53 protein-coding genes (2 of these 53 cut by a window edge) are annotated in these 56,141 nt (G+C 70.2%); 27 read left to right on the top strand and 26 right to left on the bottom strand.

Annotated elements, in window-relative coordinates:
* The 9 genes from KI385_RS08015 to KI385_RS07975 form a co-directional block, all read left to right on the top strand.
* On the top strand, positions 1-558 hold the 3' portion of the coding sequence (locus KI385_RS08015) for a GvpL/GvpF family gas vesicle protein (protein ID WP_238571521.1). Its footprint begins 156 nt before the window's first position; 558 of the gene's 714 nt are visible here — the last part of the coding sequence; its start codon lies off the left edge, out of view; it ends in the stop codon at positions 556-558.
* A 9-nt stretch (positions 559-567) separates the two neighbouring features.
* A complete protein-coding gene (locus KI385_RS08010; protein WP_238571520.1) occupies positions 568-819 on the top strand; it encodes a gas vesicle protein GvpG in 252 nt (83 codons plus the stop codon).
* Positions 820-895: 76 nt separating this feature from the next.
* On the top strand, positions 896-1,405 hold the full coding sequence (locus tag KI385_RS08005) for a gas vesicle protein (RefSeq protein ID WP_238571519.1): 510 nt from the start codon (positions 896-898) through the stop codon (positions 1,403-1,405).
* Positions 1,402-2,217 (top strand): GvpL/GvpF family gas vesicle protein, encoded by an 816-nt coding sequence (locus KI385_RS08000; RefSeq protein WP_238571518.1) that lies wholly within the window; start codon positions 1,402-1,404, stop codon positions 2,215-2,217. The genes KI385_RS08005 and KI385_RS08000 overlap by 4 nt, the downstream gene beginning before the upstream one ends.
* Positions 2,214-2,459, top strand: coding sequence for a gas vesicle protein (locus tag KI385_RS07995; RefSeq protein ID WP_238571517.1), 246 nt, complete (start codon positions 2,214-2,216; stop codon positions 2,457-2,459). The genes KI385_RS08000 and KI385_RS07995 overlap by 4 nt, the downstream gene beginning before the upstream one ends.
* Entirely contained in the window at positions 2,449-2,856 is a 408-nt protein-coding gene (locus KI385_RS07990; RefSeq protein WP_238571516.1) for a gas vesicle protein K, read from the top strand. Before KI385_RS07995 ends, KI385_RS07990 begins: the two co-directional genes overlap by 11 nt.
* Before the next feature lie 50 nt (positions 2,857-2,906).
* Positions 2,907-3,080 (top strand): CsbD family protein, encoded by a 174-nt coding sequence (locus tag KI385_RS07985; RefSeq protein ID WP_238571515.1) that lies wholly within the window; start codon positions 2,907-2,909, stop codon positions 3,078-3,080.
* 273 nt (positions 3,081-3,353) lie between these two features.
* The gene (locus tag KI385_RS07980) at positions 3,354-4,310 is read left to right on the top strand and encodes a TIGR03557 family F420-dependent LLM class oxidoreductase (RefSeq protein WP_238571514.1); all 957 of its coding nucleotides are present in this window, start codon (positions 3,354-3,356) and stop codon (positions 4,308-4,310) included.
* 30 nt (positions 4,311-4,340) lie between these two features.
* Positions 4,341-4,667, top strand: a complete 327-nt coding sequence (locus tag KI385_RS07975; RefSeq protein WP_238571513.1) for a plasmid stabilization protein — start codon at positions 4,341-4,343, stop codon at positions 4,665-4,667.
* 43 nt (positions 4,668-4,710) lie between these two features.
* Here KI385_RS07975 and KI385_RS07970 read toward each other — a convergent pair whose 3' ends face one another.
* From KI385_RS07970 to KI385_RS07960, 3 genes are all read right to left on the bottom strand, one after another.
* Positions 4,711-5,676 carry an SRPBCC family protein gene (locus KI385_RS07970; protein WP_238571512.1) on the bottom strand — a complete coding sequence of 322 codons (966 nt, stop codon included), beginning with the start codon at positions 5,674-5,676 and terminating at the stop codon, positions 4,711-4,713.
* Between the two features lie 6 nt (positions 5,677-5,682).
* Positions 5,683-6,549 (bottom strand): histone protein, encoded by an 867-nt coding sequence (locus tag KI385_RS07965; RefSeq protein WP_238571511.1) that lies wholly within the window; start codon positions 6,547-6,549, stop codon positions 5,683-5,685.
* 306 nt (positions 6,550-6,855) lie between these two features.
* Positions 6,856-7,434 carry a TetR/AcrR family transcriptional regulator gene (locus KI385_RS07960; protein WP_238571510.1) on the bottom strand — a complete coding sequence of 193 codons (579 nt, stop codon included), beginning with the start codon at positions 7,432-7,434 and terminating at the stop codon, positions 6,856-6,858.
* 205 nt (positions 7,435-7,639) lie between these two features.
* Here KI385_RS07960 and KI385_RS07955 point away from each other — a divergent pair, with 205 nt between their 5' ends.
* The gene (locus KI385_RS07955; protein ID WP_238571509.1) at positions 7,640-9,154 is read left to right on the top strand and encodes an alpha/beta hydrolase; all 1,515 of its coding nucleotides are present in this window, start codon (positions 7,640-7,642) and stop codon (positions 9,152-9,154) included.
* A 23-nt stretch (positions 9,155-9,177) separates the two neighbouring features.
* On the opposite strand, the gene KI385_RS07950 is transcribed toward KI385_RS07955, so the two are convergent.
* The 5 genes from KI385_RS07950 to KI385_RS07930 form a co-directional block, all read right to left on the bottom strand.
* Positions 9,178-9,405, bottom strand: a complete 228-nt coding sequence (locus KI385_RS07950) for a DUF6458 family protein (RefSeq protein WP_238571508.1) — start codon at positions 9,403-9,405, stop codon at positions 9,178-9,180.
* A 120-nt stretch (positions 9,406-9,525) separates the two neighbouring features.
* Positions 9,526-10,536, bottom strand: coding sequence for a non-homologous end joining protein Ku (gene ku / locus KI385_RS07945; RefSeq protein WP_425356885.1), 1,011 nt, complete (start codon positions 10,534-10,536; stop codon positions 9,526-9,528).
* Positions 10,537-10,692: 156 nt separating this feature from the next.
* Positions 10,693-12,096 carry a DUF2252 domain-containing protein gene (locus tag KI385_RS07940; protein WP_238571507.1) on the bottom strand — a complete coding sequence of 468 codons (1,404 nt, stop codon included), beginning with the start codon at positions 12,094-12,096 and terminating at the stop codon, positions 10,693-10,695.
* An 18-nt stretch (positions 12,097-12,114) separates the two neighbouring features.
* On the bottom strand, positions 12,115-12,510 hold the full coding sequence (locus KI385_RS07935) for a DUF7144 family membrane protein (protein WP_238571506.1): 396 nt from the start codon (positions 12,508-12,510) through the stop codon (positions 12,115-12,117).
* A gap of 95 nt (positions 12,511-12,605) precedes the next feature.
* On the bottom strand, positions 12,606-12,809 hold the full coding sequence (locus KI385_RS07930; RefSeq protein WP_238571505.1) for a hypothetical protein: 204 nt from the start codon (positions 12,807-12,809) through the stop codon (positions 12,606-12,608).
* A gap of 459 nt (positions 12,810-13,268) precedes the next feature.
* On the opposite strand from KI385_RS07930, the gene ligD reads away from it, so the two are divergent.
* Together ligD and KI385_RS07920 are read left to right on the top strand one after the other, a co-directional pair.
* Positions 13,269-14,207 carry a non-homologous end-joining DNA ligase gene (gene ligD, locus KI385_RS07925; RefSeq protein ID WP_238571504.1) on the top strand — a complete coding sequence of 313 codons (939 nt, stop codon included), beginning with the start codon at positions 13,269-13,271 and terminating at the stop codon, positions 14,205-14,207.
* A gap of 153 nt (positions 14,208-14,360) precedes the next feature.
* A complete protein-coding gene (locus tag KI385_RS07920) occupies positions 14,361-15,020 on the top strand; it encodes an endonuclease (RefSeq protein ID WP_238571503.1) in 660 nt (219 codons plus the stop codon).
* A 33-nt stretch (positions 15,021-15,053) separates the two neighbouring features.
* Here KI385_RS07920 and KI385_RS07915 read toward each other — a convergent pair whose 3' ends face one another.
* The 3 genes from KI385_RS07915 to KI385_RS07905 all read right to left on the bottom strand — a co-directional run bounded on the left by KI385_RS07915 (position 15,054) and on the right by KI385_RS07905 (position 18,152).
* On the bottom strand, positions 15,054-15,224 hold the full coding sequence (locus tag KI385_RS07915) for a hypothetical protein (RefSeq protein WP_342593441.1): 171 nt from the start codon (positions 15,222-15,224) through the stop codon (positions 15,054-15,056).
* A gap of 154 nt (positions 15,225-15,378) precedes the next feature.
* A complete protein-coding gene (locus KI385_RS07910) occupies positions 15,379-17,859 on the bottom strand; it encodes a phosphoketolase family protein (RefSeq protein ID WP_238571502.1) in 2,481 nt (826 codons plus the stop codon).
* An 83-nt stretch (positions 17,860-17,942) separates the two neighbouring features.
* A complete protein-coding gene (locus KI385_RS07905; protein WP_238571501.1) occupies positions 17,943-18,152 on the bottom strand; it encodes a hypothetical protein in 210 nt (69 codons plus the stop codon).
* 98 nt (positions 18,153-18,250) lie between these two features.
* Here KI385_RS07905 and KI385_RS07900 point away from each other — a divergent pair, with 98 nt between their 5' ends.
* Positions 18,251-18,847, top strand: coding sequence for a class I SAM-dependent methyltransferase (locus tag KI385_RS07900; protein ID WP_238571500.1), 597 nt, complete (start codon positions 18,251-18,253; stop codon positions 18,845-18,847).
* A 22-nt stretch (positions 18,848-18,869) separates the two neighbouring features.
* Here KI385_RS07900 and KI385_RS07895 read toward each other — a convergent pair whose 3' ends face one another.
* The 11 genes from KI385_RS07895 to KI385_RS07845 all read right to left on the bottom strand — a co-directional run bounded on the left by KI385_RS07895 (position 18,870) and on the right by KI385_RS07845 (position 34,672).
* Entirely contained in the window at positions 18,870-23,084 is a 4,215-nt protein-coding gene (locus tag KI385_RS07895) for a bifunctional nitrate reductase/sulfite reductase flavoprotein subunit alpha (protein ID WP_238571499.1), read from the bottom strand.
* A 75-nt stretch (positions 23,085-23,159) separates the two neighbouring features.
* On the bottom strand, positions 23,160-23,339 hold the full coding sequence (locus KI385_RS07890) for a hypothetical protein (RefSeq protein ID WP_238571498.1): 180 nt from the start codon (positions 23,337-23,339) through the stop codon (positions 23,160-23,162).
* Positions 23,336-24,559, bottom strand: coding sequence for a type III PLP-dependent enzyme (locus KI385_RS07885; protein ID WP_238571497.1), 1,224 nt, complete (start codon positions 24,557-24,559; stop codon positions 23,336-23,338). The genes KI385_RS07890 and KI385_RS07885 overlap by 4 nt, the downstream gene beginning before the upstream one ends.
* Entirely contained in the window at positions 24,556-26,337 is a 1,782-nt protein-coding gene (locus tag KI385_RS07880; protein ID WP_238571496.1) for an IucA/IucC family protein, read from the bottom strand. Before KI385_RS07880 ends, KI385_RS07885 begins: the two co-directional genes overlap by 4 nt.
* Entirely contained in the window at positions 26,325-27,626 is a 1,302-nt protein-coding gene (locus KI385_RS07875) for an MFS transporter (protein WP_238571495.1), read from the bottom strand. The genes KI385_RS07880 and KI385_RS07875 overlap by 13 nt, the downstream gene beginning before the upstream one ends.
* Complete coding sequence (locus KI385_RS07870; protein WP_238571494.1) at positions 27,623-29,416, bottom strand: IucA/IucC family protein; 1,794 nt, start codon at positions 29,414-29,416, stop codon at positions 27,623-27,625. The genes KI385_RS07875 and KI385_RS07870 overlap by 4 nt, the downstream gene beginning before the upstream one ends.
* On the bottom strand, positions 29,413-30,603 hold the full coding sequence (locus KI385_RS07865) for an ATP-grasp domain-containing protein (RefSeq protein WP_238571493.1): 1,191 nt from the start codon (positions 30,601-30,603) through the stop codon (positions 29,413-29,415). Before KI385_RS07865 ends, KI385_RS07870 begins: the two co-directional genes overlap by 4 nt.
* Positions 30,604-30,693: 90 nt before the next feature.
* Entirely contained in the window at positions 30,694-31,713 is a 1,020-nt protein-coding gene (locus KI385_RS07860; protein ID WP_238571492.1) for an ABC transporter substrate-binding protein, read from the bottom strand.
* A 66-nt stretch (positions 31,714-31,779) separates the two neighbouring features.
* Entirely contained in the window at positions 31,780-32,592 is an 813-nt protein-coding gene (locus KI385_RS07855; protein ID WP_238571491.1) for an ABC transporter ATP-binding protein, read from the bottom strand.
* Positions 32,589-33,665, bottom strand: coding sequence for a FecCD family ABC transporter permease (locus KI385_RS07850; RefSeq protein ID WP_238571490.1), 1,077 nt, complete (start codon positions 33,663-33,665; stop codon positions 32,589-32,591). Before KI385_RS07850 ends, KI385_RS07855 begins: the two co-directional genes overlap by 4 nt.
* Positions 33,662-34,672 carry a FecCD family ABC transporter permease gene (locus tag KI385_RS07845; protein WP_238577605.1) on the bottom strand — a complete coding sequence of 337 codons (1,011 nt, stop codon included), beginning with the start codon at positions 34,670-34,672 and terminating at the stop codon, positions 33,662-33,664. Before KI385_RS07845 ends, KI385_RS07850 begins: the two co-directional genes overlap by 4 nt.
* Positions 34,673-34,924: 252 nt before the next feature.
* On the opposite strand from KI385_RS07845, the gene KI385_RS07840 reads away from it, so the two are divergent.
* From KI385_RS07840 to KI385_RS07825, 4 genes are all read left to right on the top strand, one after another.
* On the top strand, positions 34,925-36,082 hold the full coding sequence (locus KI385_RS07840) for an FAD-dependent oxidoreductase (protein ID WP_238571489.1): 1,158 nt from the start codon (positions 34,925-34,927) through the stop codon (positions 36,080-36,082).
* Positions 36,083-36,087: 5 nt separating this feature from the next.
* On the top strand, positions 36,088-36,669 hold the full coding sequence (locus tag KI385_RS07835) for a TetR/AcrR family transcriptional regulator (protein ID WP_238577604.1): 582 nt from the start codon (positions 36,088-36,090) through the stop codon (positions 36,667-36,669).
* A 176-nt stretch (positions 36,670-36,845) separates the two neighbouring features.
* Positions 36,846-37,610, top strand: coding sequence for a VOC family protein (locus tag KI385_RS07830; RefSeq protein ID WP_238571488.1), 765 nt, complete (start codon positions 36,846-36,848; stop codon positions 37,608-37,610).
* A gap of 175 nt (positions 37,611-37,785) precedes the next feature.
* Complete coding sequence (locus KI385_RS07825) at positions 37,786-38,217, top strand: SH3 domain-containing protein (protein ID WP_238571487.1); 432 nt, start codon at positions 37,786-37,788, stop codon at positions 38,215-38,217.
* A 67-nt stretch (positions 38,218-38,284) separates the two neighbouring features.
* Here the strand turns inward: KI385_RS07825 and KI385_RS07820 are convergent, their stop codons facing one another.
* A complete protein-coding gene (locus KI385_RS07820) occupies positions 38,285-38,740 on the bottom strand; it encodes a group II truncated hemoglobin (RefSeq protein WP_238571486.1) in 456 nt (151 codons plus the stop codon).
* 183 nt (positions 38,741-38,923) lie between these two features.
* Between KI385_RS07820 and KI385_RS07815 the strand changes: the two genes are divergently transcribed.
* Entirely contained in the window at positions 38,924-39,718 is a 795-nt protein-coding gene (locus KI385_RS07815; protein ID WP_238571485.1) for an SDR family NAD(P)-dependent oxidoreductase, read from the top strand.
* Positions 39,719-39,897: 179 nt separating this feature from the next.
* A complete protein-coding gene (locus tag KI385_RS07810; RefSeq protein WP_238571484.1) occupies positions 39,898-41,088 on the top strand; it encodes an acyl-CoA dehydrogenase family protein in 1,191 nt (396 codons plus the stop codon).
* Positions 41,089-41,093: 5 nt separating this feature from the next.
* Here the strand turns inward: KI385_RS07810 and KI385_RS07805 are convergent, their stop codons facing one another.
* Both KI385_RS07805 and KI385_RS07800 read right to left on the bottom strand, forming a co-directional pair.
* Entirely contained in the window at positions 41,094-43,811 is a 2,718-nt protein-coding gene (locus KI385_RS07805) for a molybdopterin-dependent oxidoreductase (protein ID WP_238571483.1), read from the bottom strand.
* Positions 43,808-44,635 (bottom strand): FAD binding domain-containing protein, encoded by an 828-nt coding sequence (locus tag KI385_RS07800; protein WP_238571482.1) that lies wholly within the window; start codon positions 44,633-44,635, stop codon positions 43,808-43,810. The genes KI385_RS07805 and KI385_RS07800 overlap by 4 nt, the downstream gene beginning before the upstream one ends.
* Positions 44,636-45,454: 819 nt before the next feature.
* On the opposite strand from KI385_RS07800, the gene KI385_RS07795 reads away from it, so the two are divergent.
* A complete protein-coding gene (locus KI385_RS07795; RefSeq protein ID WP_238571481.1) occupies positions 45,455-46,309 on the top strand; it encodes a patatin-like phospholipase family protein in 855 nt (284 codons plus the stop codon).
* 50 nt (positions 46,310-46,359) lie between these two features.
* On the opposite strand, the gene KI385_RS07790 is transcribed toward KI385_RS07795, so the two are convergent.
* The gene (locus KI385_RS07790) at positions 46,360-46,794 is read right to left on the bottom strand and encodes an ankyrin repeat domain-containing protein (protein ID WP_238571480.1); all 435 of its coding nucleotides are present in this window, start codon (positions 46,792-46,794) and stop codon (positions 46,360-46,362) included.
* 962 nt (positions 46,795-47,756) lie between these two features.
* Here KI385_RS07790 and KI385_RS07785 point away from each other — a divergent pair.
* The 7 genes from KI385_RS07785 to KI385_RS07755 all read left to right on the top strand — a co-directional run.
* A complete protein-coding gene (locus KI385_RS07785; RefSeq protein ID WP_425356884.1) occupies positions 47,757-48,569 on the top strand; it encodes a thioesterase II family protein in 813 nt (270 codons plus the stop codon).
* A 28-nt stretch (positions 48,570-48,597) separates the two neighbouring features.
* The gene (locus KI385_RS07780) at positions 48,598-49,425 is read left to right on the top strand and encodes an isocitrate lyase/PEP mutase family protein (RefSeq protein ID WP_238571479.1); all 828 of its coding nucleotides are present in this window, start codon (positions 48,598-48,600) and stop codon (positions 49,423-49,425) included.
* Positions 49,422-50,312 (top strand): 3-oxoacyl-ACP synthase, encoded by an 891-nt coding sequence (locus tag KI385_RS07775; protein ID WP_238571478.1) that lies wholly within the window; start codon positions 49,422-49,424, stop codon positions 50,310-50,312. Before KI385_RS07780 ends, KI385_RS07775 begins: the two co-directional genes overlap by 4 nt.
* Positions 50,313-50,342: 30 nt before the next feature.
* Entirely contained in the window at positions 50,343-52,499 is a 2,157-nt protein-coding gene (locus tag KI385_RS07770; RefSeq protein ID WP_238571477.1) for an iron-containing redox enzyme family protein, read from the top strand.
* On the top strand, positions 52,499-53,680 hold the full coding sequence (locus tag KI385_RS07765; protein WP_238571476.1) for an acyl-CoA dehydrogenase family protein: 1,182 nt from the start codon (positions 52,499-52,501) through the stop codon (positions 53,678-53,680). The genes KI385_RS07770 and KI385_RS07765 overlap by 1 nt, the downstream gene beginning before the upstream one ends.
* Entirely contained in the window at positions 53,677-54,783 is a 1,107-nt protein-coding gene (locus KI385_RS07760; RefSeq protein ID WP_238571475.1) for a cytochrome P450, read from the top strand. The genes KI385_RS07765 and KI385_RS07760 overlap by 4 nt, the downstream gene beginning before the upstream one ends.
* Before the next feature lie 88 nt (positions 54,784-54,871).
* Positions 54,872-56,141, top strand: the 5' portion of a protein-coding gene (locus KI385_RS07755) for a lysine N(6)-hydroxylase/L-ornithine N(5)-oxygenase family protein (RefSeq protein WP_238571474.1). It continues 32 nt past the right edge of the window; only the first 1,270 of its 1,302 coding nucleotides appear in the window; its start codon is at positions 54,872-54,874; its stop codon lies beyond the right edge, outside the window.

The following is a 56,141-nucleotide window of genomic DNA, read 5'->3' as shown; positions in this document are numbered from 1 at the left end:
CGCCGGGACCTCGGCGCCCACCAGGCCGTCCAGGAGCGGCTGATGGCCGACGGCACGGTCCTGCCGCTGCAGTTCGGTTTCACCACTACGGGCGACGACGCCGTACGCGAGGTGCTGGAGGACCGTACGGACGAACTCACCGAACGGTTGCAGGCGCTGAAGGGCTGCGCCGAATACCACCTGAAGGCCGGTCAGGACGAGGACGCGATGCTGCGCCAGATCCTTACGGAGTCCGACGAGGCGCGCCGGCTCAACGAGGACATCAGAAGCGGCAACGCCGGCCCGGATCTGCCGCTCGCGCTCGGTGAACTGGTCGCGAAGGAAGTAGAGGCGCGCCAGGACCGGCTCGCCGCGGCGGTCGTCGACGCACTGCGCGAGTTCGCCCGTGAGGAGAGCGTGTCGAAGCCGACCGGCAACGACTTCGTGAGCGTGTCCTTCCTGGTGGACCAGAAGAACGAAAAGCGCCTCCGCGCCGCCGAACAGGAGCTCGCCGAGGAGCTGGGCGAGGACTTCGATCTGCGGCTGCGCGGGCCACTGCCCGCCTACAGCTTCGTCTAGGGAGACGTCATGGGCCTGCTGACTCAGCTCGGCACCTTTCCGCTGGCGCCGGTGCGCGGCGTGGCCTGGGTCATGGAGCGCGTGTTGGAGGCCGCGGAGAACGAGTACTACGACCCCGAACCCGTCGAGCGGGAACTCGCCGAGCTGGAGCGAGCGCTCCTGGCGGGAGACATCGACGAGGAAACCTTCGACCGGCGCGAGGACGAACTGCTGGACCGGCTGGACGAGATCAGGGCCCATCAACAGGGCACCGACACCTGATCGCGACAGCTGAATCCGGAGGGCGCCCCGCGCTCCCGTCCGGACGCCGGGTTACCAGGGAAGCGAGGTAGTGGCCGTGTCGGAACCCGTTGCCAGGAGACTTGGCGACCTCCCGTCCAGGTCCGCCCAGTACGGCCAGGGCTCATCGGCCAATCTCGCCGACATCCTGGAGCGGGTCCTGGACAAAGGCATCGTCATCGCCGGCGATATCCAGATCAACCTCCTGGACATCGAACTGCTCACCATCAAACTGCGCCTGCTGGTCGCCTCCGTGGACAAGGCGAAGGAGATGGGCATCGACTGGTGGGAGCACGACCCCGCTCTGTCGTCCCGCGCGTCCGACGGCTACAGCTCGCTCGCCGAGGAGAACAAGCGGCTGCGTGCCGAGATCGAGGCCCTGCGCGAGCGCGGTGAACTGCCCCGGGCCGAGGACGAGGAAGAGGAAGAGGAAGAGGAAGAGGAAGAGGAAGAGGACGAGGAGGAGAGCCGCCCGGCCGCACCCCGGCGTGCTCCCCGCACCTCCCGCACCAAACGGGCCCAGCCGAGCCCCCGCAGCAAGAGCAGCAAGAAGCGGGATGAGCCATGACCGAGGTCATCACCTATGCCTACGCCGTGGCGCAGGACGCCGACGGATCGCTGGAGGAGGAGCTGTCCGGGCTCCCCGGCGTGGCGGATGCGCCGGTGCATCTGGTGCGCACAGGACACCGCGGGGACGTGGTCGTCGCGGTCAGCCCGGTGCCCGAGCAGGACTTCCAGGAGGCCGCACTGCGCGCACACCTCGAAGACCTGGACTGGCTGGAGTTGGTCGCCCGCGCCCATCACCGGGTGATCGAGGCGCTGGCCGCGCGCACCACCGTCCTGCCACTCCGGCTGGCCACCGTCTACCTCGACGACGAGCGGGTGCGGCAGATGCTCGACGCCCGTCTGGAGGCGTTCGCCGAGCGGCTGTCCGAGCTGGCCGCGCATGTGGAGTGGGGCGTCAAGATCTACGTCGAGGCGTCCGCGGCCGCCGAGAGCCCGGCGGCGGCGTCGGCGGAGCCGGACCTGAGCCCCGGACGCGCCTACCTCAGCCACCGCAGGGCGCAGCGCCATGCCCGCGAGGACGCCTACCGCACAGCCGAACAGGCGGCCCGGCACGTCGAGGACGCGGCCCGCGGCGTGGCGGTCGACCGGGTCCAGCACCGGACGCAGCAGGGCGAACTCGCCCGCGGGCCGGGGGAGAACGTCGTCAACGACGCCTACCTCGTACCGCTGGAGCACGCCGAACGGTTGCGTACGGACGTGCTGCGGGCGGCCGAGGGATTTACCGGGGTACGCGTCGAGGTCACCGGGCCCTGGGCCCCCTACTCGTTCGCCACCCCCGCCGAAGCCGAACCGTTGAAGGGGGCCACGCCGTGAGGGCGGCGGGCGGGCCGCCGACCGCGGCGCAAGAGCCGCTGCCGGACCGGCAGATCGCGCTGATCGACCTGCTGGACCGGCTGCTGACCGGAGGTGCGGTCCTCACCGGTGACATCGTGCTGTCGATCGCCGATATCGACCTCGTACGCGTCTCGCTGAACGCGCTGATCGTCTCCATCAGCGAACAGAACCTCTCCCCGTGGCCTGCCGACCCACCCCTGGGAGATGGTCATGGCAGGTGAAGTCCGAGGGCCCGCCAACCACTTCGACGACGTCGCCGAAGCGGCCGGCCGCGCCTTCCGGCTGCTGCCCGCGGCACCGCAGGACCTCCAGCCGCCGCGCGGCACGGCGGCGGGGAGCGGCACACACCGGGTCACCACCGACCCCGACACGGTGGAACGGGACCTGATCAAGCTCGTTCTCACCCTCGTCGAACTGCTGCGGCAGCTCATGGAACGCCAGGCGCTGCACCGGGTCGACGCCGGAGATCTCACCGAGGAACAGGAGGAGCGGCTGGGCGCCACACTCATGATTCTGCACGAGCGCATGGTGGAGCTCTGTGCCCGATACGACCTTTCCATGCAAGACCTCAATCTCGATCTCGGACCTCTCGGGACATTGCTGCCACCGTCCGAATGACAGCCGACCGAGCCCCGCTTGCTCGGCCGAAGGCCCTGAAGGAGCACGACATGGGCATCAGAAAGAAGAGCAGGAACATCGGCGAAATGGCCGAAGGAAAGGCAAAGGAAACCACCGGGAAGGTCCTCGGCAACGAAAGCCTGGAGAAGAAGGGAAAGATGGAGAAGGCCAAGGGCAAGGTGAAGCAGGCAGTGGAACGGGGCAAGGACACGCTCAGGCACTGACCGCCACCGCCCGGCCCCCGCCGTCGCACTCCCCGCGACGGCGGGGGCCGCCGCCCTCGCGATGCGGCTGCTCGTGCCGCCCGCCGATCGGCCTGGACCCGGCACCGCCGGCGGACGTCGCGGACCGGCCCCGTGCTCCGGGTGCGGAGCGTGGCGAGGATCCGTACGGTCGAAGAGGCCCTGCGCACCACGACAGCTCAGCCCGGCGCCTGCCCGGACGAGGAGAGCCGCAGCGGTAGCGCCGCCGACCCCCGGCACACATGTGGAGGATCAATGGCTGAGTACGGCTACTTCCTGTCCTGCGAGGAGCACGGCCCGGCCGCGCTCGTCGAGCAGGCACGGATGGCCGAGCAGGCCGGATTCACCTCGCTGTGGATCTCCGACCACTTCCATCCGTGGAACGACGCACAGGGCCAGAGCCCCTTCGTATGGTCGGTGATCGGCGCACTGTCCGAGGCCACCTCGCTGCCCATCGAGACCGCGGTGACCTGCCCGATCATGCGGCTCCACCCCGCCGTCACCGCCCAGGCGGCCGCCACCGCCGCCGTCCAGACCCAGGGCCGCTTCCGGCTCGGGGTGGGAACCGGCGAGGCGCTGAACGAACACGTCCTGGGCGATCCCTGGCCGCGGGCGGCGGTGCGACTGGAGATGCTGGAAGAGGCCGTTCAGGTGATGCGCCAGCTCTTCGCGGGCGACGAGGTGAGCCACCACGGGAAGCACTACACGGTCGAGAACGCGCGCCTGTACACCCTTCCCGACGAGCCGGTGCCCATCGACGTGTCCGGGTTCGGCCCGGCCGCGACCGAGCTGGCCGGCCGCGTCGGGGACGGCTTCCTCACCATGGAGCCCGACGCCGAGGCCGTGGAGCGGTTCCGGCGCAGTGGCGGCGGTTCGAAGCCGGCCATGGGTGGACTGAAGGTGTGCTGGTCCAGCGACCGCGAGGATGCGCTACGGACCGCGCACCGGCTCTGGGCCACCGAACAGCTGCCCGGCGAGCTGCCGCAGATCCTCCCCACGCCCCGCCACTTCGAGCAGGCCGCCGAACTGATCACCCCCGATCGCGTCGCGGAGAGCGTGCTCTGCGGAGACGATGTGGAGGCGCACCTCGCCGCGATCACCGCGTACACCAAGGCGGGCTTCGACACCGTCTGCGTCCATCAGATCGGGCACGGCCCGCGGGGCTTCTTCGACTTCTACCGCACCAAAGTGCTTCCCCAGCTACCGCAGTGACACCGCCGACACACAGTCAAGGAGGGATTCATGCCTGCCGGTTCGAGCAAGAAGCGTGAGCGTCAGTACGAGCACATCAAGGAAAGCGCGCAGGAACGGGGAGAGTCCACCGAGCGTGCGAAGGAAATCGCCGCCCGGACGGTGAACAAGGAGCGGGCGCGCTCCGGCGAGTCCAAAACGGCGAGCAAGGTCTCCACACAAGACCCGAAGTCCGCCTCGCAGCGCGGCGGCGAACGCTCCCACAGCGGTGCCCAGGGGCCGACGAAGGATCAGCTCTACGAGGAGGCGAAGAAGCGCAACATCGACGGCCGCTCCTCGATGAACAAGCAGCAGCTGCGCAAGGCGCTCGGTCGCTGAGACGACAACTTCAGGAACGGGGCCGTCGCCGGGGACCGCACGATCACTCGTCCTCGTCCTCGGCCTCGGCCTCGGCCTCTTCGTCTTCCTCTTCCCAGTCCTCGTCCTCGTCCTCGCCGTCCTCCTCGGGCTCGGCCTCGCCCTCCTCCTCGTACTCCTCGTCGCCGTACTCCTCGTCCTCGTCGTAACCCTCGGCCTCTTCCTCCTCGACGGCCTCTTCATGGGTCCGTACGACCTCGCCGTCGCGCACTTCGCCGCGCCAGCCGTCCGGTTCCTCGTCGGTGAGCGTGACGTAGCGCTGGAAGTGCTTGAAGTCCAGCCGCAGCCGCCGCCCCTGCGCGCGCCACAGATTTCCGGTCTTCTCGAAGAACCCGGAGGCGTAGTACTCGACGACCAGCACGATGCGGGTCAGGTTGGGTGCGAGCTCATGGAAACTGACGGCACCCCGGGTCGATCCCTTGGCGCCCTCGGACGTCCAGACGATGCGTTCGTCCGGCACCTGCTCCTGGACGGTGGCTTTCCAGCCGCGGGTCGACGGGCCGACCTTGGCCTTCCAGTCACTGGTCGTCTCATCGCTCTGCGACACACTGCGGACGCCCTTGGTGAAGCTGTTGAACTTCTCGTACCGCGTCCAGTGGTCGTAGGCGGTACGCAACGGCACTCCGACATCGAGGACCTCGATGATGTTGGTGACCTTCTGGTCTCCCGACTTGCGCCCTTTACCGCCTCCGAGGACCTCTTTGGCCTTGCCCACGATGTTGTCCTTGACGTCCTGCGCCTTCCCGCTGATCACGGCCTTGAGGGGGGAGTCGCCCCCGAGGAGGTTGGCCCCGATCTTGGACAGCGAACCGCCGTTCTGGGCGACGTTGGTGAGCTGGCCCGTCACATCGATCAGCTTGTCGCCGGCCCGTTCGGCCAGATTCCCCGCCCACGCCGTCACAAAGCCCCCGAGCTCGTCCCGCAGTCGATCGAGCCCCGAGTCCGCGTTGTCCTGTCCCGTCCTGGCCATGACCGGTTACCTCCGGCTCTTGCCGCGCGCTGATGTCTTCTTGGCGGCCTGTTGGGAAGTCTTCTGTGCCGTCTTTTTGGCGGTCTTCTTCGCAGCCGGGGCTGCCTTCTTCTGTGCGGCGGTCTTCTTGGCAGGAGCCTTCTTGGCGGCGGTCTTCTTCGCCGTGGTCTTCTTTGCCGCGGTCTTCTTCGCGGCGGCCTTCTTGGCGGCGGCTTTCTTCGCGGGGGCCGCCTTCTTTGCCGCGGTCTTCTTGGCGGCGGCCTTCTTGGCGGGCGCAGCCTTCTTCGCGGCCGGCCGGCTGGGTGCGGCCTTTTTCCCGGCGGACTTCGTGCCACGACGGCGGGGCCGCTCCTCGGGCTCTTCCGCCGGCTCCTCTTCCTCTTCTTCCTCTTCTTCTTCCTCGCCTTCATACTCCTCTTCGGGCTCCTCTTCGGGCTCCTCCTCGGGCTCTTCTTCGCCCTCCTCGTACTCCTCCTCGGGCTCCTCTTCCTCCTCGTACTCCTCCGCCGGCTCTTCGCCCTCGTATTCCTCCTCTTCCTCCTCCTCTTCCGGTTCCTCCTCGCCGCTTTCGAGGCGGAGGGTGCGCTCATGGAGCGAATCGGCGAACGTGGTCAGCTGACGGTTGGCGGCGGCCTTGACGGCCTGCCGCCCGGCATCCATGACTTCCCCCCGCAGCTGTTCGCCCAGCTCCGCGACCTGGGGGATCTCCCCGAGTCTGCGGACCCCCTCCGCCAAGAGCTGGCGTGGCTCAAGCCCGAATTGGCGCCCGGCGAGGTAGGACGCCACTGTGAGAGCGAACCGGCCCTTCTTCGTGCGGCCCAGGACGTAGCCACCGGCCAGGGCGGCGGCGAGCAGAAACTTGGATTCGTTCATGGGTGCGTCACCTTTTCGTGGGCATGCTGCCGATCGGCGCCATATCTCCAGAGTGATCCGTGTCCTCACGTGCGCATCCCGAGCGAGCAGAAGTAGGGATTCCACTCCGCGCCGCGCCGGTTGGATTGCGCTGGGTAGTCGCCGTCAGCACCCTGGGAATGCAACCGGTGCCGCTGCGTAGGTCATAGAGGTCGGCCGCCGATCCATCAGGGCCGGTGGAGCGGCCGCCGGGAACCGAAGGTGAGGAGTGCCGCGCCAACGGCCGTTCCGGCGCCTGTCCTTGATGCCGGGAGCGGTGGCCGAGGCCTATGCCGCAATGCCGTGGAGGATTCGCTCCGTCGTCCGCCTGCACAGCGCGCGGAATTCGCTTTCGGGCATGGCGATACGGCCGCCGAGATAGAGCTGGACAAGCCCTTGAGCGGGGGCGGTGAGGGCCAGTGCGACCTCAAGCGGGTCGTCGGGCTTGAGTGTGCCTTCGCGCATGCCCTGTTCGACCGCCGTCACCACCACACCGCATGCCAGGGTTTCCCCGGAGTGCACGTCTTCAGGGAAGTGTGGGGCCCGCTCGCGTCGTTCGGCCATCAGGAACAGATAGAGGTTCGGCCGGCCGAGGGCGAAGTCGAGGAAATCGGTGAGGAGTCCATAGATCCTGGTCACCGGGTCGGGGTCCTGGCGTGCGGCCCATTGCGCGCCCAGTTCCTGAAGGCTGTCCGCGGCCACCGCGCGCAGCAACGCCTCACGATTGGGGTAGTGGCGGTAGATCGCCATAGGTGTCACCCCGACAGCCTCGGCCACTCGCCGCATGCTCACCGCTTCCGGGCCTTCGCCGCCCAGGATGTCGAGTGCCGCGTCGGCGATACGCTCCGCCGTTCTCCGCTCCACCACGTCTACATCGTACACATCGATGTTTACGGCGTATACGTCACGAATGGCCCCTCCCACGCGGCAGCTGCGCGGCGGCAGGTGTGCGGAAGGTGGGTAACGGCTCTAGGCTCGGAATATGCCGGGAACACGCCGTGCACCGTCTCGTGTGGGAGTAGGGGGAGCGCGGTGTGTTCGCCGGCGCACGGCGTCCGTCCGGCTGCTGGCCGTGGCGGCGGTCGTCGCGCTGACCGGTGGCTTCGCCGGAACTCCGGCCGTGGGCACCGCCGATGACCCGGATCTGACGCGCTTCTACCAGCAGCAACTCTCCTGGGAGTCGTGCGGGCACGATGTGAAGAACGGCGCGCAGAGCCAGGGAACCGCGCAGCCGCCCGGCTACTCGGAGCGGCTGGAGTGCGCCCGGCTGGAGGTGCCGCGTGACTACGCCCATCCCGGGCGGAGCACCATGCTGGTCCAGCTGATCCGGCTGAAGGCGACCGGGCCCGGCAAACGGCTCGGTTCGCTGGTGCTCAATCCCGGAGGGCCGGGTGCTTCCGGCGTCAACTATCTGATCGACAGCGGCAGTGCCTTCGCCCGTCTGGGGCAGCAGTACGACATCGTCAGCTTTGACCCGCGCGGCACCGGCCACACCGAACCCGTCTCCTGCGGCGACAAGCTCGCGCCACCCCCCGGCAGCGCCGCCGACGACAGCCTCGCCGCGAAGGAGAAGCGCATCAACGAGGCCTGCGGCCGGTACTCCGGTGGGCTGCTGCCGTGGATCGGCACCCCCAACGTCGCCCGGGACATGGACGTACTGCGTGCCGCGGTCCGCGACGACAAGCTCAACTACCTGGGGTTCTCCTACGGCACCAAACTCGGCGCGGTCTACGCCCATGAATTCCCCGACAAGGTCGGCCGGATGGTCCTGGACAGCGTCGAGGACCCGACCAAGAACACCTGGCAGACCGCACTCGCCCAGGCCCGCGGCTTCCAGCGGGCACTGGACGACTTCGCCGCCGACTGCACCCATGACGCCGGCTGCCCGCTGGGCACCGACGGAAACCGCGCAGAGGACCAACTGCGCCATTGGTACGAGCAGTTGAGTGATACGCCGATGAAGGTGAAGGGGGAGACGGTCGACGAGACGACGTATGTGTATGCGCTGCGGGAGGCCCTGTACAGGAGGAGCGACTGGCCGACGCTGCGCCAGGCGCTGGCGCAGCTGCGGCGCGGCGACGGGGCCGGGATCCTGCGCCTGAGCGACAGCGGCGGCAGCAGCGCGGGACGGGCCCCGGTGCGCCACATCGGGCAGGACGAGCTGCCGCCGCAGGACCAGCTGGCCCTGCGCGCGATCTCCTGCCGGGACACCTCCGAACGCTATGGCGCCGACGACTACGCCCGGGCGCAACGGGAACTCACCCGGGCCTCCCCGCTCTTCGGGCCGGACATCGCCCCGACCCTGCTGGACTGCGACGGCTGGCCGGCTCCGGGCGACGACACCTCCCGCGATGTCGCGGCGCCCGACGCACCGCCCGTACTGCTCGTCGCGACCACCAACGATCCGGCGACCCCGTACGAGGGCGCCCTCAACATGGCCCGTGCGCTGGACAACTCCAGCATCGTGCTGACCTTCCGGGGTGAGGGGCACGCCGCCTACACCACCGGCGACACCTGCGTACAGCGGTATGTCGACGGCTTCCTGCTGCACGGCACCATGCCGAAGCCCCATACCTCCTGCGGCTGAGCCGGGAGCGCGCACGCCGGGGGCTACTTGTAGTAACGAGTGTTCTCGACGTCGACGACGGGAGCACCGGGGGACGGTGGCTGGGTGCGCCGCCGCTTCAGAATGCTCACATACGTCGCCAGGCCGATGATGCCGACGATCATCATGATGACGCCCACGAGGTCGAGATTGACTCCGGCCATGTGCCAGTCCACCGCGAAGGTGAGGATGGCCCCCACCGCGAGCAGACCGATGCACCCGCCGATACCCATGTGTCAGCCTCCATAACTGTCTTGACAGCAGGGGGTGTTGAAGGACGCGTACCCATGCACAGACGCCTCATGTCCGGGTGCGGTGCGGTGCGGTGCGTGGTGTGGTGTGCGGGCGGAGGCTCAGCCGGCCCGGCGCCCGCTCCTGCCCGCGGTCTTCTTCGCCGCGGCCGTTTTCTTGGCAGCTGTCTTCTTGGCGGTGGACTTCGCGGCGGTGGTCTGCTGCGCGGCCGCCTTCTTCCCCGTTGCCTGCTGCGCCGTGCTCTTCTTCGCGGAGCGGCCGGGCCGGGCGGTGTCCGCGGCGTGCTCGGTGCCCTCGTCCTCGCCGCGGGACCTCTTGGCGGCGCGCACGCTGTCCTGCAAGGCCGCCATCAGGTCCATCACCTGGCCGGCGGGCTGCTCCTCGCCGGCCTCGAATTCCGGCTCACGATGCGCCAGCTTCGCCGCCACGATCTCTTCCAGCGCCTCGCGGTAGTGATCGTGCACATCGTCCTCCGACAGCTCGCCGAAGGAGTCCATCAGTGCCTCGGCGGCGGCCACCTCGTTGGCGGCGACGTCCACCTGCCGCTCGGGCAGCACCCCGTCCATCGGGCGGATCTGGTGCGGCCAGAGCAGCACCTGCATGACGAGTGCGCCCTCCATCGGGCGGATCATGGCCAGCGTCTCCCGCCCGTGCAGCGCGATCTTGCCGAGTCCGACGCGCTGGTGCCGCTCCATCGCCTCGCGCAGCAGCACATAGGGCTTGACCGCGGCGGGGCTGTCGACGCCCAGGTAGTAGCCCTTGCCCATCTGCAGCGGGTCGATGTCCCCGCCGGCGACGAAGGCCAGAATCGTCAGCGTCTTCGCGGTCGGCAGCGGCAGTGCGTCCAGATCCTCGTCACTCAGCGGTACGACCAGGTCGCGGTCGCCGGGTTTGTAGCCGCGGCCGATCTCGTCCGGGGGGACCTCGGCGCCTTCCAGCGAGCACACGGGCTGATTGCGTACCCGTCCGCCGTCCCGCGAATGGATCCGCACAAAGCTGACCGACGCGGAACTGTCCGTGGCGTTGTACGCGGCGACCGGGATCGTGACCAGGCCGAAGCTGATGGAGAACTTCGCCGTGGGGCGCATGGGGGCCGCCTTCATCGGTGCCATTCGGCTCCATGCTAGGCGGGGCGGGCAAACCGTACATCCCGGGCCGTACCGAGGTGTGCCGATCGGGTGGCGGCCCCTCGCCCCTTCGCCGTCCAGGCCCCCGGTCGCCCGGACCCCGGCCGCTCAGGCTCCCGCGCCGCTCGGCCCCCCAACCGCTCAGGTGGCCGCGGCCGTGACCCGCCCCTCGCGGACCGCCTCCGCCAGCGCCTGATGATCGCGTTCGTTCTGATCCGCGTAACGCTCCGCGAACCGCACCAGCGCCTCGTCGAAAGCCGGCCCCTTGCCGAGGTAGGCGCCGATCGCGATGCGGTCGCCGGATCTGGCATGCGCACGGGCCAGCGTGGCCCCGCAGCGCACGGCGAACCGCCGCAGCCCCACCGGCATCATGAGCTCGGTCTTCATGATGCCCTTCCAGTCACGCAACTGCCGGACGTAGAAGTCCCGTTGGCGCCCGTCGATGCCGGTGGTCCGCTCCCAGCCGAGGAAGATGTCGCCGGCTGCCTGCATCAACCGCTGGCCGGACACCACCCGTTCACCTTGATTGGTGTGGCGCCCCGGTCCGGCGTACGGGGCGAGCACCGACTCATCGGCCTCCTTGGCCTGGAGCAGCAGCGGGTCGTCGGTGTCCTTGCCGAGCAGCAGCACGATCCAGCAACGGGTGCCCACGCTGCCGACCCCGACGACCTTGCGTGCCGTGTCGACCACCCGGTACTGCTCCAGCAGGCTGCGATGGTCCGACCGCAGAGTGCGGCCGTAGCTCGTGATCAGTTCGCGGATCTCGTCCGTGAGCAGATCGCGCTCGACGTCCGGCAGCAGATCGCCCAGCGGCACGATCAGCGGCGGATCGGGGGCGATCCGTACCTGACCGCCGATCACCCGGGTGAGCTTGCGGAACGCCTGCATGGCGTCGCGCGTACGGGCTTCCGCCATGGTGCGGGCCAGCTGGGCCCGGCCCCTGCTGCGCAGTTCGTGAGCCTCCTCGGCCTCGATGTCGGCCATGTCGTCATGGGCGTACCAGACCTCCAGGGTGCGCATGTCCGCGTACCGGCGCATCTGGGTGCGGTACGACGCGCAGGCGGCCCCGATGATGTCGGCCCGCACCGTCGTGTCGAAGCCGTTCCCGCGCCCCGCGATGGCAAGGCTGGCCGCCAGCCGTTTGACGTCCCACTCCCACGGTCCCGGCAGGGTCTCGTCGAAGTCGTTGAGATCGAACATCAGATGGCGCTCGGGGGAGGCCAGCAGCCGGAAGTTCAGCAGATGGGCGTCCCCGCACAGCTGGGTCGTCAGCCCGGTGGCCGGGGTGGTGGCCAGGTCCGCCGCCATGATGGCGGCGGCGCCGCGGTAGAAGCGGAACGGGGACTCCAGCATCCGGCCGTATCGAATGGGCACCAACTCCGGTACCCGGAGCGCCGATTGCCGCTCAAGGATGTCCACCGGGTCGTCGCGGGCGGCCGCGGGGCTGAAGTCCGCATGACTGGAGCGGGGCACCTCGGTGCGAAGTGCCCTGCCCCGTTCCGCACGTTCCCGTGCGGTGGCCGGCGCCGGTGGTCCGGAGGTCATGGCCGCGGTCCCATGGGCTCAGGCCACGGCGTGGTGTTTGTCTCCCGCACACAGCGCCCAGATGATGAAGACGTTGATGGCGATCAGCACGATGGCCCAGAACGGGTAGTAGGGGATCCACAGGAAGTTCGCCAGTGCTCCGAGACCCGCGAGGGCGACGCCGATCACCCGCGCCCACGTCGCGCCGCTGGCGAGCAGTGCGATGCCCGCGATGAGGATGACGATGCCCAGGATCAGATGGATCCATCCCCAGCCCGTGAGATTGAAGGAGAACACGTAGTTCCGCGTCGTGACGAAGACGTTGTCCTTGGCGATGGCGGAGATGCCCTCCAGAAAGGCCATCGCGCCACCGAAGATCATCAGGACTCCGGCGAATGCGGTCCACCCGCCGACGCTCTGTTTCTGAGCGGCCATGGGTCACTCCTCACTTGAGAAACCTGGCCACCGGCGGGAACCGACGGTGGTCATGCCCTGTCTTCACGCTTCCACAGGCACCGGTCATCCGCATGTCAGGGACGTGCGGAGGCCTGGCGCACCCGGTGCTCGGCCGTGTGCCGGGCGGCGGGACGGACGGTGGCGTTCTGGGCGCCGTACCCGCGGTATCCGCCGATGCGTTGGACGTACCAGTTGTCGGAGAGGGGCGGCAGGCCCGCGGTGCGCGGTGGTGTCAGGGCTGGGCCGGCGCGATGGGGCGCGGCTGTCAGGCCCGCCATGTGGTGCCGGGCAGGGGGACCGGATCGGGCGCCGGTCCCGGCTGCGGTCCGGGCGTCGGCGGCGCGGGGTTCGGCGGGAGCGGGTCAGGCTCCGGACGCGGCACCGGCGGGGGCACCGGATCGGGTCCTGGGGCGGGGACCGGGCCGGGCCCCGGGCCTGGCGTGGGTCCGGGTGGCCCGGGGCCCGGGCCCGGAGTGGGAGGCACCGGGTCCCGGTGGCGCTTGTGCGGGGCGCTCGCTCCTCGTGGCATGTGGGTCTCCTTGCCATTCCTGTCGGCCATGCGGCACCATCCGCAGGATCCTCGGTGTACGTCCGTACTCACTCTGCGACGGCCCGGCTGACTCGGCGACAGCTGGGCGGGCGGCCGTGCCGGTGCGGCGGCGCAACTGCCGTACGCTCCCCGCCGCCACCCGGACGCGCGAGAGTCAGGGCGGCGCGGAGCGGGTACGCCCGCCCGCATGGACGACTCGGATTCCGGCGCCGGCACGACGACGGACACGGTGCGCGCGGGCCGCCGCACGGTGGAGATCCACCGGCCGGAAAAGGTGCTGTTCCCCGACGAAGGGCTGACCAGGGCCGATGTCGTCGACTACTACGGCCGGATGGCCGCCTCCATGGTCCCGCAGCTGCGGGGGCGGCCGCTGATGCTGGAACGGCTTCCGGAAGGGCTGGGCGGCCCGCACTTCCTGCAGAAGCAGATCCCGGACCACTACCCCGACTGGGTCCGGCGGGCGGAGGTCGCCAAGGAGGGCGGCACCGTCACCCACCCGGTCTGCGACGACAAGGCGACTCTGCTCTTCCTTGCCGACCAGGCCTGTCTCACCCTGCACCGCTGGCTGTCCCGTGCCGGCCGGCCCGGCCGTCCGGACCGGCTGGTGTTCGATCTGGATCCGCCGGGCTCCGACTTCAGGGCCGTACGGGAGGCCGTCCAGCAGCTCGTCGGGCTGCTCGACGAGCTCGAACTGCCGGCCGTTTTGATGACCACCGGGTCGAGGGGACTGCATGTCACCGTTCCGCTGGACGGCAGGAGCGACTTCGACACGGTGCGCGGTTTCGCCCAGGAGGTGGCCGCGGTGCTGGCGGAGCGTCACCCGGACCGGCTCACCACGGCCGTACGCAGGAAGTCGCGCGGCGACCGGCTCTACCTCGATGTGCAGCGCAACGCCTATGCGCAGACGGCCGTCGCCCCGTGGTCGCTGCGGCCGAAACCGGGCGCTCCGGTCGCCGCGCCGATCAGCCGTCAGCAACTCGACGACCCCGAACTCACCGCGCAGCGCTGGTCGTTGAGGGATATCGCGGCGGTGGAGGAGCAGGCGCGGTCCAAGCCGTGGTCCGGGGTGCCGACCCGCGGGCGGTCGCTGCGCGGCGCGCGCAGGCGGCCCGACGGGCTGCGGTGACCGGCGCGGCGGCATTGCGCCCCACGGAGCAGCGGCTGTTTCCTGATCGACGGACCGGGGACGCTGAGAGCGGAAGAGCGCACGGAACGACGGAGGACAGGGCGTGGCCGGACATTCTCCCTGCGACCGCATTCGCCCGTACGGGCTCGCGCCATGAGCCCCCGCGACGGGCAGCGGGCCATCGCGCGGACGCTGCTGGACAGGCACGGCGAAACCTATGCGGCACAGAGCGGGATCCGGGTGGGCAACACCCCGCAGCCGCTCTATCAGCTGCTGGTGCTGTCCTGTCTGCTCAGTGCGCGTATTCGCGCGTCCGTGGCCGTGGCATCGGCGCGTGCCCTGTTCGACGCGGGAATGCGTACGCCGCGGCGGATGGCGGACGCGACCTGGCAACAGCGGGTCGACGCGCTCGGAGCGGGCGGTTACCGCCGCTACGACGAGCGCACCTCCACCCAGCTCGGGGACGGCGCAGCGCTGTTGCTCGACACGTACGGCGGTGATCTACGGCGGATGCGGGAGGCGGCCGACGGCGACCTCGGTGCGCTGCGCGGCGCACTGCAGGAGGTGCCGGGCCTCGGGCCCGCGGGCTCCGCCATCTTTCTGCGCGAGGTGCAGGGCGTATGGACCGAATTCGCCCCGTTTCTCGATGCCAAGGCCGTCCAGGGGGCGGAGCGGCTGGGTCTGCCGGGGGAGAGCGGGAAGCTGGCGCGGCTGGTCGGGACGGACGAGATGGCGGCGTTCGCCTCGGGGCTGGTGCGCGCGGCGCTGGACCGGACCGTCGTCGACGACGTACTGGAGGCGTCGCGGGCCTGATCCGACGGGCGGCACGGGACGCGGCCGCGTCCGTCACACGAGCAGCGCCGCCAGCAAGGTGACACCCGCCAGGAACCAGGCGACACAGTCGCCCGCATGAGCGGAGTGCAGACGGCGCAGCGGCACCGTCCAGCGGGCCGGTTCGCCGTGTACGGGCCGCCGCACGGCCCACCGGGCGAGCGCCGCGGCCAGGGCGGTGGCCACACACCTCCCGCCGACCGCGTACCCGGGCCTGGGGGCTGCATGCGAGCGCCGGCCGGGCTCGGGCTCAAATGCAGGCCCCAGGCTCACATGCGGGGACCTGGCCGCCCCCTCACCGCGCCGCGCGTTACTCCGCGCGGGCGGCCGGCGGCCCGGGTCAGCCCGGCCAGGTCCAGTCGGCGACCTCGGGCAGATCGGTGCCGTGCTCCCGGATCCAGACGTGGTGGCGGGTACGGACGTCCGCCATGGCCTGCCGCAGCGCGATGGCGCGTACCCCGAGCCCCGGCACCCGGTCCACCACATCCATCACCAGCCGGTACCGGTCGAGATCGTTGCGGACGACCATGTCGAAGGGCGTGGTGGTGGTGCCCTCCTCCTTGTAGCCGCGGACATGCAGATTCCGGTGGCCCGCGCGGTTGTAGCAGAGCCGGTGGATCAGCCATGGGTAGCCGTGGTACGCGAAGATGACCGGCTTGTCGGGCGTGAACAGCGCGTCGTACTCGGAATCCGGCATGCCGTGCGGGTGTACCCCGGGCGGCAGCAGCCGGGCCATGTCGACGACATTGACCACCCGCACCGCCAGCTCCGGCAGCTGCACGCGCAGCAGACCCGCGGCGGCCAGCGTCTCCTGTGTGGGTACGTCCCCCGCGCAGGCCAGCACGACGTCAGGGGACCGGGTCTCCCATGCCCGACCGGAGCCGAGGGCTTGGGGAACGTTGCCGTCCTCGGTGCCCGCCCACTCCCAGGTGCCGGCGCCGCGTGCGCAGTGCGCGCGAGCCTCGTCCAGGGTCAGCCAGTCGAAGCTCGGCTGTTTGCCGGCCACGATCACATTGACGTAGTCGCGGCTGCGCAGCGCATGCTCGGCCACCGAGAGCAGGGTGTTGGCGTCCGGCGGCAGATAGACCCGGACGACCTCGGGGCTCTTGTTGAGGATGTGGTCGACGAAGCCGGGGTCCTGGTGGGAGAAGCCGTTGTGGTCCTGCCGCCAGACGTGTGAGGTGAGCAGATAGTTCAGCGAGGCGATCGGGCGCCGCCAGGGCAGCCGGCGGGCGGTCCGCAGCCACTTGACGTGCTGATTGACCATGGAGTCGACGATGTGCGCGAACGCCTCGTAGCTGGAGAAGAGCCCGTGCCGGCCGGTGAGGAGATAGCCCTCCAGCCACCCCTGGCACAGATGCTCGGAGAGCACCTCCATGACCCGGCCGCCCGGCGCGAGATGTTCGTCGGTGTCGAGCGTGGCGGCCTGCCAGGCCTTGTCGGTGGCGCCGTAGAGCGCCCCCAGCCGGTTCGACTCGGTCTCGTCGGGGCCCACGACCCGGAAGTCGCGGCGCTGTGCGGTGGCCTCCATGACCGCTTTCAGCAGACCGCCCAGCACCCGGGTCGGCTCGTGCAGCACGGTGCCGCGCTTGTCGACCTCCACCGCATGCTGCTCCAGTGGCGGGAGCGGCAGCTCGCGCAGCAGCAGACCGCCATTGGCGTGCGGTGAGGCGCCCAGCCGGCGCGATCCCCCGGGCACGCAGGCGAGCACCTCCGGGCGCGGTCGGCCCTCGGCGTCGAACAGCTCGTCCGGCCGGTACGAGCGCAGCCAGGCCTCCAGCTGTCGCAGATGCCCGGCGTTGTCGCGCACCCCGGCCAGCGGGACCTGGTGGGAGCGCCAGGTGCCCTCGACGGGCTGCCCGTCGACCTCGTGCGGACCGGTCCAGCCCTTGGGTGTACGCAGCACGATCATGGGCCAGCGGGGGCGCTCCGTCGCGCCCTCGGTGCGGGCCCGGCGCCGGATCCCGTCGATCGTGTCCAGGCAGCGGTCCATCGCGGCGGCCATCGCCTGGTGCACCGCCATGGGGTCGTCGCCGGTGACATGGACCGGGTCATGGCCGTAGCCGCGCAGCAGCTCGTCCAGCTCGTCCTGCGGGATGCGGGCGAGCACCGTCGGGTTGGCGATCTTGTAGCCGTTGAGGTGCAGGATCGGCAGCACGGCGCCGTCGTGCACCGGATCGAGGAACTTCGTGGCGTGCCAGGACGCGGCGAGCGGCCCGGTCTCCGCCTCGCCGTCGCCGACCACGCAGGCGACCAGCAGCTCCGGATTGTCGAACGCCGCACCGTAGGCATGGGTGAGGGAGTAGCCCAGCTCACCGCCCTCGTGGATCGAGCCCGGCGTCTCGGGGGCGACATGGCTGGGCACCCCGCCGGGGAACGAGAACTGCCTGAACAGCCGGTCCATGCCCTCGCCGTCCCGGGTGACGTCGGGGTACGTCTCGGAGTACGTGCCGTCCAGCCAGGAGTTGGCCAACACGGCGGGGCCGCCGTGCCCGGGGCCCCATACGCACAGCGCGTCCAGCTCGCGGGCCTTGATGACGCGGTTGAGATGGGTGTGCACCAGGTTCAGGCCGGGTGAGGTGCCCCAGTGGCCCAGCAGCCGCGGCTTGATGTGCTCGGGGCGCAGCGGCGCCGCCAGCAGCGGATTGGCCATCAGATAGATCTGCCCCACGGACAGATAGTTGGCGGCCCGCCAGTGGGCGTCGAGCGCCTGTAACTCGGCGGCGCCGAGCGGCCCCGGCGCGCCTGCCTCTGTTGTCCCTGCCCCCGTCGTTCCTGCCTCTGCTGTCCTTGCCTGTGCCGACGTTCGCGCGTCGTGCATGCTCATCTCCTCACCAGGGTGGCGTGCACCACGCACTACACCTTGCTGTCGTGACGCGGTGCGTGCAACCGGGGTCGGCCGGCTCAGTCGGGCGGCTCGGGGGCCGGGTGCTCGCCCGGCTCGGCACCGGGCGGCTCCGCGCGGTTCGGGCCCGGCTCGTCCGGTTCCGGTTCGGCCGGAACCGGGTCACGCGGCACCGGACGGGGATCGCTCGGCACGGGGCCCGGTCCCTTGGGCTCGCGTTCCGTGGTCATGGCATCGGCGGTCGTGGTGTCAGCGGTTATCGCGGTCATGGCGCTCTCCTTCCTCTCCATCGTGCGTCCAATGCCCGCGGTCGGCCCGTTCAAGAAAAAAACCCAAAAGCGCGTTCGTGCAGCACTACGTTCATGCCATGAAGGGACGCACACCGGACGGCAGCGCCGGAGACGTGGACCACGGCTCCGTGGGCCAGGGATATGCCGACCACCGCAAGCCCGATGACCGGATCGCCGCCCGGATCCGCCAGGCGCTCGGCGACGCCCGTACGGTGGTGAATGTCGGCGCCGGCGCCGGTTCCTACGAGGCGACCACCCTCGATGTGACGGCCGTGGAGCCCTCCGCGTCCATGCGCGCACAGCGTCCGGCCCACCTCTCGCGGGCCGTTGATGCCGTCGCCGAACAACTCCCCTTCGCCGACGACTCGTTCGACGCCGCCATGACGACCTTCAGCGTGCACCAGTGGAGCGACCCCGCTGCCGGGCGGCGGGAGATGCGGCGGGAGATGCGGCGGGTGGCCCGGGGCCCGGTCGTGGTGCTGACCTGCGATCCGGACATGGTGCGGGGCTTCTGGCTGTACGCGTGCTTCGTGGACGCGCAGGCACGCGCCCGGTTCACCGCGGACCTGCGGCGCGACCTCGACAGCGGCGGCTGGGACAAGCGGTTCGGTGCACTGCGCGAACAGCCTTACTGTGAAGGCTCGTTGGTGATGCTCCGCTCGGTCCCCGCCTGAGACGGCGGGCACGGGACGAAGCTCAGTACACATCGCGGACATAGCGCTTCTCGGCCGCGAGCTGCTTGACGTAGCCGGCCGCCGCGTCCTCCGTGAGGCCGCCGTGTGCGACGGCGATATCGCGCAGCGCACGGTCGACATCCTTGGCCATCCGGGAGGCGTCACCGCACACATAGAAATGGGCACCGTCCTGGAGCCAGGCCCACAGATGGGCGCCGTGCTCGCGCATCCGGTCCTGGACATAGACCTTGGCGCGCTGATCACGGGAGAAGGCGGTGTCCAGACGGGTGAGCAGCCCGTCGTGGCGCAGCCCGTCGAGTGCGTCCTCGTAGTAGAAGTCCGTGGCGCGGCGCTGTTCGCCGAAGAAGAGCCAGTTGGGGGCGCGGTGGCCGCGGGCGCGCCGCTCGTCGAGGAAGCCGACGAAGGGCGCGACGCCGGTACCGGGGCCCACCATCACCATCGGGGTGACCGGGTCGGCCGGCGGCCGGAAGTGGGCGGTGCGCCGGACGAAGACCGGCACCGGACTCCCCGGCTCGGCATCGGCCAGAAAGGTCGAGGCGACACCCTTGCGCGGGTGACCGCGGTGGTTGTCGTAGCGGACGACGGAGACCGTCAGACGGATCAGCCCGGGGTCGGTCAGCGGGCTCGACGATATGGAGTACAGCCGGGGTTGCAGGCGGGTGAGCACGGCGGCCCACTCCGCCGCGGCCGCCCGGACCGGGTGTTCGGCGATCACATCGACGGCCTGCCGGCCCCAGGTCCACTGCGCGAGCTCGCCCTTGTTGTCCGGCCGTAGCAGCTTCTTGAGGACCCGGTCGCCGGTGCGTTCGGCGACCAGCCGGAGGAGACCCGGGGTGATCGTGGTGATGTCCAGATGGCGGTGCAGGGCCTCGCCGAGCGATACGCCGCCGAGGCCGGTGAGGTCCACGGTGGCGGCGGGGTCGAGCCCGGTGACGGCCAGCCACTCCGCGACCAGCTCGGGGCAGTTCTGCGGCTGTACGCCGAGCGCGTCGCCCACCTCGTAGTCCAGCGGTGTGCCGTCGCCGTCACGGGTGTCGAAGGTGAACCGGCGCACCTCCTTGGTGGCACCGGGGCGGCTCAGCAGCTCGTTGCCGACGAGACGGGCGAGGGCGGGCGCGGCCTTGGAGGGGCGGCCGGCGGCCGGGGCGGGGGCCGAAGCGGTGCCCGGTTCCACGGCGGTGTCGTCCTCCGCCCCGCCGCCCCGCTCCGCGCCGTCCGCCAGGGCCGTGAGCACCTGATCGAGCCACTGCCCCGCGGGCTGCTCGTAGTCCGGCTCGCAGTCGGTACGGGGAACCAGCCGCACCGCGCCCAGCTCGGCGAGGCGTGCGTCGAGCCGCCGGCCGTGGCCGCAGAAATCGTCGTACGAGGAATCGCCCAGCGCGAGCACGGAGTAGCGCATCCCGTCCAGCCGCGGAGTGTCCGGCGCGTTCAGGGTCTCCCAGAAGCCCGATCCGTTGTCGGGGGCGTCGCCGTCGCCGAAGGTGCTGGTGACGATGAGCAGATCGGCGCCGCGCGGCAGGGTCGCCGGCGCGCTGTCGTCCATGCTCAGCAGCGTCGCCTCCCGCCCGCTGCCCTTCAGCCGCCGGGCCGTGTCGGCGGCGACCTCCTCGGCGTTGCCGGTCTGTGAGGCCCACAGCACGATGAGCGCACGGGTGGGCGTGGTGCCGGCCGCCTCGGCGGGCCCGTCCGCCGGGTCCGTCGTCGTCGGCGAGGTGCCCGGAGCGCGCGAGAACATCCCGGCCAGCACACCGTTGACCCACAGCGCACTCTCCGCGGTGAACGGCGCCTGAGCCGGCAGTACGGGCGTGCCGACGGCGGGCGCGGAGCGGAGCCCGGCGAGAAAGCCGGACAGATAGCGGCGCTCGTGCTCGGCCAGCACCGGCGGCGCAGGATCGTCGACCCGGAACACCTCGGCCAGCACCGCCAGCGCACCGCGGCCCCTCGGCCCGTGGTCGTCACCGTGCTCCGCCGCACCGCCACCGCGCGCCGTACCCGCCCCGCCCTGCGGATGTCCGACATCGCCCGCGACCCTGGCCAGCGACACCGCACACACCTTGAACCCGGGCTGGAAGGAGACCGGATCGACCGCGTCATGGGTCACCGCGTTGACGCTGAGGTACTCGCCGAACAGATCGTTCCAGTGGAACGGCGCAAAGCAGTTCCCGGGGCGTACCCGGTCGGTCACCACGGCGGGCAGCACCGCCCGGCCGCGACGCGAGGCGACCTCCACCGCGTCCCCCTCCCCGATGCCCAGCGCCGCCGCGTCCTGCGGATGGAGCTCCACGAACGGGCCGGGGTTGAGCCGGTTCAGCTTGGCGACCTTGCCGGTCTTGGTCAGGGTGTGCCACTGGTGCTGGAGCCGGCCGGTGTTCAGGACGAACGGGAAGTCGTCGTCGGGCATCTCGGCCGCGGGCAGATGCGGCCGGGCGAAGAACACGGCCCGACCGGTGGCGGTGGGGAAGGACAGCCGGGGCCGGCTGCCGTCCGCCCGCTCGTCCAGCTCCTGGCTGACGCCGTCGTTGAGGTAGCGCACCGGATTGCGGTCCGGCCCGTCGGCGGCGGCGCTGGGCCACTGCACGGGAGTGCGCCGCAGCCGCTCGTACGACACCCCGCGCAGGTCATACCCCGTCTGCGGGTTCCATGCGCGCTTGATCTCCTCGAATATCTCCTCCGCGCTGTGGTAGCCGAAGGCCTCCTCGTACCCCATCTCGCAGGCGATCCGCGCGATGATCCGCCAGTCCGGCCAGGCCTCGCCCGGCGGGTCGGCGGCCTGGCGCACCAGCGTCAGATTGCGCTCCGAGTTGACCATCACGCCCTCGGACTCCGCCCACATGGCGGCCGGCAGCACCACATCGGCGTACGCATTGGTCTCGGTCTCCGCGAAGACGTCCTGCGCGACGACGAAGTCCGCCGCCTCCAGCCCCTCGATGACCGTCCGGCGGTTGGCCACCGAGGCGACGGGGTTGGTGCAGATGATCCAGCACGCCTTGATGTCCCCGTCCGCCATCCGCCGGAACATCTCGACGGTGCCCTGGCCGGCCCCGTCCGCCCGCAGCGCGCCCGGTTCCAGGCCCCACAGATCCTCGACGAACGCACGGTCCTCGGCCACCAGCGCCGACCGCTGCCCGGGCAGGCCCGGCCCCATGTAGCCCATCTCGCGGCCGCCCATCGCATTGGGCTGGCCGGTGAGCGAGAACGGGCCGCTGCCGGGGCGGCAGATCGCGCCGGTGGCGAGATGCAGATTGATCAGTGCGTTGGTGTTCCAGGTGCCGTGGGTGCTCTGGTTCAGGCCCATGGTCCAGCAGCTCATCCACGCGCCCGCCGTGCCGATCCACTCGGCGGCCTGGCGGAGGTCCGCCTCCGGGATCCCGGTGAGCTCCGCGACCGTCGCGGGCGGATAGTCCTGGAGGAAGGCCGGCATGGCCTCCCACCCCTCGGTGTGCTCGGCGATGAACTCCGTGTCGACCTGATCGTTCTCCACCAGCAGACGCAGCAGACCGTTCATCAGCGCCAGATCCGTACCCGGCTCGATCTGCAGGAACAGGTCCGCCTTGGCGGCGGTGGCGGTGCGTCGCGGATCGACCACGATCAGCTTGGCGCCCGCCTTCACCCGTTCCATCAGCCGCAGGAAGAGGATCGGGTGGCAGTCGGCCATGTTGGAGCCGATGACGAGGAACACCTCGGCGTGCTCGAAGTCCTGGTACGAGCCGGGCGGGCCGTCCGCGCCCAGGGACAGCTTGTAACCGCTGCCGGCGCTCGCCATGCACAGCCGGGAGTTGGATTCGATGTGCCCGGTGCGCACAAACCCCTTGGCGAGCTTGTTCGCCAGGTACTGCGCCTCCAGCGTCATCTGCCCGGACACATAGAGCGCGAGGGCGTCCGGGCCGTGCTCGTCGACGATCTCGCGCAACCGCCGCGCGGTCTGCTTGATCGCCGTGTCCATCGCCGTGGCCACCGGCTCGTCGCCGCGGTCCGCGCGCACCAGGGCGCTCGACAGCCGCCCCGGCGCGGCGAGCAGCTCGGCGCTGGTCGCCCCCTTGGTGCACAGCCGGCCACCGTTCGCCGGGTGCGCCTTGTCACCGGCGGCCTTGCGGACCGTACGCCGGCCGTCCGGGCCCGTCGCGACGTCCAGGACGATCCCGCAGCCGACACCGCAGTACGAGCACGCCGTCCGCACCTGCGTGATGCTCTCTGCCAGCGGTTTCGGTGCGGTCACGGACGGTCCCCTTCGTGGTCGGATGCTCGTCCCGACCTTAGGGATCGCCCGTTAACCGGGTGTCACGCCAGGAGATCACCCGTGGTTACGACGGCCACACAGTCGCCCCCGGCGCCCGGTGAGATCCGGCCGGCCGCCCGTGCGCACGGCCGCTGAGCTGCGCGGCCCCCGGCGCACGAGATCGCTGCCGCCGTCGGAGAGGATCGCGTCGATCTCCGCCACGCTCTCGGCGTCCTTGATCAGCGAGATGGTCATGAGCCCTCCTCCGTCCCGCCCAGGAAGTGGAACCCCGGCCGCGGATGCATCAGGAAGTCATGGTGCGAGATGTTCCAGGCGTACGCGCCGGCCAGGCCGAACGCCACCCGGTCGCCGGCGCGCAGACCGGCGGCCGGGACGTTCCTCGACAGCAGATCCTTGGGCGTGCACAGCTGGCCGGTGAGGGTGACCCGGTCGCCCCGGGCGGCGGAGCGCGGCCAGGGGTACGGCCAGGGCGCGTCGGACGGCAGGACCGTGCAGGGCTGGTCGTGGCCCTTGGTCGCGGGGGTGCGCAGATGGTGGGTGCCGCCGCGGACCACGGCGAACTCCTCGCCGTGGCTGTGCTTCACATCCAGCACCTCGGTGGCGTACCAGCCGCAGTACGCGGTGAGCGCACGGCCCGGCTCGATGCGCAGGGTGAGACCGGGGTGGGCGGCGGTGAGCCGCTCCAGGCCCGCGCCGTACGCCGCCCAGTCGAAGCGGCGCTCCGGCGCGGCGTAGTCGACGGCCATTCCGCCGCCGATGACCACCTCGTGCAGTGTGATGTCGTGGCGGGCGGCCAGCCCTGCCGACCAGCTCACGATGGAGGAGGCCACCGCAAGCTGTTCCGCCGCCTCCAGACCGCTGGCCAAGTGGGCGTGGATGCCGCGGAGTTCGAGGTGCGGATAGGTGCCGTCGGTGAGCAGCCGGACGACGTCGTCGGCCTGATCCGGGTCCAGCCCGAAAGGAGTGGGACGGCCGCCCATGGCGAGCGACACGCTGTCCAGCGCACCGTCGCCCACCGGCAGGTTGAAGCGCGGCAGCACCGTGATCCGGCGGCCCGGGGCGTGCCGGGCGGCGAGGTCGGCCAGCATATGGAGTTCGTGGACGCTCTCCACATGGAAGCGCTCGACGCCCAGCTCCAGCGCCGAAGCGAGCTCCGCGGGTGTCTTGCCGGGGCCGCCGAAGGCCAGCGGGGATCCGGGCACGGCCTTGCCGACGTGCGCCAGCTCGCCGCCGGAGGAGACCTCGTAACCGTGCACATACGGCTGCAGCGTCGCCAGGATCTCCGGCTCCGGGTTGGCCTTGGCCGCGTAGTACAGCTCGACGCGCGCGGGCAGGGCGGCTCGCACCGCGGCCGCATGCTCCCGAAGGGCCGTCAGATCGTAGAGATATGCCGGCAGTTCCTCGGAGGAGAGGGCCAGGGCGCGGTCGCGGACCGGCGGTGTGGGGGCGGTCATCGTGCGCTCCAGGGGGTGGTGTCGTCGGTGCGCCCGGCGCCCGACAGTACGGCCTCGGCCAGCGGTGAGGGCAGCAGGACATACCCGGCCTCGCGGTCGGCCTTGCGCTCCCAGCGGGTGAGCAGATTGGCCTTGGCGGGCAGCGGGACGCCGGCCAGCAGGGCGGCCAGCCGCGGCGGGCAGCCGTGGCGGTCCGCGTGGGTCTGCAGGGTGCGGCGGACCTGTGCCCACAGCTCCGCCTCGGTGTCCGGGTGCAGATCGGCCAGCGCCGCGAGCATCTCGGCGACATGGTTGACCAGCAGGCAGTACACGACGCGGTCCCAGCCGCGCTGGGCGTCGTACGTCATCGGCGCGGCGACCTGCTCGGGCAGCGAGGCCAGCAGCTCGGCGTGGTGCTCGGGGACGAGCTTGGTGCCCTCCAGGTCGCGGAAGAGGACCTGTGCGGGCATGCCGTCGCCGTCCACACAGACCAGGACGTTCTGCAGATGCGGCTCCAGCACCAGACCGTGGTCGAAGTAGGCCGCGAGCACCGGCGGGAGCAGCAGGTTGAGGTAGGCGGCCCACCACTCCAGCGCGGCCTGCGGTCCCGCGCCGTCCAGCAGACGGGAGATATGCGCCGGGCCGGTGGGGTACTCGTCGGCGACGGCGGCCGCCAGCAGCGGGGTGGTGCCGGGCAGCAGCCGCTGGGACAGGCCCTCGCGGACGATGACGCCGAACCCTTCGAGCAGCTCGGTGTCCGGGCGGCCGTCGGCGCCGGACAGCGCCAGGCTGCGGTAGGCGGGCTCGCGCAGTACCGCGCTGCCGGGGAAGCGCGTGGCGAGGTCGGTGAGCACCGGTGCCAGCAGCCGGGTGAGCGCCACCGCCCCGGACAGCTCGTAACTGGCGTTCTTGCGAAGGCAGTTGGTGATCCGGACGTTCAGGCTGAACTTGAGGAACGCGGCGCCGTCGTAGAGCGTGCGCACGGACGCGGTCGCCGCGAACGGCAGCTCACCGCTGCCCAGTACGCGGATGTCGTCACGGTCCAGGGCCTCCTGAAGGCCGGGGTGGTCGCGCAGCAGCTCGTACTGCCAGGGGTGTACCGGCAGCGGCCGGTAGCCGTCCGGGACGTCGGCGTGCAGCGTGTCCAGCGGTGCGGTGGCGTCGTCGTCGACGGCTTCCTCGGCGATCAGCTCCTCGCGTACGGCGAGCAGCAGCAGCGGGAAGGCGGACCCGGTCTCGGGCGCGTACGACTGCCAGGCGGCCAGGTCGCCGGTGCGGGCCTTGGGGGTCGGGTGGAAGCGGTGGCCGAGGATCAGCGACTGCTCGGAGACGACATAGCCGGTCTGCCAGTCCTCCGCGTCACGGTCCGCGGCGGCCGGGCGCTGCCGGGCACGGGCGTCGAGCGCGGCGGAGACGGCCTGGTGGCTGGAGGCGATCTGCGCCAGGAACTCCTCGTTGTGCACACCGGTCCGCAGCGACAGCTCGGCGTGCACATACTCGGCCAGTCGGCGCCAGCCGACCTCGGCCCAGCCGTCGGCGGTCTGCTCGGACACCGGGCCGGTGAACCGGTGCGCGCCGAGCAGCGACGTACGGCGCAGCGCGATGCGCAGCAGCACCCCGCGGCGCGGCAGTCGCAGCAGCAGCTGCCCGTTGTCGACGGCGGTCTGGTGCTCGGGGCCGGAAACCTCGCGCAGCAGACAGTTCAGCAGGGTGTGCGCCACGGCCTCGTCGGCGGTGGGCAGGTCGGTGGGGGTGGTGGGGGCCGGGGCAGTGCCGGGTGAATGGGTCAGCGGAGGCATCGCGGGCTCCAGCGGGTGCGGGGGAGATGGGGCAGCAGAACAGGGGCGGCGGTCGCGAGCACCGTGACCAGGGCGATCGCGGTGCCGATGAGGAGGGGCGCGGCCGGGCCGAACCAGTCGTTGCCGATCGCGGCGGCCACACCGGCGGCGACCGCGCCGGCCTTGGAGAAGAATTCGATCGAGCCGAACAGCCCGCCGGGGGCGCGGCCCTTGGCGCAGTCCGCGGCCAGTACGGACAGACAGACCAGACCGAGGGTGAGCCCGGCGCCGAGCACCAGGCGTACCGCGATGAAAGCGGTGAGCGAGTCGGCCAGGCCGTGCCCGGCCAGGCCGAGCGCGATACAGCCGAAGCCGAGCGCGATACCGAGCCGGGGGCGGGTGCGGAAGACGGTGTGGACCGCCATAGCCGCGACCAGATAGCACATATGGGGCAGGGCGAACAGCACGCCGGAGACCATCGGGCCGGTGCCCGGAATCCGTTCCTTGATGAGGGAGATCAGGTACGGGAAAGAGATGACGGTGGAGAAGACGAAGGCGAACTCCAGGGCGTAGAGGGCACGCAGGGACGCGACCGGGGAACGCCCGGCCCGCTCGGCCACCGTCCCCCTCGCCGTCTCGGGCGACTGCACGGCATCGATCTCCGTCGCGGCCTCGGCCTTCTTCGCCGCGGCCGGGGCTCCCGGCGGCTCCGGCAGCGCCGCGAGCATCACGGCCGCGGTCAGCGGCAGCACGGCCAGCAGGGCGTACTGGCGGTGCGGCGACAGCCATGGCGTCAGCGAGCCGACGACGATCGGTGCGAAGACCAGTGCCGCACGGGCGCTGCCCTGCATCAGGGTCAGCGCACGGGACAGCGCATTGCCCTCAAGTGCCGCCCCCAGATAGCCGTTTGACGCTGCGAAGGTGCCGCCCAGAATGCCCTGGAGGACCAGCGCCGCGACGAACGTGCCCATCGAGTCGGACCAGCCGGCCAGCACGAACGCCGCCGCCAGCCCCAACTGCGCCCGCAGCAGAAGCCGTTTGCGTCCGAAGCGGTCCGCGAGCCGTCCCCACAGCGGTGCGCCGATGGCCCCGAAGATGGTGGGGACGATGTAGAGCAGACCGGCCCAGCGGGCGGCGCCGTCTCCGAGCTCGGGCAGGATCTCGGTGAGATATGGCGGCAGGCCGAGGGCGGCGAACGACGCCACGAAGTAGCAGCCGGCCACGGCGTGCACCTGTCGGGGCGCGAGGCCCGGGCGGTCCTTGGTTTCGACGGCGGCCGGCTCGACCCGGCGAGAAGTGGCGGTCCTCATCGGGAAGCCCCCGTCGGCAGGAGGTAGTTGGGGCCGGTGGTGTAGTGCTTGTTGATGTCGGCCGCCCCCGAACGCTCCTTGGAGAGCAGGGTCCCGGCGCTGACCATCGCCTTGATGGGGAGGTGCGGGGCGTCCAGGACGTACGCGCGCAGTGCGGCGCCCGGGTCGCCGGGGCCGGTGCCCAGCCGCTCGACGGCCTCGGCGAGCCGGTCGCGGACCAGACCCAGCAGCCGCGCGAGCGGCGCACGCCCCTGCCGGGCGAGCCCGAAGGCGTACGAACCGGCGCACAGATGGACGGTGATGGTGGCGAACAGGTCCAGCACCGGCCGGTCGCTCTCGGCGAAGATCCGCGGGTCGGCGAAGACCGTGGGGTCCGGAGCGTCGGCTCCCAGCGTGTCCCGCAGCCGGGCGGTGTTGATCCGTGGTCCGTCGTTGTCCTTGAACAGCAGCCGCAGCCGGGTGCCGTCCGCCGCGTGGTCCAGCACCAGCGAGATGTTCTGCTGATGGGACTCCAGCGCGATGCCGTAGCCGAAGAGCGTGGTCTGCCAGTCGAAGAGCAGCGCGAGGCAGGCGTCCAGCAGGGCGAGCGGATCGCCGCCGTAGAAGCGGTCCGCGAGGTGGTCGATCACCAGCCGCCCGCCGGGCGCCCGGCCGAGCAGTGCGGCCATCGGCACCACGGCACTGCCCTCCAGCCCCGCGGGGTAGCGGCGGCACAGCACGGTCAGCAGCTCGTGGTCGGCGTGCGCGTAGACGGTCTCGTCGGCCTGCAGGACCGACTCCCGAAAGCGCGGCTCGCGGGCGATCACGGTCTCCAGCAGCCGCTGGCCCTCGGCACCGTCGATGAGCGTACGGGGCTTGATGGTGCGCCGGTTCCGCAGGCCCAGCGTGGCGGTGGCCAGCGGCAGCTTCAGATGCGTCCGTGGGTCGGCGGTCAGTGCCACGGTACGCATCGACAGGGTCGGTACGACGTCGACCACGGCGCGCTCGGACAACACTGCCTCGCCCTCCAGGCCCCTCTCGCGCAGCGCGCCGTCCAGCGGGTCGCCGAGCGTCAACGGGTGGACGGGAAGGGCGAGATGACTGCCGTCGAGGTGGGGGAGGCCCAGGTCGGCGGGCGTCGGCCAACAGGCGGGCAGCGTCGCCCCGCCGCCCGGCAGGGTGACCGCGGCGCGCGGCAGGGCGAGCCAGCGCAGCGTGAAGTCCGGCCGGAACTCGGGTGCATGCGCGCGCAGTTGGTCCTCGTCCAGCCCGGACCGCCCGCGGGCGGTCGGGTAGACGGGGTGGTCGAGCCGGGCGGCGAGCGTGTCGTACGCCAGGCCGCCGTCCAGCCCCGACCAGCCACTGGGATCGGGTCCATGGCGAAGGGTCAGCTCGTCCTCGACCTCGTCCCGGGTCCGGGCGTGCAGCCGCATCGTCGCCAGGGTCTGGCGGCACTCCTCGGCGAAGGCGTCGAAGCCCTCGTGGTCGACGGGGTCGGCGAGCGCGCGGAGCGCCGCGAGGACCTCGTCGATCGTGGTGAGCCGGGCGCCGTCGGACTCGCGGACCAGGAGCGGCAGCCGCGCAGCGTACGCGCTCTGGTAGCCGTCCTCGCCGAGGGGCAGCAGCAGCGCCCCGGCGGCGTCGTCGGCGGGCAGCCTCAGCCAGGGGCCGTCCGGCCGCTCCAGCAGCGTGCCGCGGGTGCGCAGGCCGACCACGTCCTCGCGCAGCAGCGCGCCAAGGACGCGCAGCAGCAGCCCGGCTTCCTCGGCGGCCCCGGCCAGGTCGGTTGCGGTGTCGAGCGCGACGGTCACGACGATATCTCCCAGCGCTCGGCCGCGAGGAAGTCGTCCGACACCCGGTCCACGGCGACCCGGTCGGTGCCGGTGGCCCGCAGTACGCCGAGGTAGTCGCGGTTGGTGCGGTAGTGCGGGTGCTCGGTGCCGACCGCGCGCAGCGGCCGGTAGGAGAGCCGTACGCCGTCCACCGTCCGGTCCGAGGCGGCGGGCGCCGCGGTGAGCGTCCCGGCCCGGTCGGCGCAGGCGTACTCCACCCGGCCCGCCCCGTCGCGCCGCGCGCCCAGGTCGGCGGGCAGCGGCTCGCCCAGGTGCGTCCGCAGGATGTGCTCGAAGAGGGGGATGCCCAGGACCTGCGCGAGCAGCAGATCGCACTGGTCCCCGATGACGCGGTAGTTCACCTCGACGAGCCGCGCGCGGCCCTCGTGCACCATGAATTCCGTGTGGCAGGCGCCGAACCCGACACCCAGCGCGTCGAGTTGGGCCAGCACCTGCGCGACCACGGGCTCGGGGTGGGCGGCGACGAAATCGAGCCGCTCCTCGATGAAGGCCGGCGGGGCGGAGACGACGGTGTGGAAACCGCCCAGGACATGCCGTACGCGGCCGTCGCCGAGGGTCTCCAGGGTGTGGAGCTCACCGGCGAGGAACTCCTCGGCGACCAGCGCCGCCTGCGGGCGTCGCGCCTGGATCTCCTTGGCGAGCGTCACCAGCTCCTCCGGGTCCTCGGCGAGCACCACATCCTCGCTCGCCACGCCCTCGCGGGGCTTGAGGACACAGGGGTAGGGCAGGCCGGCGGCGGTGAGCGTGGACGGGTCCTGGCCGGCGGCGAGCTCCGCGGACCGTACGGTGTCGACGCCGGCCGCGGCGAGATGGCGGCGCATCTCGGCCTTGTTCTTGGCGCGCAGCGCGGCCCGCCAGTCCTTGCCGGGCAGCCCGAAGTACTCGGCGACCAGGGCGGCCTGGGTCTGCAGATGGTCGCTGTTGGTGAAGACCGCGGCGGCGGGGTGGTGGTTCGCCATGCGGGTGATGACGGCGCGGAAGTCGTGGACGTCGCACTCCAGGACCTCGGTCTGAGGGGAGACACGCCGGTGCGCTTCGGGCTGGTCCGTCAGGATCGTCAGATCGAGGCCGAGGCGGGCGGCGGCGGGAAGGAATCCATCGGTGACCGAGTCGGTGGGGTTGAGAGCGAGCAGGTACATCCGCATGTGCGGGGCCCCTTCGGGATCGAGGGCGGTGCGGGACATCGTGGCGGGGGCGGGGCGGGCTGTGGGGACGGCGCCCCACCCCCAAGGGATTCAGCTCTTGGGCAGCTGCACGCCGGTGGCCTTGGCCACGTCGGCGAGCATGTGCTCCGCGGCCTGGATGCCGATACCGGACATCCAGGTCTCGTCCGGCACGTTGAAGACCTTGTGGTGCTTGACGGCCGGCAGGTCCTTCCAGACCGGGTTGGACGTGACGTCCTTCTGCTGGGTCTTGTCCGGCGTGTCCGCCACGGTCACGAACACCAGGTCGGCGTCGGCCTTGTCGATCTGCTCCGCGCTGACGTCGAGCATCGTCTTGGCCGGGTCGGTGGAGCTCTGCGACGTCGGCCGGGCCAGCCCGATGTCGTCCAGGACCACACCGCTGTAGGAGGACTTCTGGTAGAGGCGGGTCGGGCCGGCGACGAAGCGGACCACCGAGGCCGACGGCATCTTGCCGTACTTCTTCTTGATGGCCTCGCCCAGCGCCTTGGCCCGTGCCTCGTACTCCTTGAGCCTCTTGTCGGCCTGCTTCTCCAGGCCCAGGGCCTTGGCGTGGACCTTCAGATTGGCCTTCCAGGGGCCACCGGTGGTCTCGGTGAAGACGGTCGGCGCGATGTCCTTGAGCTTGTCGTAGATCTTCTCGTGCCGGACCTTGGAGGACAGGATCAGGTCGGGCTTGAGCGAGATGATCTTCTCAAGGTTGGGCTCCAGCAGCGGACCGACGTCCGTCACGCCCCCGATCTCGTCCTTGAGGTAGGAGGGGAAGCCGCCCTCGGTCTTCATGTGCGGGGAGACCGCACCGACCGGCTTGACGCCGAGCGTGGTGACATCGTCGAGCTCACCGGTGTCCAGGACGACGACGCGCTTGGGCTGGGCGGGGATCTTCACCTCGCCGCCGAGAGCGCTCTTGACCGTACGCGGGAAGGCACCGGCGTCGGCGCCGCCCTTCGCCGCGTCGTCGGCGGCGGGGGACGTGGCGCCGCCGCAGGCGGAGAGGGCGGCGGTGCCCAGGGCGACGGCGAGCAGTGCGGCCGGCAGTCGGCGGAGGCCATGGGAAGTGGATCGGTTCAGCATGAGGGTTCGGCTTCCTGAGAGGGGACGGAGCGGAGAGGGAAACGCTCGTGGGGGAGAGCGGTCGGGTCAGGCGGTCACGGCGGTGTGCCGTTTCGCGCTGCTCTTGGGGACGACCAGCGGTGTGCCGGTCTCGGGGTCGGGGATCACCCGGCAGTCCACGTCGAACACGGACTTGACCAGCTCCGCGTCGAGTACGTCCGCCGGGGCGCCGGCCGCCGCCAGCTGCCCGTCCTTGAGGACCACGAGGTGATCCGCGTAGCGGGCGGCCTGCCCGAGGTCGTGCAGCACCATGACCACGGTGCGGCCCGCCTCGGAGTGCAGCGCGGCGACCAGATCGAGGACATCGAGCTGGTGCCGCAGGTCCAGGAACGTGGTGGGCTCGTCGAGCAGCAGCAGATCGGTGTCCTGCGCCAGCGCCAGGGCGATCCAGGCTCGCTGGCGCTGGCCACCGGAGAGCTGGTCGACGGGCTGATCGCGCAGCGGGGCGGTGCCGGTGCGCCGCAGCGCCTCCTCCACCGCCTGCTGATCGGCCGACGACCAGGGGCTCAGCAGCCGCTGGTGCGGGTAGCGGCCGAGCCGTACCAGCGCCTCGACGGTGATCGCGTCGGGGGTGACCGGCTGCTGGGGGAGCAGCCCCATCCGCAGGGCGAGCGCACGGGCCGGCATCCGGTGGATATCGGCGCCGTCCAGCGCGACGGTGCCGGCGGCCGGCGCCAGCAGCCGGGTCAGACCGCGCAACAGGGTCGATTTTCCACAGGCGTTGGGGCCGACGACGGCGGTGACGGCGCCGCCGGGCAGCACCAGATCGAGGCCGCCGACGATCAGCCGGTCGCCGTAGCGCAGGTCGAGTCCGTGGGTGGAGAGCTGGTTGGCGGTCATCGGACACTCCTGTTGACGGAACTGCTCTGACGGATCATCAGCACCAGCAGCCAGGGCGCGCCCAGAGTGGCGGTGACCACCCCGACCGGCAGCCCGCTGACCGGCAGCAGATGCTGCGTCACCAGATCGGAGGCGAGCAGCAGTACGGCACCGGCGAGGCCGGACAGCGCCAGCGTCCCCGCGGTCGGCGGCCCGGCGAGGAACCGCACCATGTGCGGGACGGCCAGCGCGACGAAGGCGACCGGGCCGGCGAGCGAGGCGGCCAGCGAGGCCAGCACGATGGCGACGACCAGGACCTGGAGGCGTGCGGCGTTGGTGTTCAGGCCGAGCGCGCCGGCCGAGTCGTCGCCCAGGTCGAGTACGGCCAGCCGGCGGTGCAGGGCGAACGCGACGACCAGCGCCACGGCCACCGCCCCGCCCGCCGACCACACTTCGGTCCAGGTCCGCCCGTACACCGAGCCCGTCGTCCACTGCAGCGCCGAGCCGGCGAGCTCGGCAGGGAAGCGGACGACCATGAAGTTCACCGCCGCGGACAGACCCGCCTGCACCGCGAGACCGACCAGCACCAGCCGGGTCACACTGACCCCGGCGCGCCAGGCGAACACCCCCAGCAGCACCGCGGCGAGCAGCCCGCCGCCGAGCGCCGCCAGCGGGACCAGCGCCTGCGAGGCCCCGGCGGCCAGCATCGCCACCGCGCCGAACGAGGCACCGCCGGTCACCCCCATCACATCGGGGGAGGCCAGTGGATTGCGGAACAGCCGCTGGAGCAGGGCACCGGCCACCGCCAGCCCCGCCCCCGCGACGATCGCCGCGACCATCCGCGGGGCCCGGAACTCCTGGACCACCAGCACGGTCGCGGAATCACCGACGCCGAACAGGCCCTTGACCGCATCGACGGGCGGCAGCGGCATATCGCCGTTGGCCACCGCCACCGTCACCAGCGCGCAGAGGACCACGACGCCGGCGACGGCGAGCAGCGGTGTCCGGCGGCTCCCGGGCCGGTGTCCGGTGGCGGGGGACGTGGCGGGGGAGAGGGCGCCGGCCGGCTTCCCGTTCCGTACGACGTCGCTCATCGGGCCACCTTCCGGGCCAGCAGCGCCAGCAGCGGCGCGCCGAGGAACGCGCTGATGATGCCGACCTGTAGCTCGGACGGCCGGATGACGAGCCGTCCGAGGATGTCGGCGGTGAGCAGCAGCAGGGGGCCGGCGATCAGGCAGCCGGGCACCACGATCCGGTGGTCGGAGGTGCGCAGCAGCTGGCGGACCAGGTGCGGTGCGGCCAGTCCGATGAAGGCCAGTGGACCGGCCACGGCCACCGCGGACGCCGCGAGCAGGACGACGGCCAGACCGCCGGCCGTCCGGATCCGGGTCACCGGCACGCCCAGTGCCTGGGCCGAATCGTCGCCCAGCGCCAGCGCGTTGAGGGCAGGGGCGATGACCAGCGCGATGACCAGACCGATCGCCAGGGTCGGCAGCACCGGGTAGAGCACCGCCAGCGGGCGCTCGGCCAGCGAACCGGCCAGCCAGAACCGGGCCTCGTCCAGCGAGCGCTTGCTGGCCAGCATGACCGTCGACGTCCAGGAGAGCAGCACGAGTTGCAGCACGGTGCCGCCCAGTGCGAGGCGTACCGGGTCGAGGTCGCCGGCGCGCCGGGCCAGCGCCTGGGCGAACAGCGCGGCGGCCGCGGCGCCCGCGAAGGCGAACCAGAGGTATTCGACGGGCCGGGTCAGATGCAGCGCATAGATCGCGGTGACGACGGCGAAACCGGCGCCCGCGTTGATGCCCAGCGTGGTGGGGGAGGCGAGCGGGTTGCGGGTGATGCCCTGGACGACCGCCCCGGCGACACCGAGCGCCGCGCCGACCGCGAGCGCGACCACCGTCCGCGGCAGCCGGAGCCCCGTCACCACAATGGCGTCCCGCCCGTGGGCAGTTCCAAAGAGCGCGTCCAGCACGGTGGACAGCGGTACGGATCGGGCACCGAGGGCGAGGCTCAGGGCGGCGCAGACCGCCAGCGCGCAGAGCCCGGCCGCGAACAGCGGTAGGCGCCGTAGGACGTTCGCGGAGGGACGCGGATCGGGCACAGGGGGTGCGGTGGCAGGTGGTTTGGTCGTCGACACGCGTCGTTACATTAGGTTAGGCATACCTAAATCTGCAAGCGCCCCTCCGGGAAATGACCAACTGTCCTTTTTGTCGGTGAGGTTTCCTCAACTCGCCCTGCGCGTCGCTGGCCTGGGGTGATGGGCTCGCTCATGCGCCCGACCGTGACCGTCGACGGCATGACTTGGAAAGTGTATCGATTGCACTTTCTTAGTCACTGTGGTTTTCTGGATGGCATGAACACCACCTCTCCCCGCATCGCGATCGTCGGGGCCGGCCCCGGTGGGCTGACCTGTGCCCGCGTCCTGCAGCGGCACGGCTTGCCGGTCACCGTCTTCGAAAACGACGCCACCGCCGAAGCCCGCCCGCAAGGCGGCACGCTGGACCTGCATATGACGACGGGTCAGGCAGCACTGCGCGAGGCCGGCCTCCATGAGGAGTTCGCCGCCCTCGCCCGCCCCGAGGGGCAGGAGATGCGGCTGCTCGACCGCACCGCCACCGTGCTCTTCCAGCACACCCCGGCCCCCGACGCGACCGACCGCCCCGAGATCGACCGGGGCGAGCTGCGCCGCCTGCTGCTGGACTCCCTCACCCCCGGGACCGTGCGCTGGGGCCACTATCTGCGCACCCTTCATCCGCTCGGTGACGGCCGCCACAAGGCCGAGTTCGACGACGGACACACCGAGACCTTCGACCTGGTCATCGGCGCCGACGGCGCCTGGTCCAGAGTGCGGCCGCTGCTGTCCGACGCGACCCCGCACTACTCCGGCGTCACCTTCGTCGAGTTCGGATTCGACGACGCCGACGCCCGCCACCCCGAGATCGCCCGTCTGGTCGGCAACGGCAGCATGATGGCGAGCTTCGCCAACAAGGCCCTGATGGTCCAGCGCAACAGTCGTGGCCACCTCCGCGGATACGCCGCCTTCCGGGGCTCCCAGGACTGGGCCCTGGAGGCCGGGGTGAAGGTGACGGACACCGAGGCCACCCGCGCCGTACTGCTCGACGGCTTCGCCGGGTGGGACGACCGGCTGCTGGCGCTGCTCAGGGAGAACGACGGCGGGTTCATCAACCGGCCGCTGTTCGCGCTGCCGGTGCCGCACACCTGGACCCACACCCCGGGCCTGACCCTGCTCGGCGACGCCGCCCATCTGATGACGCCGTTCTCCGGCATGGGCGCCAACCTCGCCATGCTCGACGGCTGCGAACTCGCCCTGGCACTCACCGAACACGACGACCCCGAGAGGGCGGTACGAGCCTACGAAACGGCCATGCTGCCCCGCTCCGCCCGGGCCGCCGAGGCCGCCGCCCGCGGCCTGGCCAACGCCATCGCCCCCGACGCCCCACAGGGCTCGCTCCGCCATCTGCGCCAGATGGCCGGACAGGAAAGGCCGTGACCGCCATGACCCAGCCGACCCCCGGCCGTCGCGAACGCAAGAAGGCCCAGACCCGTCAGGCGCTGGCCGATGCCGCCCTCCGGCTGTTCCTGGAGCACGGCTACGACCAGGTGAGCGTCAAGGACGTGGCCGAGGCCGCGGACGTCTCGGTGACCACTCTGTTCAAGCACTTCTCCGGCAAGGAAGCCCTGGTGTTCGACCAGGACGCCGAGCACGGCGCCGCTCTGGTCGCGGCCGTACGCGACCGCGAACCCGGTCACACAGTCCTGGACGCACTGCAGGCACACCTGCGCGGCCTGCTGGTCTCGACCCACGAGACGCCGGGGTTCCCGGCGTTCCGGGAGCTGATCGACGGCACCCCGGCGCTCACCGAGTACGCCCACCGGATGTGGCTGCGGCACGAGACGGCCCTGGCCGGCGCGATCGCCGCGGAGATCGGCACCGCGGCGGACGCGGTGTCGGTGCGGGCGCTGGCCCGCTATGTGCTGGCCGCGCCGCGGCTCGCCGCCGGCTCCGAGCACCCCGGGCCCGCCGTGGACGAGATCTTCACCCACCTGAAGAAGGGCTGGTCCGACCTGGGCGTCTGAGCCGTCCCGTCCGCCGTCCCGTCCGCCGTCCCGACGCCTGGTCCGCGCCCGCCCTCCGGTTGCGGCTCCCTCGTACCCATCGGACGATCAGCAGCGTAGGGACAGCGGTCGGCAGCGTACGGACGCGACCGCGGTGCGGCCCGGCCATGGTTCGGTGCGGAGGGACGGAACACACCGTGAAGATCACTGAGCCCACGCCCGGCGCGCCCTGCTGGGTGGAGCTGGGCACCTCGGACGTCGATGCCGCCAAGGTGTACTACCGCCAGGTCTTCGGCTGGCGCGCCGAGACCGACCCGCGGGCCGAGGCGGGCGGCTACACCATGCTGTACCTGGGCGACGCCCCCGTCGCCGCGCTGACCCCGCTCTACGCCCCCGGGCAGCCGACCGCCTGGACCGTGTCGTTCGCGACCCGGGACGCCGATGCGCTGGCCGCGGCGGTCACCGAGGCCGGCGGGCGGCAGCTGATGGCGCCGATGGACGTCTTCGACCTGGGCCGTTTCGCCGTGCTGGCCGACCCGGAAGGCGCCGTTTTCTCGCTGTGGCAGGCTCGTTCCTTCGCCGGCGCCGCCCTGCTGAGCGCGCCGGGCTCGCTCGGCTGGGTCGAGCTCGCCACCCGGGACGAGGAGGCCGCGAAGGCCTTCTACACGCGGATCTTCGGCTGGACCGTCGGCACGCACGAGGACTACCCGCAATGGGGCATCGACGGCGCCGACTTCGGCGGCATGAGCGCGCTGGACGAGTTCTACCCGGAGGATGTCCGGGCGCACTGGCTGCCGTACTTCGCGGTCGCCGATGTCGACGAGACGGCCGCCCGGGCCGCCGAGTCCGGGGGCATGCTGCTGGTGCCCCCTACGGACGTACCCGAGGGGCCGAGGGTCGCCGTGATCCGGGATCCGCAAGGTGCCTCCTTCGGGATCCACCGCGCCGGCGCCGAGGGCTGACCTCGTCGGCTCCGTCGTGCGCGGACGGCAGCGACTGCCCGCGGTCCGGGCGCACTTGTACTTGTCACACGATCGGCGGCCTGTTCGTCGTTTCACCACATTCCGAGGGTGATTTGCGCGTAATGTCCACTTCGCGCCAATGGGTGGCATTGCGCGTCAAGAACAGGAGACCCCTATGTCCACGACCGAAATCCTCGTGGCCCGAGGTAAAAAGCTGGCAGCCGGCGCGGGCGCGCTGACCGCGGCGGTCGCCCTCGGTGCGACGCTGTCCATCGCGGCCCCGGCCCAGGCGACGCCCGGGCCCACCACCACCGCGAAGCCGTACGGCGTCGTCACCACGAAGATGGGCCTGAGTGCGCGTCAGTACCCCAGCACGGACTCCTCCGTGAAGGGCTACTTCCGCCACCGCGCGCAGATCGGCCTGGTGTGCAAGGTGCGCACCCAGAGCGTGGGCGGCAACAGCGTCTGGTACCTGACCCGCGAGCAGCGGGCGACCTGGGTCTCGGCGAAGTACGTGACCAACAGCGGCTTCGTCAAGTACTGCAAGGACGTGCAGCGCGGCCGGATGCAGCCCCACAACAACGCGGCGAAGCACGCCGTGGGCTGATGGAGCCCGGGCAAGGCCCGGTTCGGTACCCCGAAGGTGCCGGGCCGGGCCTTCGTGCGCGCCGGGATCAGACCAGGCCGTCCCAGCCCCACCGGGGCGTCGGGCCCGGGTCGCCGAGGTCGGTGCCCTCCGGGTCGGCGGACACCTCACGGGCGATCGTGGTACCCCAGTCGAAGTACTCGACGACCCGGCGGCGCAGCAGTTCGTCGTCCGGCAGCTCCTTCTCGACGGCGGCCGTCATCAGCTCCATCCAGCGCAGCCGCTGCTCCTCGGTGATCTTCAGCCCGAGGTGCGCGCGCAGCAGCGCCTGATGGCCGCCCAGCTCGTCGGTGAACCGGGTCTCGCCGCCGAACACTTCGCCGAGCCAGACGGCGACATGCTCGATATGGGTGCGGGTGAAATCGGCGAACACCGGCGCCAGCAACGGGTCGGCGAGCACCGCCTCGTAGAAGGTGTTGCTCAGCCGGCGCAGTACGTCGATGCCGCCGATCGCTGTCAGCAGCGTGCGCGGTCGCTCGGTCATGGGGGTCCCCTCCGTTGAGATCACCGCATCGGTGATCGCTCGAAATGGTAGGGCGGGGGGCCGTCGCGGGTGGGCTGTTCCGCGTTGTCGCGCCGAGGGCTCGCCGCTGCGGTGCGCGCCGTGGCGTGCAAGGCTGAGGCGCACCGTTCCATGGCCGGGCAGGCGACGACAGGGAGCAGCACCGTGCAGATCGATCTCACCGGCAGGACCGCCCTGGTGACCGGCTCGACCCAGGGCATCGGCGCCGCCATCGCCACGGGGCTGGCCCGCGCCGGAGCCGAGGTCGCGGTCAGCGGCCGCAGCGCCGGGTCCGTGGACGCGGCGCTGGAGCGGATGCGTGCGCAGGATCCGGGTGCGACGTTTCTCGCGGCGCCCGGCGACATCAGCACCGACGGCGGATTCGAGCAGGTCATCGATGCCGTACCGCAGGCGGACATTCTCATCAACAACCTGGGCATTTTCGGGCCCCGGCCCGCCCTGGAAATCGATGATGCCGAATGGCGGCGCTATTTCGAGGTCAATGTGCTCACCGCCGTCCGGATGATCCGTGCCTATCTGCCGGGAATGAAGGAACGCGGCTGGGGCCGCATCCAGAACATCGCCAGCGACTCCGCCGTGGTGATTCCGGCGGAGATGATTCAGTACGGCATGTCCAAGACGGCGCTGCTCGCGGTGTCCCGCGGCTTCGCGAAGGAGGCGGCGGGCAGTGGGGTGTGCGTGAACTCCGTCATCGCGGGTCCGACCCACACCGGTGGGGTGGAGGACTTCGTCCATGGAATCGTCGGCCGCGATGTGCCGTGGGACGAGGCGCAACGGACCTTCATGCGGGAGTACCGCCCTCAGTCGCTGATCCAGCGGATGATCGAACCGGAGGAGATCGCGCACATGGTGGTCTACCTCAGCTCCCCGTTCGCATCGGCAACGACCGGCGCGGCGGTCCGTGTCGACGGCGGGTACATCGACTCGATCGTTCCCTGACGGCCGGCCGGGGCTCGCCCGGCGCCACCCCGGCCGCATACGCGGTGCCGCCCCGCGCCCGCGCCCTTCCGTATTTCTGGAACAAGTTCTACTGTGCCCCTCGATCCGGTATCCGACGGACCATCAGAAACGCGGCCGCTGTCGGACCGGACGACCGGACCGGACGAACTGGAGGGGCCGTGCACCTCGAATACACCCCCGAGCAACAGGAGTTGCGCGCCGAGCTGCGCACCTACTTCGCCGAGCTGGTGCCGGACAACGCCTACGCACGGTACGCCGACCCCGCCGCCCAGAAGCGCTTCTACCGTCAGACGGTGCGCAGGCTGGGCGCCGACGGCTGGCTCGGCGTCGGCTGGCCCAAGGAGTTCGGCGGGCGCGGTATGACCCCGATGGAACAGTTCATCTTCTTCGACGAGGCCGCGCAGGCGGGTGTCCCCCTGCCGCTGATGGCGCTGAACACCGTCGGTCCGACGATCATGCAGTTCGGCACCGACGAACAGAAGGCCTACTTCCTGCCCAGGATCCTCTCCGGCGAGATCGACTTCGCGATCGGATACAGCGAACCGGACGCCGGCACCGATCTGGCCGCCCTCAAGACCCGCGCCGTACGGGAGGGCGACGAGGAGAGTGGCCACTACGTCGTCAACGGCCAGAAGATCTGGACGACCAACGGCGACACCGCCGACTGGGTATGGCTCGCCGTACGCACCGATCCCGATGCCCCGCCCCACAAGGGCATCACCATGCTCCTCGTCCCCACCAGCGACCCCGGGTACTCCTGCACCCTGATCAACACTCTCGCCTCGCACGACACCACCGCCAGCTACTACGAGAACATCACCGTCCCGGCGTCCCGCCGCGTCGGTCAGGAGAACAAGGGCTGGCGGATCATCACCAACCAGCTCAACCACGAACGGGTCACCCTCGCCGCCCACGGCACCATGGCCATCCGCGCGCTGCACAACGTCCAGCGCTGGGCCGCCGACACCAAACTCGCCGACGGCCGCCGGGTCATCGACCTGGGCTGGGTACGCGGACGGCTGGCCCGTACCCACACCGGACTGGACGCCATGAAGCTACTGAACTGGCAGATGGTCGACGCACTCCAACAGGGCACGCTCACCCCGCAGGACGCCTCCGCGGTCAAGGTCTACGGCTCCGAGGCCCGGCGGGACGCCTATGCCTGGCTGATGGAGGTCGTCGGGTCGGCGGGCCCCCTCAAGGAGGGCTCGGCCGGCGCGGTGCTGCACGGCGAACTGGAACGCGGCTACCGCTCCGCCGTCATCTTCACCTTCGGCGGCGGCAACAATGAGATCCAGCGCGAGATCATCTCGTGGATCGGCCTCGGGATGCCCCGCGTACGGCGCTGACCGGCTCAGGCCGTCGGCGCCGACCGGTTTTCGTTGAGTCGGCTGTAAATGCGTTCCGGAGTCAGGGGCAGCGCGCGATAGCGGATGCCCGTGGCGTCGTGAAGCGCATTGGCCAACGCGGGGGCCACCGGGTTGATACAGCATTCCGCCATCCCCTTCGACCGCATGGGCCCAACGGAATCCGACGAGTCCACCAGGAGCACGTCGGTGCGGGGGATATCGGCGTAGGTGGGGATGCGGTAGTTGCGGAAGTTCGGGTTGACCATGGCACCGTTCACGTCGGCGTGGTAATTCTCGGTCAGCGTGAAGCCGATTCCCTGGGCGACACCGCCCTCTATCTGTCCCCGGACTTGCGCGGGGTTGATGACCGCGCCTGCGTCGGTCGCCTGGACGCTGTAAAGGATATGGATCTCACCCGTCACCCGATGGACGGCGATGCGGAACCCCTGCGTATTGAAGATGACGCTTCGAGGTGAGCCGTAGGCCTTACGGGCGGCGGTGAACCGAATTCCGCGCGCTCGGGCCCATGCGACGAGCTCGGCCAACGCCACGCGCTGGTCGCCGCAGACGACACCCTCGTCGTCCATCGAGCACATCACGACATGGACACCCGTGTGCGCGGCAGCAAATTCCAGGATGCGGTCGCGCACAGCATTTGCCGCTCGAAGTACCGCGTTGCCCGACACAAAGAGACCTGCACTGGCAAAGGTGCCGGTATCGAATCCCGTGCGGTCGGTGTCGGACTGCACCAGGCGAATCCGCGACGGGGTCGTGCCCAGCTGGTTGGCCGCGATCTGGACATGCGCGGTCGACGTACCCTCGCCGAATTCGACTGTTCCGACGGCCAACTCGTACATGAGGTCATCGCCAAGCGTGACCCAAGCCTCGGAGATGTGCTCGGTTGGCGGCGCGGTCTCGTGCAAGGAACTCGCGACGCCGGCGCCGACGAGCCACCCGGGGCCGGGGGACGGCTCATCGGCTGTACGGGCCATGGCGGCATCCACCAGATCGATGCACTTCGCGAGTCCGTCCTCGGTGAACAGCACGTCGTCGGGGCCGTCATGCAGGGCGACGAGCGGATCACCCGGCCGCACGATATTGCGTCGCCGCAGTTCGAGCGGATCGATGTGCAAGGCGAGTGCCAGTTCGTCCATCGCCGATTCCACGGCGAACGCCGGTTGCGTCATCCCGTAACCGCGCAGTGCCCCGCTCGGAACGGTGTTCGTATAGACGGAGAACGCGTCGTACTTCTTGTTGGGGCAGCGGTAGATCATGACGGCGGCGCCGCCCGCATGCAGCGTTTCGCCGCCGTGATTGCCGTAGGCGCCCGTGTTCGACACATTGCGCACGTGGAACGCCGTGAGCGTTCCGTCTGCCTTCGCGCCGAGCTTGACCGTCAACGTCATCGGATGCCGTGTCGAAGCCGTGGTGAACTCCTCCTCACGGGTGTACTCGAAACAGACGGGTCGCCCGGTGTCCAGGGTGGCGAGCGCGACCAGATCCTCCGAGATCACTTCCTGTTTGCCGCCGAAGCCGCCGCCAACGCGTTTGCAGAACACGCGGATCTGGTCCGGGCGCAGCGCGAACAGATAGGCGAGTTTGCCTTTCGCGATCGACGGTGACTGCGAACTGGTACGGACGTTCAGCCGACCGTTCTCCATCCAGGCGATCGAACCGTGGGTTTCGAGGTGTGCATGTTGCACTCGCGGTGAGGAGTACGTTCCTTCGTGGATCACGTCGGCTTCGGCGAACCCTGCTTCGATATCGCCGATATGCGAATGGATTTCGAGCAAGATGTTGCGGACGGGATCGCGGATGAATGGATCGTCCGCGCTGTGTAGCTGTGGCGCCCCCTCGGCCATTGCCTCTTCGGGGTCGAACACCGCCGGCATTACCTCGTATTCGACGACGACCCTTCGGCAGCCCTCCTCTGCCGCTCCGACCGTGTCGGCCAGGACCGCGACGACGCGTTGGCCGGCAAAGCGGACCGTGTCGTCGAGGATGAAGGTGTCGTCCGGATCGACAAGGTGGTCGGTGTGGATCGCCGTGGTGAAGCGCTTGCGCGGCGCATCTTCCCAGGTGTAGACGCGATGCACACCGGGAACTGCGAGTGCGGCGGTCTTGTCGATCGAGACGATCCGGGCGTGCGCGTGTGGTGAGTGCAGCACCTTGAGGTGCAGCATGCCTTCGATGTGGGTGTCCATCGTGAACTCGGCCCGGCCGGTTACCACATCGTCGGCTGCCGGCGCATTGACGCTCGTCCCGACGGCCTGTCCTGGCCCGGCCGTCTCTGCGCCGACGACGCCCTGCACGGCATCCTCGATCCCTCGATAGCCGGTGCAGCGGCAGAGGTTGCCCTTCAACGCCCGCGGCAAGTCCTCTTTCTGGGCCTCGGTGAACGTTGCCGACGTCATGATCATTCCTGCGGTGCAGAAACCGCATTGGAACCCCGGGGCGTCGCGGAACTGCCGCTGCATCGGATGGAGGTTGCCGGGTGATCCGATCCCCTCGATCGTCGTCACCTCACGACCGTCTGCGCGGGAGGCAGGGGTGATGCAGCTGTGTACCGGATCGCCGTCCAACCACACCGTGCATGCGCCGCAATCGCCTGCGTCGCAACCCTTTTTGACGCCATAGTGGCCGAGTGAGCGGAGGAAAGTGCGCAGGCACTGGCCGGGGTCCGGTTCTTCGTCGAATCTCTTGCCGTTCACGATGTATGTCATGCCCGGCCCCCTGCTATGAGTTCGCGACGAATCTCTTCGGCGAAGTGCTTTGTCAGGTGGCGACGGTGGTCGGGGGTCCCATTGGGGTCGGCGAACCAGACGTCGGCGGGGATAACGTCGATGCTCTGCTGGAGAGTTCGGGCATCGGGCACGGTGTCGAAAGCAATGCGCACAGGCCGTGTGGTGCCGGCTGTGACCGTGAGCAGCAGGTCGCCCATTTCCGGCGTTTGAGTACCGATGAGGAATACCGTCGAACGGCCGAGCCGGGTCAGTGTGAAGCGGCGGTGCGCGGTACGTTTCCTCAGGGCACGTGCCGGAATGTCGATGCGCCGCAAGATTTCCCCGGGAGTAAGAATGTTCCGATGGTCGCCGGTCGTGAAGTCGAGGGCATCGACGATACGCGCGGACCCGTCAGGAGCCCATAGCTCGTACTCTGCCTCGAGTGCGACCGTCAGCGTGATCATTGGGCCAGCAGGCAAGGACATGCAGATGTTGCCGCCGACGGTCGCCGAGTTCCAGACTTTGAACGAGGACAAGAACGCCTCGCAGCTTTTCATGAAAAGGGTGCCCGCGATCCAATCACCTGGCAGCGCAAAGGCATACAGGTCGCGGATGGTGCACGTTGCGCCGATTTCGAGGCCCGTGTCGCTCGGGACGAGGGGATCCCAACGCAACGCCGTCAGGTCGATCAGACGGCGCAGGTGTGGCTGCTCCACGGAGAACAGCCACGTTCCGCCTGCGAGCCAGGCGTCGCCTTCGCGCCAGTCCACGCCTGGCCGATCGGATGGTCGCCGGATGACTTCGGTGATGGTGTTGAGATCCATGGGAAACTGATCTCCCTCACGAGGGATAATCGTGCGACGACCGCCTACTGAACTCCATCAACCGGCGCGTGGCGCTGCTCGCGTTCATTTTTCGATTGCGGACATTCGGCTCGATGCATTCGTCGAATGTCGACGGGTCACGATGCGGCGCGCTGGGAGCGGCACAACCTCGCGCGACAGAATCATTTTTTAGCCGCTGCGGTCGAACTGCTCCAGGAAGGACCGGCGGGCACAGAGATTCCTGTCAAGCATATCGCAGAACGGGCCGGCCTCGCCAAGTCAGGGCTTCGGCATGAAGCGGCTCGAACGCCTCAACCTGCCATTCCGCGCCGTTGGCGATCACTTCGCAGTCGATTGCCAATTCCCAGGTGAGGGGAGAGGCGACCGGCATGACCGGTTTTCCGTGCGAGGTGCCCGACGGATCAAGATCCTGTCCGCGAGCGGCCCGGACATCTCTCGGCGTCCGACAGACGGGCAGTCCACGATGCTTCCGCGTGCCGACGCCGGCCTGTTACGGCGGCATAGTTCCGTCCGACCGCGAGTGCCGGCTCGGCTGTGGCGGCGAACTTCACGGTGTCCTGATGCAAGATCCGCTCGGACGGACGTCGACAAGTGTGTGAACCGCCACGCGGGGCCCCCTGCGTAGGCGGCAAAGGCACTGGTCACAGCGCCGAGCAGCTGCCAACTACAGGCCCGTCGATGCCGCCCGTGACATGACCTGGCACGGCTCGGACCGCAGGATTCAGCCCGCTGACAAGCTTTTCGGCCGCTCTCCAGGACCGGCAGTACCACGGAATCGCGAAAACGTATTATCGGCGAATGACTCGACGTGGACTGGTACTTGGCGGCGGCGGTGTGGCGGGAGTCGCGTGGCAGACGGGTCTGCTGGCCGGACTTCTCGAAGGGAACGTCGACGTCCTGGACGCGGACGTGATCGTCGGAACGTCCGCGGGGTCGACGGTGGCCGCGCAGATCACCAGTGGCACCCCGCTCAAGGAACTGTTCGACCGCCAGGTCGATCCGGCGCTCCAGGCACCCGAACTGTCGCCCGTCCTCGGCGCCGAGGACCTGATGATGCTGTCTCTCGACGCCCATGACGGCGCCACGGACGCCCTCGATCTGCGACGCCGGATCGGCGTCATGGCGCTGGCGGCGCCGACCGTCGCGGAGGCCGAGCGACGCGCGGTGATCGAGGCCCGGCTGCCCTCGCACAGCTGGCCGCGGGCAGACCTGAAGGTCGTGGCGGTGGACGCGGAAACCGGCGAGGAGCGCGTGTTCGACCCGACGTCGGGCGTTGATCTCGTGGACGCCGTGGCGGCGAGCTGCGCGGTGCCGGGAGCCTGGCCGCCGGTCACGATCGACGGGCGGCGCTACATCGACGGCGGGATCCGCACATCGGAGAACGCCGACCTCGCGGCGGGGTGCGACCAGATACTGGTGATTCAGGTCATGGCCGTTCCTGGCAACACCGACCTCGACGACCAGGTCGCCGCGCTGCGTGCGCAGGGATCGAAGGTCTCGGTGATCCGCCCGGACGACGTCGCGGCGTCGTCGATCGGCCCGAACCTGCTCGACCCCGCGGTGCGAGAGGCCGCTGCCCGCGCCGGCCACGACCAGGGTCTGCGTGCGGCGCCGGCGGTGGCCGGGGTCTGGAGCCAGGGCCTGTTGCAATAGTGGCTCTTGAGGCATCGAGCCGGCTGGATCCCTGGTGACGGACGGCGACGTTACGTGGTTCCCCCGTGGGGGGTTGCTCCCGCCGTGATGAGGAGAGCGGCGGTTTCGGGATGGGGGCCGTCGTTCGCCCAGTCCAGGGGAGAGCGACCGGTGCCGTGATCTTCATGAAGGTTCGGATCGGCACCGTGCGCCAACAGTTCGCGCACCGTTTCGGTGTGCCCCCAGCAGGCGGCTGCGCACAACGGCGTGCCCTCCGAGCCGAGTCCGCTGCTCTCGGTGTCCGGGGAGGCCCCGGCCACCAGGAGCAGGCGGGCGATCGCGGCTTCTCCGTTCACGGATGCCTCATACAGAGGGGTGGTGCCCTCGCTGTCCGCTCGCTCCGGGTCGGCCCCGGCCCGCAGAAGCGCCTTCACCCGGGCGGTGTCACCCATCAGAGTTGCTTCGAAGAGATGCCGGGAGAGCTTCTTCCGCCGCCGCTGGTTCATGGGTGCCGAGGTTAGCCACCGGGTACGCGGCGGGGCCAGTCGATATCCCCTCGTTGACGGCGGCGACCAGCACGTTCGCTACCTGGCGAACGACAGGCCGGTCGTGCCTTGTTGCTACGGCTCGATGCGTCTGAGCCCCATGGATGTTCGTCAGTTCTCCGTGCCCATGGCTCTTGATCCTCTGGACATGGACCGGCTTTCGCAACAGGCCTGGTACGTCCGCACACCCTCGCCGCCCCCGCGCCGATTTCACCCTTGAGTCCGCCTGTTGTCCGAGTCCGTTCGCGCACTCCGCGTCGGTCAAGAGCGTGTTGAGCCAGTCAAGCGTCCGGCGTCCGGTGTCACTGAACCGCGGTGGGGGAGCGTGGTCGAGGGTCCGCGAGATGGATTTCCGGTCGCCCGTGGCAGTCGCCCCGCCCCGGTTGAGTCGTTGGTGGCTTCGGATTTCCGGCCCCCGTGCCGCTTCGACGGGGCCGGGTCCACGCCGTTGTGGGGCCGCTTGCGCGCACTCCGCGCCGTCCAGGGGAGATCCCGGCCATCGCGGCCGACTCTGGTGCGCGACTGTCGGGCCATGGTTGACGAGGGTGCGGGGCGGAGAGGTCGGGTGCGACGGGAGGTTGATGGTGTGTCAGGGGTTCCTCGCGCCCGGCCTGGCACACGAGGCCGAGGCCTTCCTCGCCGCATCCATGCTGGACAGCGAACGCTCGTTGTCAGCGCTGGTGCCGGCGCCGGCGTGAGTGCGGCCCCCGTTTTCAGCCGTGGCTGAATTTTCACGGCAAGGAGTCCATGAGCACTTTCGATCATGGCTGGATTTTTGCGATCAGGGGTTTCTGTGAACACTTTTAGCCATGGCTGAATTTGATGATCGAGAATTTTCTGAATGTTCCACAGGCATGGTCATCTGGTCTTGACAAGGCCATGTCGTGGTCAACTAATTGGATCAGTATTCCGTTGATCCGCTCATGAACAGCGGTCGACGAGTGAGTCTTTGCCCGAGTTCACCGTCCGTACGTTGCCCTGTTTTGCCCGGGGCTCGACAGAAGGGGGAAACGCCGGTGGATTCATGGTTCGACATGGCCCGTGCCGTGCCATCGGGGTGGCCCCGTACCTACTGTTTTGCGCATGCGGGTGGCAGGGCGCAGGCGTTCGTCGGGTGGCAGGAGGCGTTGGCGGGGGTGACCGCGCTGGTCGCGGTCACCCCGCCCGAGCGCATCGGGATCGAGACGGTCTGCGATCAGATCGCCGAGCGGATCGCGGCGCACCGCACCGGGCCGTTTCTGCTGTTCGGCCACAGCCTTGGCGCGCTGATCGCCTTCGAGGTGGCCCGCAGGCTCGGCGATCGCCCCGCGCATCTGATCGCTTCCGGCTGTGTCGCGCCGGCCCTGCACCCGACACCGCGGATGGTCGAGGTGGCAGGGCTCGACGGGCAGAGCCTCACCGAGGCGGTGGCGCTCTACGGGGGAATGCGGCCGGAGATTGTGGCCGATCCAGAACTGCAGGAATTCATCCTGCCCGATGTCCGAGCCGATTTCAGAATGGTCGCGGAGTACCGATATCACCCCGCTGCCGCATTGCCGTTCGGGATCTCTCTGGTCAACGGTGTCGACGATCCGATGGTCCGTCGTGACGATCTGGCGGGCTGGTCGCGCGAGTGTGTCGTCGAGCCCGAGATGCACTGGTCCGAGGGTGGCCACTTCTATTTCGAGCAACATCCGGAAGCGGTCACCGACGTCATCCGCCGCGCGGCGGAGGCGTTACCGGTCGAACTCATTTAGATCCGGGCGGCGCCTGAGAAAGGGACGCATGACCGACCAACGTAGTAAGGCCGTCAGGTTCGCCGAACTGCACCGCACAGGCACCTTCGTGGTGCCGAATCCATGGGACGCCGGAACCGCGCGGATACTGTCCGGCTACGGCTTCTCCGCGCTCGCGACGACCAGTGCCGGTCTCGCCTTCAGCATGGGCCACGTCGACGGCGCCCAGCTGGTCGGCCGGGACGAGACACTGGCCAACGCGAGGTCGATCGTCGAGGCGACCCATCTGCCGGTGACCGCCGATCTGGAGAGCGGGTACGGCAGCAGCCCCGAGGACGTGGCCGAGACGATCCGACGCGCCGCCCAGGTGGGGCTGGTCGGTGCGTCGATCGAGGACTCGACGGGCGAGGCGGGCGAGGAGATCCGCGATGTCGCCGAAGCGGTCGACCGCATCGCCGCCGCGGTCGAAGCCGCTCGCGCGCAACCGTTTCCGTTCACCCTGACCGCCCGGGCCGACAACTTCTTCCACGGGCGCCCCGACCTCCACGACACCATCCGCCGGCTGCAGGCATTCGCCGAAGCCGGCGCGGATGTGCTCTACGCACCGGCGCTGCCGGGCATCGAGGCCGTCAAGGCGGTCTGTTCCTCGCTGGACAAGCCGGTCAATGTGCTCGCCGCCGGCCCCGTCCTCGAACGGTCGGTCGCCGAGTTGGGCGCCCTCGGTGTCCGCCGGATCAGCCTCGGCTCGGCGCTGCCCAGGGCCGCGCTGACCGCGGTGCTCGACGCGGCGGCCGAACTCGCGGGACCGGGCACGTTCGGTTTCGCCAAGTCCGCACTCGGCTATGCCGAATCGAACGCCCTGCTGGGCAGGTCATGACCCCTGCCTACCTCACCGCACCCGGCTACCTGCTCGGCGAGATCGAGCAGGACCACCACGAGATCCCCGGATTCACCGCGCGCGCTCGCGAGTACGGCATGCAGCCCGACGCACGGCTGTGGGGCTGGGGCAAGGTCCGCCGGACCGAGAAGCCGCTGGAGGAACTGGTCATCGAGACCGGGAAGACGGTCATCGGCTCGGCGGACGTGGACTTCCTGGTGCTGTGCTCGACGCGGTTTCCCGGCGACGCGCACACCCATGGCGGGTTCATGGAGACGATCATGAGCGGCCTCGGTCTGGACTGCGCCTTCCTCGGCCTGACCCTCAACCGGTGCACCAACCTGGTGACGGGGCTCGGCGTGGCCGAGGCCTTCGTCCGGACCGGCAGGTACCGCAACGTCCTGGTGATCACCGCGGACCGCTGCGCCACGGAGTCCGAACGGATGGAGAACTTCGCCCTCTTCAGCGACGGCGCCGCCGGCTGTCTGGTCACCGCGCGACCGGGTGACTACGAGATCCTGGGCTCGGCCGGCGCACAGGACATACCAACACTGGACTGGGGCAACGAAATCAGCGCGGACCTGTCGCGGCAGGTCAACGACATCCTGCTGACACCGCACGGACTGACCCCCGGCGACCTGGCCGGTGTGCTGCACAGCAACCTGTACACCCCGATCGTCGTGATGAAGGAACGGCTGGCCGGCTTCACGCTCGCACAACTCGACACCGCCAACACCGCCCGGACCGGCCACTGCTTCGCCGCCGATCCGCTGATCAATCTCGTCGACCGCCGCACCGAACCAGGTGGGTACTACCTGCTCGCCGCGAGCGTGCCGGGTTCCCGCGCCGCCATGTTGCTGCACAAACCCACCACGGCCATGAGCTGAACAGCCTGAGGACAGTGTCCGGAGGTTTCCATGTCCGCTTTCTCCTTACCCGACCCCTTCGTCGTAGCGCACCTGTCCACTTCCGAGTTCGACCCGGCCACCGCGGCGACGGCCGACGAGGTGATCGCCGCGGGCCCCGAGTCCGTCTATCACCGGCTGGTCGGCGACCAGGAGTCCGAGGTGGTGTTCCTCCTTGCCCGGCACGTGCTGAAAGGTTTCTTCAGTACCTCGGAGGAGCCGACCGTCCAGGACGCCGAGGGCATCGCCGAACGGACGGCCCAGGTGCGCCGGCACATCACCGGCATGCTGCAACCGTTGCGCGAAGCCGAAACCCGGGTGCGCGACGCCGTGCTGGCACAGCGCGCGCCGCTGGCGCTGATCGGGGGCTGCTGGCTCGACTCGGTCTCCCAGCCCGCCACCCAACCCGCCACCATGGTGAACCAGTTGGTGCGCCATCAGTTCGTCTGGCGTGGCGAAGGCAACCCCCGGCGCGGGTTGCACCAGCTGCGGGGGCGCGCGCTGGAAGAACGGGGCGTGTTCCTGCCGGATGTCACGGCGCCGGATTTTCTGCGGCAGGCGGAGGCCCGGTCGCTCACCGCGTGGCACGGCGCCTACTACCTCGGCCTGGCCAAGCTGCCGGCGACGTTCCTGCCCGAGGTGGTCGGCACGCACTACGTCATGGCCGCGCTCGGCCTCGACGAACTGCTGCTCGGCACACGGCCCATGCTCACCGAAGCGGACCTGCGGGCCACCCTCGCCGACTACCTCGCACTGGCCCCGCCGCCGGTCAGGAGCAGGCTGTACGCCGCGGTCACCCGCACACTGGGGATGGAACTGGACCATGCGCGCCTGCTCGCCGACGTCGCCGAATGGCATGCGGGCCTTTCCCTGGACGCACAGGTGGCGCGGATCGTGGCCAGGCATGCCCCGTTCGCGGGCAAACAGCACCGCAATGTCCGCGTCGGCGGCAGGCCGCTGACCGAACGGTTCGACGATCCCGGCTTCGACCTGGCCGCGTTCCTCGCAGACTTCCGGGCGTCGCCCCAGATGAAGCCGCGTGACGGCGGGTGCCGGTTCCTGCGGGCCATCAAGTTCGGCGGTCCCATGTTCGGCATCTTCGACGAGCACGAAGCGGCGACCTTCCAGCGGTGGGCCGAGGCGATCGCCGCGGGGGATCCGTCCGACATCGAGCTCACCCCGAACACGGCCGGTGACGACGCGGCCCGCGCGCTCGCGGCGGCGATCAGGCCGACCCCGCCCGACGTAGAGGTCCGGACCGCCACCCGCGGCGACGACCGCGCATTCCTCCACCGGCTGGTCAACATCGAGAACTTCCCCAACACCCTGGCCCTCGCCCGCGCGAACGCCGAAGAAGGTCTTGCCCGCGCCGAAGTCCTCTTCGAGCACGGCGGTGACGGCGTCCTCACCGACGCGAGCTGGTTCGACTACTCGCCCTCGGCGCTCAACGAGCGCGTCGACCGCATCTACTGGGACAAGCTGGTCAACCCGTACCGGCCACTGACCGAGATCCCGGACCGCGACGAGGTGGTCTTCGGCCAGAAGACCTTCGCGCTCGGCAGCATGATCGACGGCGCGTGGGCCCACCGCATCGGTGCGACCGGCCGCTACACCCGCCGCAGTGACGGCATGCTCTATTCGATCTACGCCGACGAGATGGGCCGTGGTGACGTCGGCAAGAACCACATCACCCTGATCTACCAGGTGCTCGCCAGTCTGGGCATCGAGGTGCCGCACATCCGCGACCCCGCCTTCCTCGACCAGGACGAACTGCCCGATCACCTCTACGGGTTCTCGCTGTTCCAGCTCAGCCTCGCGCTGTTCCCGGACTCGCTCTACGACGAGATCCTCGGCTACAACCTGGGAATCGAGATGTTCGGGCTCGGCACCCAGCGCATGCACGAGATGCAGAAGCTGCGCCGCCACGGGTTCGACGTCGCCTACGAGGAGGCGCATCTCTCCATCGACAACCTCTCCGCCGGTCACGCACGGCAGTCGGCCGAGATCATCATCGCCTACCTGCACGATGTGGCGAAGCTGTCCGGAGCCGACGCGGTGGCCTCGCACTGGCGGCGGATCTGGCGCGGCTACGCCTCGTTCGCCTACTTCGTCGAGCACGAGCTGGTGGCCGGCCTCGCCCGGCGCGAGCCGGTGGACGTGGTCATCTGATGACCGCGACCGTGCCCCCGAGCACCTTCGACACACGGATACTCGCACTGCCCCTGTACGAGGATCACCACCGCGAGCTGGCCCAGCGCCTGGTGACATGGTGTGCGGAGCACCAGGACCTGCTCGCCGGTGACGGCCGGCCGGAAGCGGCCGGCCTGCGTATCCTCCGCGCGCTCGGCGACGCGGGCTGGCTGGCGTTCCTCGACGGCGGCCCCGACGACTACCGCGCGTTGTGCCTGGCGCGGGAGGCACTGGCGTACTGCGGCGATCTCGCCGACTTCGCGTTCTCCATCCAGGCCTTGGCGGCCACCCCGATCCGCCGCTTGGGCACCGACGACCAGCGCCGCCGGTATCTGCCGGGCCTTGCCGCGGGCACGCTGTGCGGCGCCTTCGCGGTGTCCGAGGAGTCGGCGGGTTCGGATGTCGCCGCGATCGGGCTGGACGCGCGCGAGACCGAGGCCGGCTGGGTGCTCAACGGCGGTAAGGCGTGGATCGCCAACGCGGGTGTCGCCGACGTGTACACGGTGATCGCGCGTACCGGTCCCGGGCCGGGCGCGTTCGGGCTCACCGCGTTCCTGGTGCCCGCGACCACGCCCGGCCTGCACATCGAGCCGGTGCCGATGATCGCTCCGCGGGCCTTCGGCCACCTGGTGTTCGACGACTGCCCGCTGCCGCGGGACGCGGTGCTCGGCAGGCGTGGCGGCGGGTTCCCGATCGCGATGGAGGTGCTGGACCGGTTCCGGATGACCGTCGGCGCCGCCGCGCTCGGCTTCGCCCGCCGGGCCGCCGACGCGGCGCTGGCCAGGGCGCGGGACCGGCCGATGCTCGGCGGGAAGCTGTTCGACCTGCCCACGGTGCGCGCCACCTTCGCCGACATGGAGGTCAAGCTGGACGCCGCCGCGCTGCTGGTGGCCCGGTCGGCCTGGGAGATCGACCAGGGCGGCCCCCGCTATGCCAGGCACTCCTCGGTGGCCAAGCTCTACGCCACCGAGGCCGCACAGGAGATCGTGGACAGCGCGGTGCAGATCTTCGGAGCGGCCGGGCTGGTCCGCGACAGCCTGCTGGAGCGGCTGTACCGGCAGATCCGCTCGCTGCGGATCTACGAGGGCTCCTCGGAAGTGCAGCAGGCGATCATCGCTTCGGCGATCGATCCGAACCGGACACACCGGGGGGCACCATGACGCAGCCACATCCCGCGACGCCGACCACGGCGGCCACCCACCCCGACCCCTATCCGTTCTATGCCGACCTGGTGGCCAACCGGCCTTTCGGCTACGACACCGGCAGCGGGCTGTGGGTGGCGGCCGGCGCGTCGGCGGTGTCCGAGGTGCTCGCCGATCCGGCCTGCCGGGTCCGGCCGGGTACCGAGCCGGTGCCGCGCGGCATCCTCGGCACCCCGGCCGGCGAGGTGTTCGGCGAGCTGGTCCGGATGACCGACGGTGCTTCGCAGGTGCGGCGCAAGCAGGTGCTGCTCTCGGCGCTGAACACGATCAGCGAGGAGCAGGTCGTCGCGCTGGCCGCTGAGCAGGCGGGCAAGGCCACCGACTGGGCGGACCTCCAATTCGGGGTGCCCGCACGGGTGGTGGCCACACTGCTCGGCCTTGCCGGAGACCTCCCGGACGAGGCGGCCCGGCTCATCGGCGAGTTCGTTCGGTGCGTTCCCGCCTCGGCCACCGCCGAGGACCAGGCGGCCGCGGCCGCCGCGGCCGCACGGCTGCTCGACCTGCTCGGCCCGCACCTGCGCGCCGGGAGCGGTGGCCTGATCGGCGAGCTGGTCCGCCTCGCCGCCCGCGACGACTGGCCAACGACCGCTCCGCTGCTCGCCAATGTGATCGGCCTGCTGTCGCAGACCTATGACGCCACAGCGGGACTGGTCGGCAACACCCTGCTCGCGCTGGCCCGCCACGGACAGCCGGACGATCTCCCGGCCTTCGTCGCCGAGGTGGTCCGTCATGACGCGCCCATCCAGAACACCCGCCGATTCGTGGCGACCGCGACCACCGTCGCCGGCCACGAAGTCCCGGCGGGCTCAGCGATCCTGCTGCTGCTCGCCGCGGCCAACCGCGACCCGATGGCCAACCCCGATCCCCATGCGTTCCGCCCCGGCCGGGCGGACCCGCAGGTGTTCACCTTCGGCCGGGGTGCCCACCGGTGTCCCGGACATGTGGTGGCCGCCGCGATCACCATCGGCGTGGCCGCCACGGTGACCGGGGCGCCCTCACTCGAGGGCTACCGGCCCTCACCCAACGCCCGCATCCCCGTCCTGAAAGGGCAACTCGGATGACTCGATCACGGCTCAGGTACGAGGAGCGCGGCACCGAACGGAGAGCGGAACTCACACTGTCCTCGACCGGAAACGGGGGCGTCGGAAAATGACCGACAAGCATTTCGGGGTGCTCGGTATCGGTGCCGGACCGGCCAATCTCAGCCTGGCCGCGCTGCTGTATCCGCACCGGGACCTGCCCAGCCTGTTCCTCGACCGCAAGGAAGCCTTCGGCTGGCACGACGGCCAGCAGATCCCCAGCACGTCACTGCAGGTGTCGATGCTGAAGGACCTGGTCAGCCTGGCCGATCCGACCAGCAAGTTCTCGTTCCTGAACTATCTGCACGACCAGGGGCGGATCTATCACTTCATCAATGCCCAGTTCGACGCCGTGCCCCGGCAGGAGTTCCGCAACTACCTGGAATGGGCGACCTGGCGCATGAAGAACATCGTGTTCGGCGAGGAAGTGCGGTCGGTCGATTTCGACGGCGTGTTCAAGGTGCGCACCGACGAGCGGGTGCTCACCGCGGACAACATCTCCCTCGGCGTCGGCAGCCGGCCATGGATTCCGCCGGCCGGACAGGGCTGGCATGCGCCCAGCCAGTTCCATGTGTGCGACTTCGTCGACAAGGCCGTCGATCTCGGTGGCAAGCGCGTCGTGGTGGTGGGTGGCGGGCAGTCGGGCGCCGAGGCGTTCCTCGACCTGATCTCCCGTCAAGGCGGCGAACTGCCCAGCCGGGTGTCATGGTTCTCCCGGCGCAGCAACTTCCTGCCGATCGACGACTCACCGTTCACCAATGACTTCTACATGCCGTCCTATTCGGAGTACTTCTACGGCCTGGAGCGAGCGACCCGTGAGCGGATCAACCAGGAGAACGTCCTCTCCAGCGACGGCATCTCCGAGTCGACGCTGCGCGCGATCTATCAGCAGACCTACCACCACCGGTTCATCGCGCGCTCGCCCGGTCTGATCAGGCTGTACCCGAACCGCGAGATCACGGGCGTGGCCCAGGCCGGTGCGGGGTGGGAGCTGACGGTGGTCAACAAGGACCGGCCCGACGGACCCCAGCATGTGACGACCGACGTGATCGTCTGGTCGACCGGCTTCCGCACCGGACTGCTGGAACTGCTCGCCCCGTTGGCCGACCGGCTCGACTGGGACGACGGCGAGTACCAGGTGGACCGGGACTACGCGGTGCGCTGGGACGGCCCCGAAGACCACAACATCTTCATCCAGAACGGGACCCCCGCCCAGCGTGGTCTCGCCGACAAGAACCTGAGCCTGCTGGCGTGGCGCAGCCAGCGCATCGTCGACCGCCTGCGCGGTGTGCAGCGGGAAGAACAGCTCTCCTCCTTCGTCGAGTGGGCGAACGAGGGCA

The sequence above is a fragment of the Streptomyces inhibens genome, from assembly GCF_022221585.1.
Lineage (GTDB): Bacteria > Actinomycetota > Actinomycetes > Streptomycetales > Streptomycetaceae > Streptomyces > Streptomyces inhibens.
The sequence above is the reverse complement of the archived record's forward strand: the minus strand, read 5'-3'. Positions and strand labels throughout refer to the sequence as shown.

What these genes read in the sequence shown, in the direction of transcription:
- KI385_RS08010 (WP_238571520.1), top strand. Translation starts at nt 568, where the DNA reads ATGGGCCTGCTGACTCAGCTCGGCACCTTTCCGCTGGCGCCGGTGCGC.
- KI385_RS08000 (WP_238571518.1), top strand. Translation starts at nt 1,402, where the DNA reads ATGACCGAGGTCATCACCTATGCCTACGCCGTGGCGCAGGACGCCGAC.
- KI385_RS07990 (WP_238571516.1), top strand. Translation starts at nt 2,449, where the DNA reads ATGGCAGGTGAAGTCCGAGGGCCCGCCAACCACTTCGACGACGTCGCC.
- KI385_RS07985 (WP_238571515.1), top strand. Translation starts at nt 2,907, where the DNA reads ATGGGCATCAGAAAGAAGAGCAGGAACATCGGCGAAATGGCCGAAGGA.
- KI385_RS07980 (WP_238571514.1), top strand. Translation starts at nt 3,354, where the DNA reads ATGGCTGAGTACGGCTACTTCCTGTCCTGCGAGGAGCACGGCCCGGCC.
- KI385_RS07975 (WP_238571513.1), top strand. Translation starts at nt 4,341, where the DNA reads ATGCCTGCCGGTTCGAGCAAGAAGCGTGAGCGTCAGTACGAGCACATC.
- KI385_RS07970 (WP_238571512.1), bottom strand. Translation starts at nt 5,676, where the DNA reads ATGGCCAGGACGGGACAGGACAACGCGGACTCGGGGCTCGATCGACTG.
- KI385_RS07965 (WP_238571511.1), bottom strand. Translation starts at nt 6,549, where the DNA reads ATGAACGAATCCAAGTTTCTGCTCGCCGCCGCCCTGGCCGGTGGCTAC.
- KI385_RS07950 (WP_238571508.1), bottom strand. Translation starts at nt 9,405, where the DNA reads ATGGGTATCGGCGGGTGCATCGGTCTGCTCGCGGTGGGGGCCATCCTC.
- ku (WP_425356885.1), bottom strand. Translation starts at nt 10,536, where the DNA reads ATGGCACCGATGAAGGCGGCCCCCATGCGCCCCACGGCGAAGTTCTCC.
- KI385_RS07940 (WP_238571507.1), bottom strand. Translation starts at nt 12,096, where the DNA reads ATGACCTCCGGACCACCGGCGCCGGCCACCGCACGGGAACGTGCGGAA.
- KI385_RS07935 (WP_238571506.1), bottom strand. Translation starts at nt 12,510, where the DNA reads ATGGCCGCTCAGAAACAGAGCGTCGGCGGGTGGACCGCATTCGCCGGA.
- KI385_RS07930 (WP_238571505.1), bottom strand. Translation starts at nt 12,809, where the DNA reads ATGGCGGGCCTGACAGCCGCGCCCCATCGCGCCGGCCCAGCCCTGACA.
- ligD (WP_238571504.1), top strand. Translation starts at nt 13,269, where the DNA reads ATGGACGACTCGGATTCCGGCGCCGGCACGACGACGGACACGGTGCGC.
- KI385_RS07920 (WP_238571503.1), top strand. Translation starts at nt 14,361, where the DNA reads ATGAGCCCCCGCGACGGGCAGCGGGCCATCGCGCGGACGCTGCTGGAC.
- KI385_RS07910 (WP_238571502.1), bottom strand. Translation starts at nt 17,859, where the DNA reads ATGCACGACGCGCGAACGTCGGCACAGGCAAGGACAGCAGAGGCAGGA.
- KI385_RS07905 (WP_238571501.1), bottom strand. Translation starts at nt 18,152, where the DNA reads ATGACCGCGATAACCGCTGACACCACGACCGCCGATGCCATGACCACG.
- KI385_RS07900 (WP_238571500.1), top strand. Translation starts at nt 18,251, where the DNA reads ATGAAGGGACGCACACCGGACGGCAGCGCCGGAGACGTGGACCACGGC.
- KI385_RS07890 (WP_238571498.1), bottom strand. Translation starts at nt 23,339, where the DNA reads ATGACCATCTCGCTGATCAAGGACGCCGAGAGCGTGGCGGAGATCGAC.
- KI385_RS07885 (WP_238571497.1), bottom strand. Translation starts at nt 24,559, where the DNA reads ATGACCGCCCCCACACCGCCGGTCCGCGACCGCGCCCTGGCCCTCTCC.
- KI385_RS07880 (WP_238571496.1), bottom strand. Translation starts at nt 26,337, where the DNA reads ATGCCTCCGCTGACCCATTCACCCGGCACTGCCCCGGCCCCCACCACC.
- KI385_RS07875 (WP_238571495.1), bottom strand. Translation starts at nt 27,626, where the DNA reads ATGAGGACCGCCACTTCTCGCCGGGTCGAGCCGGCCGCCGTCGAAACC.
- KI385_RS07865 (WP_238571493.1), bottom strand. Translation starts at nt 30,603, where the DNA reads ATGCGGATGTACCTGCTCGCTCTCAACCCCACCGACTCGGTCACCGAT.
- KI385_RS07860 (WP_238571492.1), bottom strand. Translation starts at nt 31,713, where the DNA reads ATGCTGAACCGATCCACTTCCCATGGCCTCCGCCGACTGCCGGCCGCA.
- KI385_RS07855 (WP_238571491.1), bottom strand. Translation starts at nt 32,592, where the DNA reads ATGACCGCCAACCAGCTCTCCACCCACGGACTCGACCTGCGCTACGGC.
- KI385_RS07850 (WP_238571490.1), bottom strand. Translation starts at nt 33,665, where the DNA reads ATGAGCGACGTCGTACGGAACGGGAAGCCGGCCGGCGCCCTCTCCCCC.
- KI385_RS07840 (WP_238571489.1), top strand. Translation starts at nt 34,925, where the DNA reads ATGAACACCACCTCTCCCCGCATCGCGATCGTCGGGGCCGGCCCCGGT.
- KI385_RS07835 (WP_238577604.1), top strand. Translation starts at nt 36,088, where the DNA reads ATGACCCAGCCGACCCCCGGCCGTCGCGAACGCAAGAAGGCCCAGACC.
- KI385_RS07825 (WP_238571487.1), top strand. Translation starts at nt 37,786, where the DNA reads ATGTCCACGACCGAAATCCTCGTGGCCCGAGGTAAAAAGCTGGCAGCC.
- KI385_RS07820 (WP_238571486.1), bottom strand. Translation starts at nt 38,740, where the DNA reads ATGACCGAGCGACCGCGCACGCTGCTGACAGCGATCGGCGGCATCGAC.
- KI385_RS07805 (WP_238571483.1), bottom strand. Translation starts at nt 43,811, where the DNA reads ATGACATACATCGTGAACGGCAAGAGATTCGACGAAGAACCGGACCCC.
- KI385_RS07800 (WP_238571482.1), bottom strand. Translation starts at nt 44,635, where the DNA reads ATGGATCTCAACACCATCACCGAAGTCATCCGGCGACCATCCGATCGG.
- KI385_RS07795 (WP_238571481.1), top strand. Translation starts at nt 45,455, where the DNA reads ATGACTCGACGTGGACTGGTACTTGGCGGCGGCGGTGTGGCGGGAGTC.
- KI385_RS07790 (WP_238571480.1), bottom strand. Translation starts at nt 46,794, where the DNA reads ATGAACCAGCGGCGGCGGAAGAAGCTCTCCCGGCATCTCTTCGAAGCA.
- KI385_RS07785 (WP_425356884.1), top strand. Translation starts at nt 47,757, where the DNA reads ATGAACAGCGGTCGACGAGTGAGTCTTTGCCCGAGTTCACCGTCCGTA.
- KI385_RS07780 (WP_238571479.1), top strand. Translation starts at nt 48,598, where the DNA reads ATGACCGACCAACGTAGTAAGGCCGTCAGGTTCGCCGAACTGCACCGC.
- KI385_RS07775 (WP_238571478.1), top strand. Translation starts at nt 49,422, where the DNA reads ATGACCCCTGCCTACCTCACCGCACCCGGCTACCTGCTCGGCGAGATC.
- KI385_RS07770 (WP_238571477.1), top strand. Translation starts at nt 50,343, where the DNA reads ATGTCCGCTTTCTCCTTACCCGACCCCTTCGTCGTAGCGCACCTGTCC.
- KI385_RS07765 (WP_238571476.1), top strand. Translation starts at nt 52,499, where the DNA reads ATGACCGCGACCGTGCCCCCGAGCACCTTCGACACACGGATACTCGCA.
- KI385_RS07760 (WP_238571475.1), top strand. Translation starts at nt 53,677, where the DNA reads ATGACGCAGCCACATCCCGCGACGCCGACCACGGCGGCCACCCACCCC.